Source organism: Vibrio sp. 1180_3 (assembly GCF_029478545.1).
Lineage (GTDB): Bacteria > Pseudomonadota > Gammaproteobacteria > Enterobacterales > Vibrionaceae > Vibrio > Vibrio aestuarianus.
Genome location: NZ_SJFM01000006.1, coordinates 57,672 through 115,342 on the forward strand (window position 1 = coordinate 57,672; position 57,671 = coordinate 115,342).

Sequence of the window (57,671 nt, forward strand, 5' to 3'; positions counted from 1 at the left end):
GCAAATCACGCCGCAACCATATTAGTTTCATGCTACATCCTTGAACTTTTACGTAAGAGAAGTGTGTAAACGACAGATCACTTCAGACAGAGATAGCTTATTAGCTAACTGCTGCTGTAATTTTTCTAACGCGTTGATTTGGTGATCAGGCAAAGAGCGATTTGCAAAAACTGCAATGTGTTGGTAAGAGGATAAAGCCTCATGACCAACCAGAGCGGTGATGTCTTCAACACCGTCTAACACCGTCACGTTATAGCCCGCTTCAGACTTACTCACAAACCACAACCACGCCAAAATACTGGACATAGGATCAAGACTGACACACAAGCACTTACCCTTAGTCGCTGCTTTATTTTCTGACTCAATAATTGAACTTAATTTGCTGATCATTAGTGATTGAAACAACCCTTTATGTAAGGTGCGTAATGGGCCTTTTACTCGTTCAAGCGCATCGATCATTGGGAATACAAACTGCTGCTCAACAATATCCAGCGGGTACTCTTTTAATACCGTCGCAATAGTCGATTCGGCTTTACCTTTATTGAGTTCTACTAATGCCTGCAGAAGGGTTTCTTGCTCTTGTAGCTCAACTTGTTCACTCGGCAGATCTTGGTGAAGATTTTCACTTCCTTCAAGCAGTGCACTGACTTTGCCAATAGAAACGCCTTTCGCAAGCCAACCTTGAATAACTCGGATAGTCGCGATGTTCTCCTCAGAATAAAGACGATGCCCTTTTTCGGTTCGTTTCGGCTGAATGAGGTGATAGCGCCGCTGCCACGCTCGTAACGTAACGGGCTTAACCCCTGTAATATCGGCAACTTCTCTAATTGCGTAAAGTTTTGCTGTCATCGTTTACAGTCCATAACGTAGTCTTAATTGTTGCGGATAAGGTTCAAAGTAATGCTGCTGCTCTAGATATCCATCTGGGTACATTTTCAGGTAATGCTTGAGTAAAGTCAGTGGCGCTAACAACGGCAACAGACCCGTGCGGTAATCATCAATTACTTGTGCCAATTCCGCCTTTTGTTCTTTAGTTAAAGAACGTTTGAAATAACCTTGAAGGTGCATAAGAACATTGGTGTTATTTTTGCGGCTGGCTCTGTTTTTGAGCGCTTCCATCAAACCCAAGCGGTATTCATTAATAAAGTCTTGAGGTTGGTACTGTTTAATATTGGCCACTAAACGACCTAACTCTTTGTATGACTCAGGGTGATGCGCCATTAAAGTGAGCTTGTAGCGAGAATGAAATGCGACAACCTTGCCGGGTGTAGCCTGTTCACCCATCGATTGATAAAAGTCATGCAAACAATAAACACGAGTGATGAAATTCTCTCTCAACACGGGGTCATGTAAGCGTCCATCTTCTTCAACGGGTAACCACGGCATCTTGCGCATTAAAGTCTCGGTATATAGCCCAACCCCTTCTTTGTCAGCCCGTTGATGTTTGTACACTTTTACTCGTTCCATACCGCAAGTCGGCGATTTTGCACAGACGATATAACCACATAAATTCATCGGTTCAAGCTCATCAACTTTTCGCTCTGAAAATTCATACATACTTTGGGTATAGTCTTTGCTCGCGTCTTTGGTTTCAACCAGGGCAACCCGTTCTTCATTAGAGACAAGACGAATCGTTGGTCGCGGGACACTCAAGCCAATCCCCACTTCTGGACATACTGGTACAAAAGAGAAATAACTCGACAGCTCTTGCGTGACAAATACGCTTGCTTTGTGACCGGAATCAAAACGTACATTCTCGCCAAGTACACAAGCACTGATACCGATACGAATTTCTGAATTACTCATAGCCACCCTCATAGATAATAGGTATACAAAAACATTTCTTGTATAACTTATAGCACAATAAAATTAAACTATACAAAAAAAAATATTGTACAAATAAAGAAAACGTTTACTCAAATCGATTGCCTTAGCACTTTCAACATTTTTGGTTATCAATGGGATTGAATAAGATGATAAGAACCCATTTTGTGACCAAGTTCTCAAGGAGCCTTATTTTGTAAGGCTAGTATTGCCTCAACGAAAAATGACAAATTCAACAGAATTGGTAATATCATTGATTACCACTGATGAGCACTAACTCAGAAACCTTGGAGTAATAACTATGGCAACCCCACACATTAATGCACAAGCTGGTGATTTCGCTGAAACAGTCCTAATGCCGGGCGATCCACTACGTGCAAAATACATCGCTGAAACATTTCTAGATGACGCTAAACAAGTCTGTGATGTACGTAATATGTTTGGTTACACAGGAACTTATAAAGGTAAAAAAGTATCAGTAATGGGCCATGGTATGGGTATTCCATCATGCTCTATTTACGTTCATGAGCTTATCTCTGAATATGGTGTAAAAAACATTATTCGTGTTGGTAGCTGTGGCGCGGTTCGTGATGACGTCAACCTAATGGACATCGTGATTGGCATGGGTGCTTCTACCGATTCAAAAGTAAACCGTATCCGTTTCAATAACCACGATTTTGCAGCGATTGCTGACTATGGCCTTCTTGAAGCAGCAGTAAACCAAGCACGTGAGCAAAAGGTTCCAGTCAAAGTTGGCAACGTATTCTCTGCTGATTTGTTCTACACACCTGAAGGTGATTTGTTCGAGAAAATGAACAAACTTGGCATTTTGGGCGTTGATATGGAAGCAGCTGGTATCTATGGCGTAGCCGCTGATCTTGGTGCAAAGGCACTGACCATTCTAACGGTTTCTGACCACATCATTCGTGGTGAAAAATTAAGCTCAGAAGATCGTCAAACTTCATTCAACGATATGATGAAAGTCGCTCTAGAGACCGCCATCAATATCTAATTTAATTTGCAGTATTGTGCTGCCAAGACAACTTGGCAGCCCTAAATTACCCCGAGGGGGCGATCGTGTCTAACGACCAACTACCCAAGGACGCAGATGGTTTACAACTCAACTTTTGTAAAACATTGGCGTGTGACAACTTTGGCTTGAGCGCAGCAGAACGGTATGTCCTGCAACACGTGAACCCGAAACGTCCAACGATGGTTTGTCGTGAATGTGGAGCTTTCCCCCCCTTACTTAACAATCGTGAAGTGTTAAATGAGTTACACCGTTTAAGACAACTTCATAGCGATGGTTTGCCTGCCTGCCGTAACCCTGACTGTGTCAATACAGGCCTATCAGTTCATACCCATAAACATCTCTACCATGCCTTTGGCTACAGTGGTGACCGCCAACGTTATCGTTGCAAAGAGTGTCATTCAACCTTCGTCGATAAATGGTCAGGAGCCAATAAAAAACTGGCTTTCCAAGAGACACTACTCGGTTTACTTTTCATGAGCTATTCGGTTCGTGAAATCTGCCGCAAGCTGGCTATTAACCCCAAAACCTTCTACGACCATGTTGATCACATTGCGAGCCGTTGTCGTCGAAAACTGGCGATGATCGATGCGCGCTGGGTTAACCATGCAACCCACTATGAGCTAGCATCTCACTACATCCCGTTGCAACCGAACAGCAATAATGGGGTGCTATGGTTTGCCACTGGCGAGGCAAACTCCGGTTATATCCTTTGCCAACATGTCAATTATTCAGCGAAAGAAGAGCCCAAGGGCTCGCTTGATCACAACCCTTATGAATACCCAGCTCGGTTTGTATCTCGAGAGCACTCATCTGAAGCTAACATACCGACGCCGCAACCTTCTCCACTATTGCGAGAACGTATTGATCAAAAATATCAAACTATTTTAGCGCGCGGCAATGTCGAAGACCCTATGGGAAACTTGACAGTGTTTAACTATCCATCCAAAGGAGCACTGATCCGCCCTCCCTACACTTCATATGCTCATTTTCTGCACATTTTAGACATGTGTGCCATAGATAAACGCGTATCTATTTATATGCCTCAAGATCCTGTGTTGCGATCTGCGGCATTGAGTGTTTGTCTGTCGAGAATAAAGCGTCAAAATGTTGACTTAATGTATGTTGAAGAAGATCACCAATGGCAGAATGGGATACCCTTTGGCAAAATCGATATTGTGCATATGGGGTGGTGGCGAGACCGCTGGGCAATAACCAATCAATCATCAGCCTCCAAAGGCGTCTGCTATTTGGCCGGAGACACCCCCGAGCCAGAAGCTTGGCTATCTAAGGCTTCCATTAAACAAACTGAATTTTATCAGCAACGATTCCAATTGCTGTTCGAAACCTTTATCAATGAGCCTAGGCGTAAACTTCGCCCGGGAGGCTTACAACCCATGCTGGATATATTCCGAGCTTGGCACAATCTGTGCTACCAAGATAAACATGGATTTACTGCCGCACAGAATCTGGGGCTGACTAAACATCCACTCACATTAAAAGAGCTGCTATCATAAATTTGTCCATCACAGACTGTGAAGTAGCACCAATTATTGCTGAGCCGGTAGCTAAAGTAACAGATTTGCGATAAGTAAATAGTGCGATTTGGTGACAGCTTCATATAATGAAACTGTGATTAAAGCTTTTTACTCTTAAGGATCAGCCAGTTTGGATAAGAGTCAGTATCTTCTCGAGATAGAATTAGAACAGCTTAAAGCCCGCATTGAAGCTGAGCCTGAGAAGGTATTGATTGTTGCGGAGCAATGTTTATTGCGTGCTCAACAGATCATTTTTCCCGAAGGCGTTATCCAATCTCTTATCGTGATGTCACGTTGCGCTTGGAATGCCATGGACTATCGCAATGGTTTAAAGTACATCAAAGAAGCGCTGGTTAGGCAGAATAGCCTTGATACTGATGACCACCTGCCTGAAATTCTTCACCTTCACGCCCTCAATTTATGGGGGCAAGCTAAGTACTACACCGCTCAACAATATTGGATTAACGCTCTAGAACAATCAGCGTTAGTGGATGAAATTGAGATCCAAATTGAGTGCTTGATTGGGCTGGGTAATGTCTGGCGCATCACCAATGAATATAAGCTTGCCTGTTCAACTCATGAATTAGCCGTAAAAGTGGCGAACAATGCGCGCATTGGCTGGCTTGAGGGTAAAGCGCGAATTTTATGGGCTTGGGATCTCTACTTACTCAACCAATATGTTGATATGTTAACGGTGCTTGATGGCGCCGAAGAAGTTCTAAAAGGGAATTCGAACAAAACATGGCAAGCAGAAGTCTGGGATTTTCGTGGACTAGCGATGCTTGGTCTTGAGCGAATTGAAGATGCTGAAAACGCCACCTACAAGGCGCACGAACTGGCCGTACAACATAATCTGGTGTGGATGAAAGCTCACTCGTTTATCAGCAGAGCACGCCTTGAACTGCTTAGGAAAAACCCCGAGCAAGCCACAGAACTTCTTATCCAAGCCGAAGTGTCAGCCTCTTCTTTTGATCACGGTGAATTGCTTTCACAAATATGCTACCAACAATCTTTAGTTGCAGAACAACGTGGTGATTTTAAAGCCTCACTGGCCGCGTTTAAAAAGTATCGCCACTTCTCTATTGACATGCTACGCGAGCAAACCTCACGGGTTGGTTTGGACAAAGCCAGAGCCTCCAAACGGCAACTCGAACAGCGAGCGCGCAAACTCATTAATCGTATTCGCGGTCAACATGAATACGACCCCGAAAAACACCTATCAAACGTAGTTTCAGAAACATATTGGTGGGAACAGTTGATGTTATTTAAAACTGAGCTGAAACATTCCAACCATTCCATTATCGTGATAGTGCATAATGACCCACTGTATCTTGATGTTTGTACTGAAATTGCTCATTCGCTGTGTAACAAGAAAGACTTGGTGTCACGCTTGAGCAGTGAACGGTTAGGTTTATTACTCGCTGACAAAGGCGACACAGCACTCAATGTTTTTCATGTACTTGCCAAAATGATAGAAATTTATCCTTGGATGAGAAAAGGATTAACCGGCCCACTGCCTAAAGTGATGTTCCAAGACATATTGAGTTTCCCATTCACACTAGAACAACTCGAAGAAAGCCAACCTCAGGAATGGTCACATGGAAGAACTACTCAATAAAATTCAAGATACTGGCTTAGATGCAACATCTGTATCCGGAGAAGAGGCCATTATTTTCTGGAATCATGTACGTCAACACGTTGCCACCACGCCAAAAGAAAAAGCCTTAAGCTATATTATCAGTGCCGACTATCGCGCCGAACTACACCAACCCATGGCAAGTATTGAAGAGCTAAAAAAAGCCCTTGAGTTACTTGAACTACCTAAAGATGCGCATATTATTTTATCGGTTAAAAACAGTTTAAGTGAACGTTTAGTCGACAGTGGTAACTATACCGCAGCTCTCACTGAGTATGTATCATCATCGAATATTGCTGTCGATAACGGTTACATCGATGAATATGTTATGGCAATACTTGGGATGGGCAACCTTTGTGATGCTTATGGTGAACATAGCCGCGCACTACGTTATTATCAAAAAGTCGACAGTATTGATCACGCCATTTCTAGCCGTTCCTTAAGGCTTCGCTATAAACTCTATATGTTGGCGTGTTACATCAACCTAAACCGGCTTTCAGCCGCTAACGATCTGATAAAAGAGTGTGAAGAGCTCAGCATTCTAGTCAGCGATAAGATTCTCACAGGTCAAATATTGTTGTACCAAGCGAAGTTGTATCTTCACCAAAATCAAGTCGATAAAGCCCTAATGACGCTGGCGAGTGTGCAATACAGCGCAGGCAACGTCAATTCAATTTGGTTGTCAAATATGATCCGAATTGAGACGGCAAATTGCTTGGCGAGAATTGGCAAATCTCACATTGCTAATATGCTATTAGCAAGCACTGACAAACGTTTACAACGTCATACTTCACCCGTGATAGCAAAACAGTTATACCAAGCATTTAGCGCCATTTGCGAACATCAAGGGCTTTATCAAGCCGCCCTTTCATACGAGAAAAAAAGCTTTCGCATCGAAACTGATCTTATGAAGAACATCCCCATAGGTGAGCTCGGAGCGAACCAGCTACGCCGTTTATCGCGCTTTGAACTTCAACTAAAACTGATTCTATCCGAAATCGAAAACCGAGAATTGAAGGAAACAACAGAAAGCCAAAAAAATACAGTGGCACAACTACAGCAAGATGTCTTTACTGATCCTCTCACTGGCTTGCACAACCGTCGCTGGTTAGACGTAAAATTGAAAGACCTGTTACTGCATGAAAAATCGTTCGCTTTTCTTGTGATTGATATTGACCACTTTAAATCAATCAATGATGAACTGAGTCACTTAGTGGGTGATAAAGCGATTGTCAGTGTGTCACATGAATTAAAAAGTTACTTCAAATTCAGAGGGTCATCCTGTGTACGTTTTGGTGGCGAGGAATTTCTTGTTATTTTAGAAGATACGTCGCTCGATCAAGCCGAAATGCACGCAGAAAATTACCGAGAGCGGATATATCAATTTGGTTGGCATGATATTTTGGGTGAACGGGGCTTAACGGTCAGTATTGGTATTACGTTACATCGTGAAGGGGAAAATACGCAGCGCACTTTCTACCGTGCAGACAAGGCCTTATACCGTGCCAAAGCAAATGGACGTAATCAAGTATGTACAGAATAGCTATCTGTATACAGGTTCAAATATTTGTTTATACTAAAGTAAATTTCATCTGACCATTCATGGAATGAACTTATTTAAATTCAAGGAAATCTTATGTTTTTAGACTATTTTGCCCTCGGCTTGCTCGTCTTTGTCGCCTTAGTGATTTTTTACGGAATTATAGTGATTCATGATATCCCCTATGAAATCGCTAAAGAACGCGACCATCCACATCAAGACGCTATCCATGTTTCAGGCTGGGTTAGTTTATTTACCTTACACACCATTTGGCCATTTCTTTGGATTTGGGCCACTTTATGGCGTAAGGACCGAGGTTGGGGGTTTGCTAAACTGCAAGAAGAGCAACACGACATACATCACCGTGTCGATGAATTAATAAACCAAATCAGCAAGTTAAATGAAGAAGTTAATACGCTAAAAGCACAGCAAAATCTAAACCAAACACAAGATCAGGAGACTAAATAATGGATTTACTTCTGATAATGACCTACGCCGCTTTATGTATCACCATTTTTAAAGTTTTCAAAATTCCATTGAATAAATGGACGGTACCGACAGCGGTTCTTGGCGGTGTTGTGCTGATTGGCACTCTTATTTTGCTCATGAACTACAACCATCCCTTCACACAAATGGGTAATCAAGTATTCTCGACTACGCCTGTCGTTTCAGGTGTGAGAGGCAAGGTGATTGAAGTTCCCGTTCAACCGAACACGCCCGTCTTAAAAGGGGATGTATTATTTAAAATTGATCCCATCCCTTTTGAAGCAGAAGTAGCAAAAGTTGAAGCTCAAATCAAAGAAGCGAGCCAAAGTGCACTCGGTTTAGAATCAGACGTTATCGAAGCAGAAGCGTCAAAAGCTCAAGCAATTGCTGATCGAGACAAAGCCAAGCGTGAATACTCGCGCTATCAACGAGGGTACGACAAAGGTGCTTTCACCGAACAAGATTTAGACACTCGTCGCCAAGCCTATAAAGCCGCTGAAGCCGCTGTCGATGTTGCTCAAGCCCGTGTGGAACAGGCTGCTATTGCCTTAGACTCTGAAATTGGTGGCGAGAATACAGCCGTAGCGCGCTTAATTGCTCAATTACGACAAGCACAATTCGACTTAGAACAAACCGTTGTACGTGCACCAACCAACGGCTACGTTACTCAATTAGCGCTTCGTCCCGGTGTAATGGCGACACCACTACCATTGGCACCGGTTATGACCTTTGTGCACAGCGAGGAAAAAATCTACACCGCCGCATTTAGACAAAATTCATTGCAACGCCTAAAATCAGGGTTTGAAGCCGAGTTTTTGTTCCGTGCACTCCCAGGAAAAGTATTCAAAGGCGAAGTAGTTGACGTACTCCCTGCGATTGGCGAAAGCCAAATTCAGGCGCGTGGCGCATTGCTAGGCACAGATGCTCTACGAACTAATGGACGTGTTCTCGTCACCCTAAAAATAAACGATGACCTAAGCGAATATAATCTACCGTTGGGTACTGCTTTCGAAGCTGCCGTATATTCAGACAGCTTCACCCACGTTTCCATTATGCGTAAGGTTTTGATTCGAATGAAGAGTTGGCAAAACTTTTTGTATCTGGATCACTAACCATCCTTGCAAACATCAAAAAGGGTCGATATCGACCCTTTTTATTGCCTTTTACTTTATTCTGTCTGCACTGTGGCTATCTATCACTCCAACGTAAAATCCGAACTTCATTGCCCTCTTCCGGCTTAATTGGGATATTGAGTGATAAAATCAGTGAAACTGCTGCCATAGCCGCACCAATATAAAAAACACTAGCAGGGGAAACGAGCCATATAAGGCCAAATGTTGCAGGAATAACGACGGCAGCAATATGGTTAATAGTAAACGAAACCCCTGCGGTGGATGCCATATCGGCAGGATCAGCAATTTTTTGGAAATAAGTTTTAATGGCGAGGGCTAAGGCAAAGAAAAGATGGTCAATCACGTACAGTGCCGCAGCCCAATGTGCATTTTGCACTAAACCATAACCAATAAAGACGCAGATTAAACCGCCATATTCGAACAGTAATGCTTTGCGTTCACCGACAACGCCAATAAATTTTCCAATTCGCTTTGCAAACAAAAAGTTAAACAAATAGTTAATCAAAAACAATAACGTAATATCGGCTGCTGAATAGCCAAACTTTTCAACCATTAAGAAACCCGCGAACACGGTGAAAATTTGTCGACGGGCACCGCTCATAAAGGTTAATGCGTAGTAGAGCCAATAGCGCTTACGCAGTACCAATTTTTTATTTTGCGGCACTTGCGCTTGAAACTCTGGGAAGGCAAACGCGATCAAGGCAACCAGACAAAAAGCAATACCTCCCGTAATGGTATATACCCATTTAAAATCAAGTGTGAAGATCTCTAGCATTACCCAGAGTGCACCATAAGTAATGAGTGAAGCCAAAGCTCCTACCGAAATCAACTTGCCAAGCATTTCAGGTGCTTCATCCTTATTCAACCATTGCAGCGACAATGATTGTTTAAGCGTTTCAAAGTAATGAAAACCTGTCGACATTAATAAGGTAGTCATCAACAAACCTATCAACGATGGAAAGAAACCAGTGATGGCCGTGCCTAAAGTTAGCATAGCCAATGACAGCAACATGAAACGTTGCTCTCGAATGAAGAGTAAAACAAACACCGCTGTGAAAGCTAAAAAACCGGGGATTTCTCGTACGCTTTGTAATAGGCCAATATCGGAACCATCAAAATTAGCTTTTTCCACCACAAAATTATTCAGCAATGCCATCCAGCTAGAGAAGGCTATTGGGACAATTATCGAGATGATCAATAAGAAGTTTTGTGGCGTACGCCACCCTTGAGAAGAACTAGAATTCATGATGGTTCCTTACATTTATGTAACAACATAATACGCATGCTGATTCGAGTTTGGCAATGACGGGATTAGCACTGCCCAAGGTTTACGTTTCGTTATAAACTGATGTTGAGCTGCAATATAAAGGATAGGTATGTCTACTAGCTTCGCTACTATTAATTTATTCAACTATTTGACGCCACCAAATGCTTTTTATCAGTTTGATAATATTTATACCCAAGCACAATGGCTAAAGAAAAAACGATGGTTTAGTGAAAAAATTCAACACATCAATGCCGATGTTATTGCGTTCCAAGAGGTTTTCAGCATCGAAGAGCTACGTAACCAAGTCAGCACCATTGGCTACCCTTATTTCGCCACTATCGACACACCGCACATTGTTGATGATTATATCTACACACACCCTGTGGTCGCCATCGCCTCAAAATACCCTTTGCTACAAGTCTGCTCTGTAGAAAGCAGATTACCCAACCAAACTGTGCCTTTCACATTTAATCGCATCCCACTGCACGCTACTATTGAACTTCCTGAACTCGGCGCTGTTGATGTCTATATCGTACACTTTAAGTCTCAGCGTCCAACTCAGTGGGAGGTTGAGTCACCAAGTATGATTAATAGATGGCAACAAGAGACATTAGGTCGGTGGTTATCCACGGTACAACGTGGTTACGAAGCAAATTTGCTGCATCAATATGTTGTAGAAACTAAGCGGCAGCACACTCGACCTTTTGTGATCATGGGAGATTTCAATAAACCGCTAACCAGCGAAGAATTTATCGGTCTACTATCAAATGCTCTATATCGTCAGCCTGATACGCAATCTGCGTTGGCTGCTTTCACAGTTCACGACAGTTGGAATCTCTACGCCCAGCACTCTGACTTACCCCGCAAGCCGACTCATTATGCAGGGGAGATGGGTTCGGTACTTGACTATATCCTGCTTTCAAGCGATTTTAATCCCTCGGTTCACAGTGCTAAAGCTTACGTCAGCCATTACGAAGTCATCGATCAACATTTAATTAACCCTAATTTTGAACAAGACCATTACAGCACCGATCACGCACTGGTTAGCGTGACATTAAAAACACATACCCAAACAAATTGAAGCCCCAATAAAGGGGCTTCAGATCTATTACACGTTGTTTATACCCAAACCACTTGAAGTTGCCAGTGAGTTCATCCCATGAGCATAGATAAACTGTGCGATTGGGATAAACGAATGTAGCCAACACCGCTGTACCTTCAAGTAGGAAGGGGTTAATGTACAGCTTAGAATTTCGCCTTAACTGTTATGGATTATTAACCGTTGATTGCTCATCGAGCTGTTTCAGTAAGGTTTCAACTGCAACTTTCAACTGCTTATCCTCGCCTTTAGTGACCGATTCAGGCTCTTTATAGACGAGAACATCAGGCACAACCTCTTGATTTTCTAACCAATGACCATCAACGTCTTTTAAACCTAATTGAGGAATGCCATACACCAAGTTAGGCTCTTGTTGCTGAGCCCAAAGTACAGCGGTTCCTGTTCCGGGAACTCTTTCCCCGACCAACAGGCCTATCCCTTCACTTTTATAAAAATGAGGCACAACAGATCCTTCCGAATAGCTGTTTGCATCCGCTAACATGATACTAGGCTTAGCCCAACGTCTAGTTGGGTAAGAAGCAACTTGGTATCCGTCACGAGTTTCCTCTACCGTATGGCGCTGACCAGACAAGATCATCATCATTTGATCGGCCAGAAATCCCCCCTGGTTAAAACGCACATCAACCACGAGTGCTTCTTTGTTATTATCAACACCAAACATATCGTTTTGCATTTTCTCAAAGCTTTGCGCATCCATCGCCGCCATATGTACGTAGCCTAAGCGGCCATTTGACAAACTTTCAACCATCTGACGACGTTGTTCAACCCAAAGTTCATACGCTAATCGACCTTCTTGCTGCAAACTGATTGGCACAATATTCATGCTTTTTGCGGTTTTTTCACCTGGAGATAAAACCGTTAGGCGTGTCAGCTTTCCTTGTTTGAAATTGAGTTGCGAATAAATGTCCTGCTCAGGCAAGATTTCTTTGCCATCAACCGCATAAATAATGGATCCAGATTTAAGCAAGGTTTGGTATGTATCAGCAGGACCACCTGGTAGCACCGCTTTCACACGAATCCCTTTACCACGGTAATGATCATCATAATACAAACCTAAAGAAGCAGGAATTTCCCAGCCAGATCGTTCAGCAAAGAAAAAGGCACCGGTATGTGACGCATTCAGCTCACCAACTAATTCACTCAGAAGTTCGGCGAAATCTTGGTAATTAGTGATGCCTACTAGTTGCTTCTTATATTCTTGAGCATACCGCTGCCAGTTAATACCATGCAAATCGGCATCATAAAATTTACTTTGTGTTAAACGAACAACATGATCAAACATATAGTTCATTTCAGCTCTAAAGTCGTAGTTAGCATCGGCATTGTAATCAAATACTTTGGTCTCGCTATTTACGACATTCAAACGCTCAATACCTTGAGAACCAATGATAAGGATATTTTCGCCATCTTTAGTCATATCAATGGCATTAACATCATCAGCACTACGAGTAAACAGTGACACCTCCTCACCCGTTTCAACATTGAATTCACTGAACTCAACACCTTCACCAGACCAGTGCGCAACAACCAAGTATTTATTATCTGGTGATAAATGAAAATAAAGTGGCGATAGCGAATAAGGTGTTATACGAAATTTGCGATGCTTTAAGCCGTTTATTTCAACGATAGTGGGATCAACAGGTGCATGCTGAACATCGCTTCCTAGAGTCGCCGCAACCTCTTCATCCATCCATTTTTGATCTTCATTCTTAAAAGCATTAAATTGAGATTTCTGATTTAAAAACAGGGCGTAAACATCATACTGTACGGGCATATTATCAATTTGGCGCAAGCTGTTGATATCGCTCAACCAATAGACAATTTGACCGTCCTCGCTAAATTTAGGTTGTATATCGGAAAAACCACTGTTGCTTAAATTAATCGGCTCTTCACTACCATCGACCTTAACTAATAGAACATCACTATTGGCGATAGTACGGTTGCGCGTGACAATATATTCACTATCTGGCGACCACGAATAACTGATGTCTCCATCGAAATAGGAATAAAACTGTTGGCTATCGAGCAATGTGTAAGTTTGATCTTGCTCGATATCATAGACTTTCAGGTTATTTCGCCCTTCACGGTACAGCATCCGCTTTTCATTCGGAGACAAAAGCGGTTGAAACTCATCCTCTTCCCCATCAAATAAGATCTCCTCTTGGATATCTAATGAGGTAGAGAAACTTTTGCCAGTGTCATTCACATAACTTTGGAAAATATCCCAATTGCCATTTCGTTCAGAGGAATAAATAATGCGATAGCCATCATCTGAAAACGAAATATTGCGCTCTGTGGCAGGCGTATCAGTAATCCGTTTGGTCGTTCCAGATAGTGCTGACACCACATAAATATCCCCACGTGCAACAATCGCCACTTCTGGTGATACTGGAGACACCGCTATTTCTGTCGCCTCTGAATTCAAATTCACAAAATGTCGCCCATCAGAAAAATCGGCTCGACGAATCGCAATGTCTATTTGATATGGTGCTGTTTCCTGTGCTGATTTCACCCAAACCTTACCATTAAAACCATAGGCTAAATCACCTTGTTTACTCACCGATAAAAACCGTGTTGGTAAATCTGTGTGATATGTTATTTGAACAGGCTCACCATCGAGTAGGTCCTTTTTCCAAACGTTAAAAGAACCAGATCGCTCAGATAGGTAGTACATCGACTGCGTATCAGCCCACACCGCATTTCGGTCCTCCCCTTCAAAGTGAGTTAATTGCGTATGCTTGCCGGTAGTAAGATCAAATTGCCAAATATCTCGCGCCGCATCAGACGTTGTACGCTTACGCCATTCTTGCTCATAAGAAGGCCAATCGGTATATAAAAACTGTTGGCCATCACCGCTGACTGAGAGTGAACTTACGGGAATAGGTAACACGAGCTTCTCTCGCCCACCTAGAGCCGATACCGCATAAAGCTGATCCGCTTGATTTCCTCCATATCCTGCCATCAGATTAGCTTGGCTATCTCCTAAGCGAGCTGAGCGAAAATACACTTGCTTACCATCGGCTGAAAAAGCATAAGGCACATCCAGACTAGCGTGGTAAGTTAAACGCAACGCTTTACCACCCACGCTAGGCACGATGAAGACGTCACCTTTGCCATAACGATCAGAAGTAAAAGCAATGGATTGACTATCTGGAGACCAAATTGGCGTCTGACTGTAGGTATCACCGTTGGTTAAAGCAAACGCATCACCGCCTTGCGACGATACTAACCAGATCTGTCCGGCGTAAGTAAAGGCAATTTTCTGTCCATCAGGTGATATCGCGACGTCTCTCATCCATGTGTGAGAAACGGGGATCACAGGAGAAGGAGCGGCCGATATTTCAGCCATAACCAAACTGGGTTGAGTAAACAGTAATGCAAAAGATAGCGAGCTTAATGAGTATTTTCGCAAGGGCATGATTCTTCCTTTATTATTATCATCTTTGAGCGATTCATTTATATAATCAAAAACTTATATAATAAAACACTATTCATTTAGGGAATTTATAGATAGATTCTAGGTGATGCAACTAGAGATGGAGAATAAATGAATGGAAATTATTGTCAGACCAACAGAAATACGAGACGCTCACGCTTTGTGTGATATTTACTCACAACCCAAAGCTCAACGAGAAACACTGCAATTACCAAAACCATCCGTCACTATGTGGCAAAAGCGCCTTGAAAATATGCCAATTGGTGTTTATAGCTTTGTCGCTGAGATTGATGGGCGTGTCGTTGGTAATATTGGTATGGAGCATTCTCAACGTCCTCGCACTGCGCATTGTGCAACTTTTGGCATTGGAGTTCATGATGATTTTCACAGCGTTGGTGTTGGCAGTAAATTGATTGAAACGGTCTTGGATCTGGCCGACAACTGGCTCAATGTTAAACGAGTCCAGATTGAGGTTAATGCTGACAATCAGCAGGCGATTAGCTGTTACAAAAAATTTGGTTTTGAAGTGGAAGGCGAAGCTAAATGTGCCTCTTTTCGCAATGGAAAATTTATTAATACTTTATATATGGCCCGCATCAAGTGCTAACGATACCATTTAGCTCACCTTATCGGTGAGCTATTTTTTAACCTTCGTCATGCAATAAATGCTGCCATTGTTCATGGCGATTTATGTAATGAACAACGTAACTACAAACAGGCTTCACTTTATAACCACTTGCCTCGATTTGTGGTAGCACACTTTCCATCATAATTTTGCCATACCCTTTACCTTGCAGCTCATCAGGTACTCGTGTTGAGGTAATAAACAGAACATCACCTTGCTGTTGGTATTTCACTATGGCAAAAAAATCACCTTCCAAATGCACTAAATACTGATGATTTGGAGTGTCATGTTGCACTTTATCAGACATACTTCGCTCCTATTTGATACTTAACTCAAATAAATTAATGATAGATAGAATTGAATCTTCTAACATCTAACTCTAAAATTTAACCTATTACAAAAAATATAATGGAAATGCAGCTACTGCACCATGGAGAGTAAAAAATGAATTCGCAGTCGGCAGTGCTAAAGGACGAACAGAGCCCAAATAGAACAACGGAACGCAATAAAACGTTGTCAACACTCAACAGCACTGATGCACTGTCAATGGTTGAGCACGGCAGTGAGTTAACCTTAAGCATAACAACACCAGTTGGCACCAAGTTCATCTGCAAAACCCCGTTTATTGGCACCCATTCAAACACTTACATTCTGATTGAAATACCTAAAATTTCCACCGACGATTTGGCTTTTTTCTTCCAAGAAGGTTTTTGGGTCAATGTACGTGCGATTTCCCCTCGAGGAGAAGGCGCAATGATCCACTTTCGTAGCCAATTAATGAATATATTGCAAGAGCCAGTTCCACTTGCGATGCTTTCGATCCCAAACACTATGCAAGTCACTCAGCTACGTAAAGAAGCCCGTTATGATGTGAATTTGGTTGGTAAAGCAATCGTCGGTACTCATAAATCAGATTGTGAAGTACGTGATCTCTCTAAGAGTGGCTGTCGTTTTGTTGCACCACCGCTTGGACGAACTTTCCAAGTCGGCGACAAAATTAGTATCGAGCTTTTTGCCGACTCCCGTGGCAGTAAAGTTTTCGCTCCCTTAGTTGGTAAAGTTTGTAACTTACAGCGCTCACTGCACTATGCTCGCTATGGGATTCAATTTGATGAAGAAGGCGTGAAAAATGCGAAGAACTTACTCGGCCAACTAAAATTTGATGGTACGAAACTCACCTTAAAATAGCGCCATGAATTATGTGATCAAAAAAAGCCCTAGCACATTGCTAGGGCTTTTTGTTTCTAGCCTACAAAGGAAATATAGCCTTGAATAATGATTAAATTAACAATATCAATAAAGAAAGCTCCCACGATAGGCACAACCATAAAAGCCTGCGGAGAAGGTCCGTAACGCGTAACAAGCGACCCCATATTCATCACTGCGGTCGGGGTGGCGCCTAAGCCAAAACCACAGTGCCCGCCAGCCATAACGGCGGCATCATAATTTGAGCCCATCACTTTAAACGTCACAAAGTAAGCAAAAATACCAAGCACTACCGACTGCACCGCTAAAATCACGAGAAATGGAATCGCTAAATCAAAGATATTCCACAATCTCAAGCTCATCAGCGCCATGGCTAAGAAGAGTGATAAAGAAACCGTACCTAAAATATCAACCGTTTCTGCATCGACTTTATGCAGCTTGGTAACTTCGAATATATTGGTAATAAATACACCAATGAATAGTGCGTAAACGAAATCTGGGATCATCAGCCATTTGACATCAAACGTGCTCACCCATTGTTCTAGATACTTAGCACCAGTGACACAAATCAACAAAATAAACAGCACTTCAATCACTTTCTTCGCTGTCACTTTATCTTCTTCGTATTCGTTGTAAGTAACGAGCTCAGGGAATTTATCGTGTGTTTTCGTGCCTCGGCCGTACTCTGACTCAAAGCCATTTTTATTGATCAATTTTTGCGCTACAGGACTACCGATAATGCCACCAATAATCAAACCAAACGTAGCTGAAGCCATCGCTATTTCTAAAATATTGGTCATTCCATAATTATCGGTAAAGGTTTGTGCCCACGCAGCACCAGTGCCATGCCCACCAGACAAGGTGATAGAACCAGCAATCAAACCCATCAACGGATCAAGACCTAATGCCGTTGCCAACGAAACACCCACACCATTTTGAATAATGATATAAAACGAAGCGACACCCAGAAAAAGAAACACCTTAGCGCCCCCTTTCATTAACTGAGTGTAGTTAGCTGCAAGGCCAACAGTACTAAAGAACATCAACATGAATGTGTTCTGCAACGGAAGAGAAAACTCTAAATCTAAACCATTAAAATGCAAAAAAGTGATAGCTATAGCCACAATCAAACCACCCACAATGGGTTCCGGAATATTGAATTTTTTCAGAATAGGCAGTTTTGTGTTAATGAAGTGGCCTAAAAAAAGCACGCTAATAGCGATTAGGAAAGACTCTAGTGGCCCAATGGAAATTAAATGATGCATATAACCTCTTACTATTGCTTCACTCATCTTCCTTAATGAGCGACGAATTCAGGACATTTGAACGTAACGAATTCGAAAAAAATACGACTGACCGATGCGGTTCATCCTCATAAATATGTTGAATAATCAACGATGTTACGGTGTTTAAATATGGGGTTGACGGACACGTAAGCTATAATGCTTAGGTCGACAGATGACTAAAACCCTAGTTGAAATTACCCAATAAAGGCAATCAGTGGGGAAGCCAGAGTTGTGTATCATACCTAATAGAAAAAAAAAGAGCCAACCGCAATAGTGCGATTGGCTTATATATAGTGTGAACAAACTCATTCACTAACAACGTCAGTTGGCTAGGTGACCCTCGGCTTTAAGAAGGGTCACCCACAACAATGCATGATGCATGCCAACTTTTAAACTGGTCTTTTTTGAGGTTAAATCACATAAAATCACCCTAAATCAGCACCATCCTTGCAAATTGCAAATTGCAAATTGCAAACAAGCCGCAAAACAATACTCATTTAGTTGCAATCAAACAATGAGAAGCTACCAAAATAATATCATCGATGATATTAGGTCAAATCCAGAATGGGGGAATGTATTGCGCAAGCATTTTGCCATTATTTCAGTATATACTTCGCACCACATTTTCCAGATTACGCAGACACAATGAATTATTTCAGTACATTTTTAAAAGGAATGGCGATGGGTGCCGCAGACGTTGTTCCTGGTGTTTCCGGTGGTACTATTGCCTTTATCACTGGTGTTTATGATACGCTTCTTGAAAGTATTCGCCGTATTAACCCGAGCGTGCTAGGCCTATGGAAACGAGAGGGGTTTGTTGCTGCTTTTAATCATATTAATGGCTTCTTCCTCATTGCATTATTTGGCGGTGTATTCACGAGCATTCTTTCGCTCGCAAAACTTATCTCGTGGCTACTCGCGACCCACCCCATTCCTATTTGGTCATTTTTCTTCGGTCTGATTATTGTTTCTGTTTTTCATATTTTAAAACAGATTGAACAGATCAAGTTTTCACGATTAGTTCTGTTTTTACTCGGTATCGCTTTCGCCTACAGCATAACAGTGCTCAACCCGATGCAACTCGAACCGACCGCGATTAACATTGTTATCGCTGGCTCTATCGCAATATGCGCAATGATCTTACCGGGCATTTCCGGCAGTTTCATTTTGCTTTTAATTGGTATGTACACACCAGTACTCGGCGCAGTCAAAGCAATGCAGATCGATATATTGGCCCTTTTTCTGATGGGGTGTGTACTCGGTTTACTCAGTTTCTCTCATATCTTGTCTTGGTTACTCAAACGCTTTAGAGACTTAACGTTGATTTTTCTAACCGGGCTAATGGTTGGCACATTGCCAAAAATTTGGCCCTGGAAAGAAACCATTACATGGCGTATCAATTCCCACGGAGAACAAGTGCCTTTAGTTGAGCATAATTTATCACCTTTTGAATTTGAGGCCATAACCTCGCAACCCTCGCAATGGCCACTCGCGATTGTGCTCATGCTATGCGCTGTTGCCTTAGTGCTTGGTTTAGAGAAATACGCAAAGCACCACAACGTATAAATCTCCATTGTTAATGATGAAAGTAAGGTGGGAAAATTCACCTTACTATTCTTGATTGAATCCACACTTTCCCTATTTGTAGCAACGACTTAGCTACGCCTGTGATAACATTTGCGCTTTACTACCGCCTGGAATCTCAACTCAATGCATAATGCAATAAAAATTTGTGCCCTTGCCCTTGCTTTATTCGCAGGCTATTTCAGTAGTGACATCCTACATTGGCTCTCTTCCTATTCAACACAACGAGATATCAGCCAATATTGCCAACTGTCTAGCAAACCATGCCAACAAGGTGAGGTATCGATGACATTAGCGCAGGACACCTCTCAACCACTTGTGGCCAATACTTTAACGGTCGATTGGCCAAAGGCTCAAAGCGATAAGCTCGTTCTGTCGTTAAAGGGGTTAGAGATGGATATGGGCATCGCTAAGTATGTACTAACAAAAAATGAGAATGGGTTATATACCACCGAGGTGATACTTCCTGTATGCACCACTGAACAAATGACTTGGATTGGTGACTTATCTGATGGCTCAACTCAAGTTTTCCCTGCAATAAGGATGGAAAGATGAGTAAAAACTGGTCACTAATTTTGGTCGTTGCCTTTACCTGCGGCTTAGGTTTAAAAGCGTATTTTGATTCACAGCAACCATCAGACAGCATAGAAGCGAAAAACAATGCTGATGTGGTGTTATTTGGCAAAGACAACAAACCCGTCGCCATTTTTGACCCGCAAGACCCACGAATACGTATTGTTTATTTTGGCTTTACACGTTGTCCAGATGTTTGCCCAACATCACTTGCCATGTTGTCTGGAGCGCTGAACCAAATTGATGACGATACCAAGGCCAAACTGCGTCCGATGTTTATTTCCTTGGATCCTGAGCGTGATGGCGCTAATGATTCTCATCAATACGCGCAATATTTTCACCCGATGATTGAAGGGTTATCTGCTCCCTTGGAAATAACCACGCCATTGGCGCATCACTATGGTGTTATCTTCCGCAAGACCGAACTCAAAGGCTCAGAGCTCAAATACACCTTAGACCACAGCTCCTATTTCTACTTTCTACAACCCGATGGAACACTGATCACCAAAGTCCCTCATACGCTTTCACCAGAGCCTATTGTGGAAGCCATCAAAACAATAACGACTTCATCAGAAGGAAAATAACATGAAGCTCAATACACTATTGCTAGCAACCTTAGCCCTTAGTCCATTCGCTTACGCAAAATCGGATATCATGGCTCATCACCTTTACGCGCGAGCTACCGCACCAACAGCAACAACCAGTGCTGTTTTTGCTCAAATTATGAATAACGGCGACCAAGATCGCTTTATTGTATCCGCCGAAACTGATGTAGCTGGCAAAGTGGAATTACACGATGTTATTACCGAAGGCGATGTGATGAAAATGCGCCAAATTCCACAATTCAAAGTACCTGCACAGGGCAAACTTGAACTCAAACCAGGCAGCTTTCACATCATGCTACTTGACCTGAAAAAACCACTCGCCGAAGGTGAAGAAATTAATGTTGCACTCACTTTTGCAAACGGTGAACAACAAATGCTTACCGTACCAGTGAAAAAAGTTATGAACGGTATGGCACACCATTAATATGAAAAAGGGATGGGGAAACTCATCCCTTTTATTACTCACCACCTCACCAATAGATAACCGACATCCTTCATCTAGCTAACCTAGCAACTCGACCTCAACAATGACTGACACGCCCTAAGCCCTCTGCCTTGCAATTAATCGCTACATTTCATTTACATTTCATCCATTTTTGATTGCATTTAGGTATATTCGTTAATTATTTATGCTAATTATCAATTAATTCTAGACACATTATTTTGGGTGGCTAATATTGTTCCCTTCAGGGGAAACCACTGAAGTCACTATAACTCAATATATCAACGAACACTGAAGCTATAGAGTCATCTCATGGCCTTCAGGTAAACAGGAGATATACCCAAACAACTTGAAGTTGTAGGTAGGCGGCGAGTGAGTTCATCTCCATTAGGGATAAGTGAATGTAGCCAACACCGCTGCGGCTTCAAATGGGAATGGTATAACTCGATTTATTTCAGGGATAACTATGCAAAGCAACAATATCTTCGCCCGTTTTGCGCGTGGCAATTTGGTTCTGCAAATACTCACCGGTATCGTTCTCGGTGGACTATTAGCAACCATTTCACCAGACTACGCCCAAAGTGCGGGCTTACTTGGTAACCTTTTTGTTGGTGCACTAAAAGCGGTTGCACCAATCCTCGTTTTTATTTTAGTTGCGGCGTCAATCGCGAACCAAAAGAAAAACCAACACACTTATATGCGTCCAATCGTAGTGCTCTACCTTGTTGGCACCTTTACCGCTGCGCTAACCGCTGTCGTACTGAGCTTTATGTTTCCAACGACATTAACGCTTGTTGCTGGCGCAGAAGGCACAACACCCCCTCAAGGTATTGCAGAAGTATTAAATACACTGCTATTCAAACTAGTTGATAACCCAGTGAATGCGCTGATGAGTGCTAACTATATTGGCATTCTAGCTTGGGCTGTTGGTCTTGGTTTAGCGCTTCACCATGCATCAGCGACAACCAAAGCGGTATTTGAAGACTTAAGTCATGGCGTTTCGCAAATTGTGCGTTTCATCATTCGCCTTGCGCCGTTTGGTATTTTTGGTTTAGTGGCATCAACATTTGCAACAACTGGTTTTGAAGCACTTGCTGGTTACGCTAACCTTCTTTTCGTATTGCTTAGCGCGATGTTAGTCATCGCTTTGGTAGTCAACCCAATCATTGTCTATGTGAAAACTCGCCAGAACCCATACCCGTTGGTTTTCCAATGCCTACGTGAAAGTGGCGTTACCGCGTTTTTCACTCGTTCAAGTGCGGCAAACATCCCCGTCAATATGGCGTTATGTGAAAAGCTAAAATTGGATGAAGATACTTACTCTGTATCTATTCCTCTAGGTGCAACCATTAATATGGCAGGCGCAGCCATCACCATCACGGTATTAACATTAGCGGCAGTAAATACGGTTGGTATTGAAGTTGATCTTATGACCGCGCTATTGCTGAGTGTAGTCGCAGCCGTTTCAGCTTGTGGCGCATCAGGCGTAGCAGGTGGTTCATTATTGTTGATCCCACTGGCGTGTGGCTTGTTTGGAATATCCAATGATGTCGCAATGCAAGTAGTAGCCGTTGGCTTCATTATTGGTGTAATTCAAGACTCTGCCGAAACCGCACTGAACAGCTCAACAGACGTAGTATTTACTGCTGCGGTTTGCCAAGCCGAACACAATAAAGGCGCTTAAATCGCCCATAAAAAATCCCCAGCAACTTGTCTGGGGATTTTTATTTTACACTCTCTATCGATCGATAGAAGTACTGGAAAAGTCCAATGGAAAAGGAACATCCTTCTGTGGACTCGCATTTTCCGGAGAAGATGGATTGTCATCCAACAAACTTTCTCCTGAGTGACTGAATAGATTGTCATCCTCAGCCAGTTCCCCTTTCTGTGGAATATGAATACCACGCTTATAAAGCTTGTTCAGTGCTTTGATAATGGAATGCTTGCTGACCGTCCCTGCGCCGATTTTCTTCATTAAAGGTTTCGCCAGAGATTGCAGCCCTACCACTGAATCCACACCAATACGTGAGCCAATTTGATCTCGAAGCACCTTGGCTGGCTCATAACTAAAATGTGCCGATAAGAAAAGCCAAATGTACGCAATCGCGTTACCATTAGGTCCTTTGTCTATCCATGCTTCCCCTGCATGGTACATGGCTTCAGCATTGCCCTTCTCTGAAGCGCGCTCTAACCAATAGCACGCTTTGTTGTGATCCATTACTACCCCAACCCCTTTCAGGTAGTTAAGCCCTAGCTTCATCTGCCCTAGTGGGCTATTTAACTTTGCTGCTTTTGAAAACCAAAACGTAGAGTCCGAAGGAGCGGGGGCAATGTTATCGTGAGAGACACACCAATCCCCCATAAAGATGATCGCTTCAATTAAGTCATCTTCTGCCGCTTCTTCAATCAAACTGACGCCTTTGGTGACATTGGCTTCAACGCCTCGACCATTAACCAAAGCGATACCCGTTTCATATTTGGCAGTGCTATTTCCTTCGAGCCCTGCAATATAGGTTTGCCAAAATTTCGCTTTTTGTCTGAGGATCAGATCATCACGAAACTTTTGACAAATGCGCACAACCCCATACATGCCGGTAATGTTGTCGTAATTTGCTGCTTTGTCATACCAATACATAGCTTCTTTTATATTGGTACGCTCCGCCTCTTTGGCTAAATATAAAATGGTCGGAACGTGGCCCGTTTCTGCTTTAAATAAACGATCTTGTCTATCTTGCTCGCGTGACTTTTCAATCGCTTTACGATAGGCGATCTCTCTTGCTTTTCGCTCTTCTTCTAGCCGCTTTTTGCGCAGCGATAGAGACAGCATCCATACAAAAATAAGGATGAGTGATAGTCCGGTTGCGCCAATGGCAATCCCAATAGTGCTCATTTAATTCAAATCTTATTTAATTGATTAATGTCATTATCGACCATTTTCCTCAATATTTGAGAAAAACTGACGGTTATCGATGCTTTTTACGCAAATAGTGTGGCGATAATCAGCCACACCATCAAAATGTTAGAAACGTACGGAACGATAGTACCGCACTCTTTTGCAGAGTGTTATGCGCAATTGCGCTAATTGCGCCATAGTTTGTAGTTTGGGGGAATAGAAGAGTGTCGAGACAGGAAAAACGCAACATTCGGGGTTCATCACCACACTGAGGTTTGGGCTCAGTGTGGTTCACCATAGAGAAATGGCTTATAATTTAACAGCAAATGATTGATAAGGCTTAAGTACTATTTCCTTATCTAACCGGTCGATCATTTGATAGTTTGTAATCAAGCATTCAACAGTACGAGCCCAATATTGCTCTGGTAGCGCTAAACTTAATTCTGTAGCAGAAAAGTTATTTACCACCAAAATTCTCTCACCTTGATGTTCACGCTCATAGGCAAAAACCTGCCCGTGGTCAGCACAAATTGGGGTAAAACCGCCATACACAATCACAGGTAGATTTTTCCTCAACTCAATCAATTTTTTATAGTGGTAATAAATCGACTGTTTATCTGCCAGTGCTTGATCAACGTTGATTTGTGGATAGTTTGGATTAACTTCAATCCATGGCTTGCCTTGTGTAAAACCACTATGTTCAGAAGCATTCCATTGCATCGGCGTACGGGCATTATCTCGGCTGTTTTCATGAATAGCATCAAGCATATGTTGGTGTGAAACACCGGATTCGGTTTTTACTCGGTAAAAATTCAACGTTTCAATATCTTTATATTGCTCGAGTGAATCAAACGCGACATTCGTCATTCCGATTTCTTCACCTTGGTAGATATAAGGCGTACCTTTTAGAAAATGTAATGTTGTCGCTAACATTTTTGCAGATTCAACTCGGTATTGTTTATCATCACCGTACTTCGACACAGCACGAGGAAGATCATGATTATTCCAAAATAGTGAATTCCAACCTTGATCAGCCAGCTCAACCTGCCACTTCGTTAACACCTGCTTAAACTGTTTGAGATCCAACGGGATTGGATTCCATTTGTCACCGTTTTCCCACGTTAAAGTGATGTGCTCAAATTGAAAAACCATAGATAACTCACGACGACTGGGCGCACTGTATAGCTTAGCTATCTCGGGTGTAGCCCCCCATGTTTCACCAACGGTCAGCAAATCTTTATCACCAAATGTGGAAGCATTCATTTGCTGTAGCAGCGGATGCAAACGCGGACCATTCCCAGTAATGCCTTTATCAATTTCTTTACCAATTAAATCGATGACATCTAATCGAAATCCACCAATACCTTGATCAATCCACCAGTTCATCATGTTGTGCACTTCTTGCTGAACCTTGGGATTTTCCCAATTTAGATCAGGTTGGCGCTTTGAAAATAAATGGAAATAGTATTGCTGTGTTTCTTCATCCCACTGCCAAGCACTGCCACCAAAAATCGAGCCAGTATCATCCGGTACACCTCCATCGGGTTTTGCATCACGCCAAATGTAGTAATCTCGGTACGGGTTATCTTTTGATTTTTTAGCTTCGACAAACCAATAGTGCTCATCAGAAGTATGATTAACCACCAAATCCATCACCACTTTGATCTTGCGCTTATTGGCTTCAGTCATTAGGCGTTGCATATCCTCCATCGCCCCAAATTCTTTGGCAATCGCCTGATAATCTGAAATATCATAACCATTATCATCCATGGGCGATTGATACACAGGAGACAACCAAATGACATTGACACCTAAGTCCGCAATGTAATCGAGCTTGCTAATAATGCCATTTAAATCACCGATACCATCATTATTCGAATCACAAAAACTACGCGGATAAATTTGATACACCACCGCGCTATGCCACCATTGTTGTTCCATGATATTTATCTCTATATTAAATGCTCTACTAAACATCATAGTGAGATCTAACGCAAAGATAAAATAGAACACCCCGCTTATGATATAGTAATTTTCTATATCATAATCATAATCAAAATCACTGCATAGAATTAATCTTCAGTCAGACTAAAAAGTAATCGCTTAAAATGTGACTAAAGTCTAATGTGATAGAGTTAATGCAGTCGAGAGTCATATTCAATGGATAAAATACATCGATATTTTCTTATGGTTGCATTGGAAAGTAATATCAAACAAGCCGCTGAAAAACTGCATATTAGCCAACCATCATTAACTACAGCGATCAAAAAACTGGAAAATGAAATGGGGGTTGCGCTTTTTGTTAGACGCTCAAAGGGGGTTGAGCTCACTGCTTATGGACAGATATTTAAAGAATATGTCCAAGATCAACAGGAGAAACACCAATACCTTTTGCACCAGTTCAACGATATGCAGCAACGACACCAAGGAAAATTAAAACTAGGAACTGGAGAGGCCTGGTGGGAATTGTTTGTAAAAAATACCGTCGAACAATACCAAAAGCAGACTCCTCATAGTTCAATACACTTGGAGTTTGGTAATAACCTATCGCTTATTCACCATTTAGTGCAAGGCGACATCGATCTATTTATTGGGCATGAAGTTCATGGCCTGCATGAGCGATGCAAAGTCAATTTCCACCCACTCCTACAAGACCAAGAAGCTATATTCGTTCGCCCACAACACCCTCTATTACAAAAGAAAAAGTGCAGTGAGGATCAGTTGTTGCTCAAGCAATCTCAATATCCAATAATACGAGTCACACCCGACCATGCACGTCACCGCTCGGTGCTAGCAGAACATGCATCACTTGCTCAGCAATATAGTGAACAGAGAGAAAACAAAAGAACGATTTATGATATTGACTCGTTATTTGCTAGTTTAGATATATTAGAAAAAATCGATGCCGTAATGCCCTATAGTGACAGAATGTGCAACTGGATGGCATCCAAACATATGGAGACGTTGGTGATCAATACCCAAAAAAAAGGCAATGTTGGTATTTACACTAAACAAGGCATTTGTGATGAAAAAATAACGACATTCATTGATATTTTAACCACTCATGTTTAGGCATTAAAAATCGCTGCAATATCTTCACTTATAGTACCATTATGATCATATTTTTCATAATTCATTGCCTCCATGCTTAAGTGGAGGCATATCGTGAACACCATAAAAAACAACAAAGAAAAAGTTTTTTGGACTCGTTCACATTTTTAATACAGAGGCTTCAAACTAGAATACTCCACTTGATTGACCTCTATCAATCTAAACAACATGGTATTGATTTTAACTATAACAAATCCATATTTGTCTATTTCTTGTTGCTATAAAAAGCCGTTATATTGAATCCAGAACATAAACAACTCAAGGATTCGAGAACCTATTCTTGATTCGAACCTCTGGTATCAACGGGAAAATAATGATGAAAAAAACAATAAAGAACCTGTCCATTTGTACACTCGTCACATTAATGGCAGCGCCAGCCATAGCGATGCAAGAGGGTGAGATAACGATTTGGATCAACGGCGATAAAAGTTATGAAGGTTTATCGCAAATAGGTAAACAGTTTGAACAAGATACGGGGATAAAAATCATTGTTCAGCACCCAGAATCATTAGAGGCCAAATTCCAGCAACATGCCGCTACGGGTGGTGGCCCCGATATTATTTTTTGGGCTCACGACAGATTTGGGGGATACGCAGAGTCTGGCTTGCTCTATGAAATAAAACCAAGCAAAGAGTTCAAAAACAAATTAGTGGATTTTAGTTGGGATGCGGTGACTGTTGATGGAAAATTAGTCGGCTACCCTTTAGCAATTGAAGCACCATCATTAATTTACAACAAAGATCTTTTACCAACACCACCGAAAACATGGGAGGAACTCCCTAGCATCGAAGAAGAGCTGCAAAAACAAGGTAAAAAAGCCATTATGTGGGATGTGAAAAATGCATATTTCACGTGGCCAATCATTTCATCTGGAGGTGCTTATGCCTTCGAAAAAATTGAAGGTGGATATAATGCAAAGAGCACTGGCGTGAATAATGAAGCAGGTATCAAAGGTCTTCAATTTTTAGTTGATATGGTGCAGCAGGGAATTGTTAACCCTAATATGGACTATGCAGTGTCAGAGGCGGCATTTAGTAAAGGAGACGTCGCAATGACAATCAATGGCCCTTGGTCGTGGAGCAACTTAGATAAAATGGACATAAATTACGGCGTTGCCGTATTGCCAACCCTACATAATGGTAAAGGCAACCCATTTGTCGGTATTTTAAGTGCCGGAATTAATGCTGCAAGCCCAAATACAGACTTAGCTGTTGAGTTCTTAGAAAACTACTTATTTTTAGATGAGTCATTAAAAATAATGAATGACGACAAACCACTGGGGGCTGTTACTCTTAAATCCTTCCAAAAACTACTCGAAAGTGATGAGCGAATTAAATCGACAATGATTAACGCTGAAAATGGTGAGATCATGCCAAACATTCCACAAATGACCGCCTATTGGTTTGCTGAAGGGGCTGCGATTGATAATGCTATGCAAGGAAAACAAGGGGTTAAAGAAGCATTAGATATGGCTGCAAAACAAATCACTAAATAATTCAATAACGATAAACACAATCTTCATGTTCATATTTTGGGTACAGTTTACTGTACCCCTTTTTGTAGGTTTCAGTAATGACTTCAACACTTAGACTCTCTAAAATTACCGAGATAAAACCGCCACGCGTTAGCAATCCCTCTTGAGCCGTTTGTTATTCAAATTCAATAAGATAAACCGACTTTAATCGACCAGAAACCACAATTGCAATGGTTGAGTGATTCAAGAATCAGCCCAAGTGAGAGCCGTGATGAATTAGCTGACGAAGCAAAGCCCACCTTTCAACAACAAACCAAGCTTTTGGAGCAGGTAAACTCAATCAGCAAGACTTTCAGTAAATACGAAATAATCGATTGACTTGCCCTTTCCATACTTTGCGCACGCTAGATTCACAACACGCCAAAAACTGATTGAGGGAAACAAAGAATCTTGCCTGTTTTACGGCTTGAGTTAACCACGAATCTGAGGGTGAAAATGCTCATTTTCCGACAACACAAAACGAATGGCTGGAGAAATCCAAAAAGATTGAGCCCCTAAATTTACCTGAGTTGCATAACATAAAGGGGGAAGATAATAGTCACCTTTTTATTGCAAGCACACCACTAAATCTCTTCTCCTTTGTCTCTTTTTTATCTCCTCCTACAGACTGTTATTGTCTTCACGTTTTTAACTTATCAAAGACCATGCATACCTTAGATATCGTTGCGTTAGATAACATTTATCTATGTGATATTGATTTTATCTATGGGCGCCAAACATAAATAGCATTTCACCGTATATCACCAAAGGCCTATGATCACCTCATGACGTTTGCCTTATCAACAGACAAAAATCTATCGTAGGAATATTTCGAGAGAGACCGCCCAATACCAGATATAACATATTGATATGGTTGAATTATATACCAGCGCGATTTTATCGATTTAAACCTCTACCCCTATTCAGGAACAATAAAATGATTAAGAAATTATCGCTTGCCGTTTCAACTGCCCTATTACTAAGTAACACTGCAATGGCTGCAGAAAACATCGTTATTGGTGTTGAAAAAAGCTATGTCCCTTACTTCACCGAACTTGCAGAGCAGTTCAATAAAGGAAAAGACTTTAAGGTTGAAGTAGCAGCAACAAGCATGTTTGATTTACTGGCAGCGCTACCAACTCAAAAAGGCAACATTGCTGATATTTTCATGATCCCAAATGACCGTATTGGTGAACTAGCGGATCAACATTTAATTGCTCCAACCAACTTTACCGTTAACGGCTACACAGATGCAGCGACCAACGCATCAACCTACAACGGCCAAACCTACATGCTTCCAATGTCTACAGATACGACTCTGTTTCTGTACAACAAAGACATGATAAAAGAAGCACCAAAAACACTGCAAGAAATTCCACCTTCAGAGTGGGCTGCAAAATTTACTGATTTCTACTTTACTGGCGGCCTATTTATGTCTAATGGCGGCTATATTTTCAAAGACAACAACCCACAAGATATTGGTTTAAATACACCAGATTCAATCAAAGCAGGTTTAGCGGCTCAAAGTTTATATAACAGTGGCGTAAGTCACTGGACATTGATGCAAGATGACACCGTTGCTTATGACATCATGATGAAATACTTCATGGAAGGAAAACTAAAAGCCATTATCAACGGTCCATGGGCAATTGCTGACATTGAAAAATCAGGCATTAATGTTGGTGCAGCACCTATCCCAAGCTGGGATGGCAGTCACCCATACAAAGCGCTAACTGGCACGAAAGGGATGACAATTAATGGTTACAGTGACAACCAAGAAGGCGCGCGTGCTTTCATCAAGTTTTTAGCAACACCTGAAAATGCAAACAAATGGTATTCAGAAACACGCGAAGTGTCACCTAACCTATCTGTCAATTATAAAGAAGGCTCTCTACACAAAGCCATCTTTGATGCGACAAATATCGGCCAACCTATGCCAAGCATCCCAGAGTTCATGAAAGTGTGGGGACCAATGAAAACAGGCCTTGCTCAAATCGCACAAGGTCAAGATGTCAAAGCCGTATTAGACGCCGCCGTTGATACGATCGAAATTGATATCGAAGACATGTAATCCGCTAGCTTAGTTTTCAAATCAACTACACGATGTCGAGTTCACTCGGCATCATGTAATACAAAGACATGACATATCTACACAACACTAATAAATAAGTAGGTTATTTACATGAGTCAACCGTTTGTATTCTGGCTCTCTATGCTGATTCCTGGCAGTGGGCATCTTGCACTACGTCGAATGCGAGAGGCTTTATTTGGGTTCTCTATATTGGCTTTAGAGATATTGGTTTTTATTCAATTTACCCTTCCTAATTTCCGTCTATTGGCTGTCGAACAACCGAATGGAAAAATCACTATTGGTGCAGAGCGCTTTGTAGATGATTCTTTTCTTATCATGGTGGGTTCAACCGTTGGCGCAATGATGATCTTGGTCTTTTTCGCATTGCACTACGCCTTTGCTCGCGATGCAAAAGACGTAAAACGACAAATAGATGAATCTGGTTTTGCGATTACGTTTACTGAAAAAGTACGCGGATTATCACACGAAATCGTACCTAATCTAATTACAGCACCTAAATTCATATTGCTGTTTGTTTTTGCTTTATTGCCAGCGATTGTTTCTATTGTCGTAGCCTTTACTAACTTCAAACGCCCTGTTTTACCGCCTGCATTTCTAATTGAATGGAAAGGCTTCACTAACTTTGAGCGTTTGTTCACGAACGAACGTACTGCTGCTGCATTCCAAGAAACCTTGTCATGGACACTAACCTGGACCTTCTGTGCTTCTGCCTTGACTATTGTTCTAGGTACACTCCTTGCCGTTGTAGCAAACAATAAACACATCAGAGGGAAGAAGTTCTTCCGTACTGTGTACATTTTACCTTGGGCAGTCCCTGCTTTTTTAACCATTCTTGTTTTCCAACTGTTCTTCTCAAAAGTTGGTGGCATGAACACTATGGTTATCCCGTTTTTCACCGGTAATGAATACGATGTAAGCACAGCAATTGGCTTCTTCTTAAACGCTGATTACGCCAAAATCACCATCATTTTAATCCAAGCATGGTTAGGCTTCCCTTACGTATTTATCTTGGTAACGGGGGTATTACAAACCATCCCTGATGATTTATATGAAGCAAGTGCAATTGATGGTGGTAACGCATGGACTAATTTCTTTGATATCACTCTACCCTTGATATTAATAAGTGTTGCCCCTGTATTTATTACCCAATTTACCTTCAACTTTAATAACGTCACCATCGTTTATATGTTGGGCGAAGCGACAGTTCAAACGGTAGGTTCAATTTACAAACCGCTAGATACCATTTCATCTCTGGGCTTCCGATTAATGATGGATGCGAAATACAACGAAGCGGCGGTGTATACCTTAATTACCAGTACTGTTGTCGGTGCCGTGGTCTTATATTCATGGCTAAAAGCAGGTGCCTTTAAAAATGAAGAGGTTATGTAATGGACAGAGCCATTCCTTTAGAATGCCAAATTAAAAAGAAGCGTTTAAACCGCCACGTCCTCACTAAAAACATGGGTGTTATCTTTAGTTACGCGTTTCTGATTTCAATGTCAGTGATCATTCTATACCCGATATTATTGACATTAATGAGTGCATTTAACGTCAGTAACTCACTGTACTCTACGTCGTTCTTGCCTGAAAATTTCAGTTTGACGGAAAATTTTGTTCAGCTTTTCAATGATACGCCTTATTTGAGTTGGTACCGAAATACCTTCTTAGTGTCGATAATTACAATGATCCTTTCTACGTTTATCGTGACAATTTCGGGGTTTGTTTATTCTCGTTATCGTTACCAATCACGTAAAAGTGCATTAATGTCATTACTGATTATTCAAATTATCCCATCAGGCAGTGGCTTAATTGCTCTGTATGCGATTGCGAACTCTATCGGTATTTACAGCTCTGCCAACGCCACACTTTATACGTATATCTTTATGATCCTCATCTACACCACAGGTGGCATCACAATGAATACAATTTTAATGAAAGGCTATTACGATTCGATTCCTCGTGCGTTAGATGAATCAGCAAAAATTGATGGTGCAACTCAAATGCAGATCTTCAAAGAGATACTGCTGCCATTAGTAAAACCAATGATCATGGTTATCGCTATCTTCTGTTTCTTGGGCCCAATTGGCGACATCATCATGCCTAAGTTCCTGATTGCAAGCATGGATTCAGAAGCAAAAACATTGGCTGTTGGCCTTATGGGCCTTATCAATAATATTAAAGAATCTAGCTATAACGTATTCGCGGCAGGCGCAGTCTTAGCAGCAATACCGCCTGTTATTGTTTTCTATAAATTTCAAGATTATATCGTGGGCGGCTTAACGTCTGGTGGAGTAAAAGGCTAATGAGCAAAATTTCATTAAGAAACATCAATAAAAAATACCCAAATTCAGATACGTGCTCGGTACGTGATTTCAATCTTGATATTGAAGAAGGGGAATTCATTGTTCTTGTTGGCCCATCTGGCTGTGGTAAATCCACCACCCTACGTATGATTGCAGGGCTCGAAGACATTACCGACGGCGAATTCATTATCGATGGCGAAGTTGTCAATGACGTAAGCTCGAAAGACCGTGATATCGCAATGGTATTCCAAAGCTATGCACTGTATCCACACATGTCAGTACGTGGCAACATTGGCTACGGCTTAAAGCTACGTAATTATCCAAGTAATGACATCAAAAACTCGGTTGATAGTATTTCTGACGATTTATTTTTAAAAGAATACCTTGAACGTAAACCTAAAGAATTGTCTGGCGGGCAACGTCAACGTGTGGCTTTAGGCCGTGCCATGGTTCGTACACCTAAATTGTACCTAATGGATGAACCATTAAGTAACTTGGATGCGAAATTACGTACCACAACCCGTACTGAAATTTCTCGCATGCACAGAGCTAAGGGCGCAATCACAATTTACGTAACCCATGACCAAGTTGAAGCGATGACCATGGCTGATCGCATCGTATTAATGTCGATGGGTGAAGTTCAGCAAATTGGTTCACCAAAAGAGCTATTTACCAACCCTAAAAACTGTTTTGTAGCGACTTTCATGGGCATGCCATCAATGAACCTTATTGAAGGAACCTACGAAGGCGGCCAGTTCATGTGTCACTCTTTCACGATTACCTTAAATGAAAGTGACCAACAGATCCTAAACGATGCAGGCTACAACGGAAAATCAGTTACGTTAGGCGCACGCTCTAGTGCCATTCGTTCTGGAAAAAAATACCGCGATGCATTCCCTGATTGTTGTTTTGAAGTCACCGCACTTAACAGCGAATACTTAGGTGATGCGATTAACGTGTTCTTTAATGCCGCACCAATGAACATGTTTGTAGGCACATTGGGCACCGGCGAACCAGACGTTGATATCGACGAGAAAATCACTTTAGTTATCGATAATACCAAGCTGCATTTCTTTGATACTGAGACGGAAGAGTCCATCAAGTACTCAATCAAATCAGCTGAATTTAAGAAATAGAACACAGCCACCTTTATTGCCCTCTCCTCATTGAGGGCAATAAACCATGCCTTATAGAGCATATTTACACCGTAGAGAAAGGAGTCACATTTTGAATTTTCGCGGCCAACTTCAACGCATTCATGACTATATGCTTCATATTGCTGTCGCTGTCGTTATTTTCATTACCGGCTTTATCATTGCTTACAGCAGCCTTCCTAAGCCATCTTTTGACTACTCAACCTTTACTGAGCAGCAGCAAAATTTTAAACAATGTGTGAATAATGATGAGCTATTTGCTTCTGCACAACAGTTTGAAAATAACTATTTAAGCCTGCCGCTAGAAACCATTAATACCCAATACAAAGCACTGCGTGATCAGATCCCAAGTGATTGTGGCTCGTTTCATGTAGAAAGCAGTTACGAACAACTGCAAGAAATGGCATTACCTGTATTAGCTGAAGCGCAGCGCTTTTATGGCACTCAAAACGTCAAAGCCGTGAATGCCGTATATACCACGCCTTCTCAATACAACGCGCTGCTTACACAACCTCAGCCTTATCTGTTTTTCATTTCTGATAATGAGCAAGAACGCATTGCGGCATTCAAAGTAACACCGACTAAAGATGACGTCCAAATTACGTCGCTGTGGGGATACGAAAAGAGCCAAGATCTCGCGTACACCCAAGGCGAAGTGCAAAAACTGTTACTCGTTTATAACGAAATTAAAAGCTAACTATAAACTCCCTCGTTAATTTAACACCTACAGCGTGAATAAAATAAACACGGGATAACATTTGATATTTAATTGTAAGGTTCACATGAAAATCTCTCTTTCTAAAGCAAATTTTCGCGATATGGATCGCCTTGAAGAATCGAACTACCTGCTAACGAATGGATTAGGTGGTTATTCTTCTCTTACCCTTGCAGGCTCTTGCAGTCGAAGTGATCATGCGTTGTTTATGGCAAGCCTTGTTGCACCAAACAATCGCTTTAATTTTGTTCGTCATTTGGATGACCGTATTACGTTAGCGAGTGGCGAACCTTACCCGCTCTCTTCACAAGCCAATGTAAATCCATATGACACAGTAGATTCAACCCTACTGTTTGATAATTTTACCCAAACTCATCTTCCAGAGTTTACGTATCGTATCCGTGGTATTGAAATCACCAAAACGATTGTGATGGCTCAAGGGGTAAACCGTCTTGCGGTTAACTATCAAATATTCAATCCATTGAAACAAGCATTTACATTGAATGTAACACCAAAATACCATTTCTGTGCAAAAGGACAGAACCTATCAAGACAACAAGAATTTACGCATCAAGAAGGCAAAATCACCAGTAACGGTCAAGCACTTATTTATCGTCACAATGGGGCAGATTCAGCATTGGATACCCCTCGTTATGAGTCAGGTCTGTACTTTTCTTATGATGCTCGCGATGGTCGTCCTGCAACAGATGCTCAAGTAGCGCTTCATACCATTGCCTTTGTTGGGACTGAAACGCACGAGCAGTTCTCGATAGTATTTGAAGCACAAGAAGATCGCGCAGTTTCTCTAGAAGCACAGACTGCCGATGAAATGATTAACGCAGAAATTAAGCGCCAACAAGAGTACATCAAGCACGCTAATCTAAAGAGCCGATTTGGAAAACAATTGGTTCGTGCCAGCGAACAGTTTGTGGTAAATCGTGACTCAACAGAATCCAAATCCATCATTGCGGGCTACCCATTCTTTGCCGATTGGGGCCGTGACACCATGATTGCATTATGGGGCTGTAATTTATCAACCAATCAATTTGAAGACGCAAGACAGATCTTCCGTACTTTTATCCGTTACGAACGCCGGGGTGTACTGCCGAATCTTTTCCCTGAAGCTGGGGTTGAGCCAATGTATAACACCATTGATGCATCGCTACTGTTCATTGTTAGCTTATATGAATACTACCAAGCGAGCGGCGATCTAGAGTTTATCCGTGATGAAGCATACGAGTGTATGACTAACATTTATCAGCATTATCGTAACGGTACTGACTTTGAGATTAAGATGCTTGATAACGGTTTGATCAGCGGCGGCAGCGGTTTTGATCAGCTGACTTGGATGGATATTCGTTACGGCGATATCGTACCAACACCAAGACACGGCTGTGCAGTAGAAATTAATGCCCTTTGGTTTAATGCGCTCTCTATTCTTGATTTCTTTAATCAAAAACTGAATAAACCGATGCCGGAATTACCAGCCCTTGTAGAACAAGTAAAAACCACCTTTAACGATGAGTTTTACAATGATGCAGGGTACTTAAATGATTGGATTAAAGAAGGGGAAGTAAACCAACAAATTCGCCCAAATCAAGCTTATGCCGTTGGCCTTCCCTTCCCAATATTAAGTCAAGAAAGAGCACGCTCTGTCATTCTTACCATTTATAAAGAGTTGTATTCACCGTTGGGTTTACGCTCGCTAGCAATGAGTGATCCTGAATTTAAAGCAATATGTACAGGTTCGCATTTTGACCGAGACATGGCCTATCACCAAGGCACAGTTTGGGGCTTTATGATTGGTCAATTCTTAATGGGGATCTTACGCCAATTCCCACAAGATAAAGACTTAGTTCGTATTGTTGAACAGTTTATTGAGCATAACCAAGATGGCCTATATGAAGGTTGTATTGGTCAATTGGCTGAAATCTATGATGGCTACGCACCAAATCAATCTCGTGGTTGTTTCGCCCAAGCATGGAGCGTCAGTGAAGTATTACGCGTCGTGAAATATTACGAACAAACGCACCAAAAATAGAATTCCATATCTAAATAATCATACCAACCTGAGTGGCTATTACGTCAGAAGTTATTCGGGTTGGTACTTTCATTAAGCGGTATTAATCATGATTACAAAAGCAGCGATCTATCATCGTTCTCACTCTAGTTATTCTTATACTTATGATAAGGAAACTCTTCATTTACGCATTCGCACAGCAAAAGGCGAAGTCGATAACGCCACATTACGAATTGGTGATCCATACGACTGGACATCAGGTGGCGGTGGCGGCAATCTAAATGCAGAAGATGCAATGGGTTGGAGTGGTGGCGAAAACTTTGCCATGAAAAAAGAGTGTGAAACAGAATTGTTTGATTACTGGTTCTGCGAAGCACAGCCCCGATTTTTCCGCGCTCGTTATGCTTTTATTCTTGAAGGCAAAGAAGACGAAACACTGCTCGTTACTGAAAAACAAATTTTCACCATTACAGATGATGCTGATCCCGTATTAAGCCAATTACTCAATTTTTACTGCTTCCCATACATGAACCCAATCGATGTATTTAGCCCACCACATTGGGTAAAAGAGACGGTTTGGTATCAAATATTTCCTGAGCGTTTTGCCAATGGTGATCCCTCAATCTCACCAAGCAATGCTCTTCCTTGGGGCTCTGAAGATCCAAAAACCAACAGTTTCTTTGGGGGTGATTTACAAGGCGTCATTGAGCACCTTGATTACTTGCAAGATCTCGGTATTACCGGCTTATATTTCACGCCGATTACTCAAGGTAAGACTAACCACAAATACGATACCGTTGATTATCTAAAAGTTGACCCTGCTTTTGGTGATGACGACACGGTAAGAACGCTAATTACAGAAGCCCACAAACGTGGCATGAAAGTCATGCTAGATGCCGTATTCAACCACATTGGTGCCGATTCTCTTCAATGGCAAGATGTAATCAAAAACGGCAAAGACTCAAAATACATTGATTGGTTCTATGTTGAACAATTCCCACTTATAGACGAGTCTAAAAAAGATCAGCACAGTAAAGAGTATCTCAACTATCGCACCTTTGCCTTTGCGCAGAACATGCCAAAGTTAAATACCGAAAACCCAGAAGTGATGGAATACTTACTTGCAGTTGGTCAGTACTGGGTGCGTAATTTCAACATCGATGCGTGGCGTTTAGATGTCGCAAACGAAGTTGATCAACGCTTTTGGCGACGCTTTCGTGATGAGTTAAAAGCGATTAAACCTGAGATCTATATTTTGGGTGAAGCATGGCATGACTCGATGAATTGGCTTGCTGGTGACCAATTTGATGCCGTAATGAATTACCCATTATCCGATGCCATGATAGGATTTTTTGCTCATGGAAACCTCAGTGCCAATCAGTTCAAATACGCAGTCAATGACGTGAATGCAAGCTACCCTATTACGGTTAATGAAGTGGCGTTTTCATTATTAGATAGCCATGATACGGCTCGTATTCTTCACCGTTGTGATGGCAATAAAGAGAAAGTGAAACTGGCCTATTTATTCCAATTTACCCACAGTGGTACACCGTGTATTTATTATGGTAGTGAAATTGGCTTAGATGGTGGAGCCGATCCATTAAATCGTAAATGCATGATTTGGGATGAGAGCAAGCATGATATGAGCATGAAGCAACATATCATGCAAATCATCAAATTACGCAAACAACACCCAGCTCTACGTACTCATAATATTAATTGGTTAATGAGTAATGATGAGCAGCAATGCCTTATCTACCAAAAAGTATTAAAAGACGAGTGTATTACTATTGTTATAAATAACAGTAATAACACAGCCGATATTACTCTTCCTGATGAACTATCGAATCGTAATGTCATTGATATTTATAACGAAAGCGATTGCAAATTAAAAGAGATGTTAACATTGGAACCCTTTAGCTTCGCCATGTATCAAAATAAAAATTAATTGCTAGATATCAAATAGTAAGCCACATAAAATAGCTCTTTCTTATTAAAATAAAGGGCTATTATGTTTAAATTAATGATTCAATTCATTCAAGTAGCTAAAACTCAAAACATCACCCAAGCCGCTAATAACCTCTGTTTAAGTCAACCGACATTAAGCCACAACATGCATAAATTAGAAGAGAAGCTAGGCAGCAAATTGTTTAATCGTAATTCAAAGGGGATAAATCTAACCTCCAGTGGTGAGTTACTTTACGAGCAAGCAAAAATAATGCAAAACCTCTATGAAAACACCCTCAATAAATTAGAGAAGAACAAACTCAGACATCAAACCGAACTCAAAATTGGTTGTGGTGACGCATGGTGGCACTTGTTTATTCGAGACTGCGTACAAAATTTTAGAGATACCTATCCCCACAGCAATATCTTGATTGATGTGGGGAATCATCTGCAATTAATGAATTTATTACTCAGTGATGAAATCAGCATTTTTGTCGGTCATGAAATACTCGGCCTAGCACAATATGAAGACATATTATTCCATCCTCTTTTCCAATGTAGTGAAGAAGTCTATGTAAGAAAAGGGCATCCTTTACTAGAAATCACCTGCAGCAATGAAGATATTGCTCGCTTTCCATCGGTTGATTTAGGGGCCGCAAAAAAACGATTTACGCATTTAGTTCAGCAGCAGAATGAAGAATTAACGACCTTTCAAAAACGTCACTATTTACAAGAGAAGGTTATCTACAATACTAACTCACTACTAACCGCGATTGATTTATTACAAAACAGTGATGCTATTTTGCCTTATCCAATGACGATGAGAGATTACTTTGGTGGTTTTGATATTGTACCTTTACAGATGAAGGAGTGTTTCAACAAAGCAACGATTGGGGCTTACTTACATAAAGACGGTCAACAAAATAAACAAAGCATTGAACTGTTAGAGCAATTCAAGGAGTTAATTAAAAACAATCCTCAAATCAAAGGCGAGTTTTAATTTTACTCTTCGTTCTAAAAAGGTGCGTATTTCAGGTCATGACGTCAACGTGGTGATCTTGAGTTATAGTGGCAGGCTCTCAACTCTAAATTAAAACTCATGACTACACCAAAAATAACATAATCAAAAGACAGATAGATACGAACCATCCGTTTTTATCAAGTTAATGCATATAAAAATCACGGAGAAGAATCAATCTTTTGGAATTAAAATGCATATTGCCCCCTAAAAAATAAAGGCGTTCTAATCGGAACGCCTCTGGTGAATTTTAAATTATTTTGCATTAACCGCTTTAATGAATGCTTGCTGCGCACCATCAACATTCAACATTTTCGCTTCGTCTAAGAGACTCAGAGCTTTCGCCACATCGCCTGCCTTGACTGCATTTTCGATGGCAGATATGTAATAATTTTTCGTTTCTGGCTGAGCAATCGTGGTCACTACAGTTTGCTCTGATACTACTTTAGGTGCTGGTTTTTCAACGGATTTATCTGCTTGATAAGACTGTAATGACAATGTCTTTAACTCTACCTTAAGCTTACCAAAGTGTTCCGAAACATAAGTAGGATCTGTAACCATCGGCATAGCTTCACCTAGCTCTTTTGCTCTAACTTTTGCTGGATGATCGACTTTTACTTTCTGACCTAAGTACTGCTCGGGCGTATAAATCACAAAATAAGGTGTCTTAGTTGCGTCAACTTTAAAATCTAAGCGATACTGATTTCTCGTAAAAGCGTCTGATGTTTCAACCTCAAATTGTGATAATTCAGTTTCTGACACAATATTAAAGGCTTTATCTAGCATTATTACTTTGGGTGAGAATACCGAATTATTCAGCATATAACTGCTCAATCGAATTTGCACTTTTGCTGAACGATGAGGAAGTTGAAAAGCATTAAAATAGCTATTCCCATCAGAAAAGTGGCCAATAGGTGCACTTTCATCGATATCAAACTCAATACTTTCATTGCTTTGTAGCTCAACCCAAGGAAACTCAGCATAGCGATTACAGCATACTTTTTCGTATGGGATAGGTTCAATAGATGCAATATTTGAGGTCGATGGGACCGAACCGCAGGCAGTCAAAGCAGTTCCGAGGATAAGGGTTATTAATGATTTTTTATTATTCATCGTTATTCTCTATCATTTACAAAGCAAAAAAGGCAGCCAACAGGCTGCCTTGAAGTTTACTTGATTTAGAACCAGATTTCAGTGTGAACACCGATAACTGTTTCGTTTTTGCCATCTTTGATGCCAATTTGTGATGCACTTGCTTCATCATCAGCAGAGATATAGCTGATGTATGGTTTGATTTGTGGACGACCGAAGTAATCAGCATTGACCGTAAATGCAGCGGCTAGTTCCACGTTGAAAATATCGCTTTCTACGTCATCACCAGTACGGCCCCAGTAACCTTCAGCACCTTCTTCATGAGCATATGAGCCCGTCATTTCGATACGTAAATTATCATTTACTTTATAAGATGGACGAACCGCAACGATAAAACGTTTCAAGTCATCAGCACCAAACAACTCATCCAACGCTGCAAAATAAGTTATTTCAGAACCCATTTGCCAGTTTTCAGAGATATTCAACACACCGTAAGAAGTCAAGAAGATAGACTCAGCATTGTCGTCACCGCCAGACCAACTACCAAAGTTAACACCGCGGTTTTGAGCTACGCCTTTACCGTAAGCAATCGCATTCTGCGTCCAACCGTCTAGGCCGTAGTAGCTAGTATTTAGCGTAATTGCAGCACCGAAGCCATCATCAGCGTTGCTGTCTTTGTTAGCTTGTTCCATGTATTTGAAATCAAAGTCTAAGCTACCAAAACCAACATCGACACCGTAGTAATATAAATCATATGATATCAACGTCTCACGGCCATCAGCACCTGGCCCATTATTAATATCACCATCAGTATCAGCAGTAACTACTGCAAAACCAGCAGTATTACCAGCAAGTTTAGTTTGAATACCTGCGCCAACACCTGAAGATTGTTTCCAGAATTCACCAGAAAGTAGACCTGCAGCACGGTTTAAGTAGCGTTGACCACCCCAAATAGAAGTATCTTCGCCTAAATATGACAAACCACCAATTTCAACAAAAGTCTCTTTTACTTCAAACTGGGCAGTGTCATTCGCCTTCTGGCTACCTGGCGAAGAGTATGCGTATGAGTTGCCATTACCATACTCAGTACGAACAACAAAGTCAGACCAAACACCGTTTGCATGCTCTGTATGCTTTTTGATTACAAATTCAACTTGGTTAGTGCTCTTACCGTGTGTCCCTGCTGTTTTGTAATCTGGCTTACCAAATTCAGTATCAACCGTTTCACCATCTACCATACGGAAGTTCATAGAAGCATAGCCGTGCACTTCCCAGCCATCTTTAAGTACATCAGTACCATTTACTTTTTCTACTTTTGGTGCAGCACTATCACCAGACACTGCATCTAGCGCTACTTCTGTTTCAGCGAATACGGAACCGGCAAACAATGCTGATGCCACTGCGGCAGCAATTACACTTACTTTTTTCATTCTTAACTCCATTAAGGACGATTTATATTTATTAGAAAATTTTAATTACGGACAATATTTAAAACTTTCTCTCTTCTCCTATTGGAACCTGCAAGGCAGTTGACAGATAGAACCCAAAAGAAGAGGTAAGACGGGACTAGGTCCCCAGTTGTTTCAACGATGAGAAGATTACTAAAGGCGTAAGGGGATGGCTTCCTCCACCCTAAAGTTATTTAAGGGGGAGGAGAAAGGAGGAGAAATTTTACAGTATGGTGTTTTTAAGGCATCGATCACGTATTTCAGGGGGAGGAGATCAATTACTTATGACAAAAGGGAATACAAAATGCATATCTGATCACTATTTCACTACAATTAGTCAATGAAAATGAAATAAAATTACATCGACATTTTATTCATTGGATACTTGACCTAGTCACAACAAAGCTTTTTACTTAAACCGACGACGATGTGAAGCGACATAACAATAAAGATAACCTTATGAAAAGTAATATTTCCAGCCCTCACCCATTAGGAGCAACCGTTGACGAAGCGGGTTGTAACTTTGCTATTTATGCTCCGGCTAACAAACAACTTTTACTCGCTCTCTTTGATGAAGAGGGTAATTACACAACACATGCATTAGACAATGAATATGCAGGTATCCAACACACCTATATACCAAACGTAAAAGCTGGTCAGAAATATGGGTATGTGATCTTAAATGAAGAAGAGCCGCACTATATTTCAGACCCCTACGCAAACGCGATAGACAAAAACTTAGACTACAAAACCCCTTTTAGTTCCAAAAAAAGTTTTCAGTTGCCAAAATGCATCGTGATTGATGATCACTTTGATTGGCAATCTAGCGTTAAACCTAATATTCCACGCGATGAAACGGTTTTGTTTGAAACACATGTCAAAGGGGTGACGCAGTGCAACCCTAATGTTGCTACAGCGCAACAAGGAACATATTTAGGTTTGGTTAGCGATGAAATGCTGCAATTTTATCGCCAGCAAAATATCACCACATTACAGCTTTTACCTGTTGCCGCATGCATGCATGAGCCTCATCTTTTAGACATGGGAAAAGTGAATTATTGGGGTTATAACCCCTACTTATTTATGGCTCCTGATCCACGCTATGCCCAAAATGATGCAGTCATTGAACTAAAAACGACCATACGAGAACTGCACAAACACGGTATTGAGGTGATATTGGACGTGGTATATAACCACACAGCCGAAGGTGGCGAAGATGGCCCTGTCTTTAATTTAAAAGCACTCGATCCTAAATACTACCTTAAGCATGGCCAGCATTACGCGAATTTTACTGGCTGTGGTAATACGGTTGATCTTTCTTATCAACCAGCGCTTAACCTTGTCATGGACACACTACGCTACTGGGTTAGCGAGTATAAAGTGGATGGTTTTCGCTTCGATCTCGCGGCAACACTTGGCCGTAATGGTGATAACTTCAGCCCAGACGCTGCTTTTTTCAAAGCTGTTGCTCAAGACCCTATTTTAAAACACATCAAACTTATCGCCGAACCATGGGATATTGGACCTAATGGATACCAAGTAGGTAATTTTCCGCTCGGCTGGAACGAATGTAATGACAAACTGCGCGATATTACAAGAAGCTTCTGGCGTGGTGACCAAGGTTACATGAAGGAATTTGCCACCCGTTTGATGGGCTCTCGCGACCTTTATAGCGCAGCAAATTGGCCATATAAACTAACCGTTAACTACATTACCTACCACGATGGCTTCACCATGCAGGACTTGGTTTCTTATAAACACAAGCATAATGAAGCGAACGGTGAACAAAACCGAGATGGTCACGGCGATAACCGTTCAGACAACTATGGCGTTGAAGGCGAAACCGAGAATATGGTGATCATCGCCACGCGTGAAAAGCAAAAACGTAATATGATGGCCAGCCTGCTTTTTGCATTTGGTATTCCACACATTCTGAGTGCTGATGTTCTTTCACACACCCAACAAGGCAATAACAATGCGTATTGCCAAGACAATGAGATCAGTTGGCTCAATTGGAGTATGACCGAGCGAAAAACCTATTTTAAAGACTGGTTAGCAGAGATGGTGGCAGCACGCCAAACCTACATGGTGCCCTTTATTCGCGCGTTTAGTGGCGAGGAACGAAATTGTAACCGCATTTTCTGGCGTCGTGTTGATGGCACCTTAATGGAGCATGATGATTGGAATCGATTAAGTTCGGTTGCTCTGCATATGGGTATTGGTACAGACGGAGCGGAAATGCTTTATCTCATTAACCAAACTAACGCACCGGCTCGCTTTACCCTTCCTAGTGATCGCGACCAAAATTGGCAAGTCATTTGTGACACCAATCTGCGCAATGTACAGCCCGGTCATGCTGAAAATGAATTATTGCAATCACCAACTTCAATGACCATTTTGCACTATCAACCACCAGCACAAATAGAGTAAGTAATCCTTTAAGTACAACGTATTACTGTTACCTACCATTCTCTACGTGATGACTTAGAAATGATAGCAACTTCTGAAATCAGTGGGTTAGAATTGGAAACGGAACCCCCAGTCTAGCTGGGGGTTTTCTCGATACAAAGAAAAGAGGCCGAATTCGGCCTCTTGTTGGTTACATTATAGAAACGCTTTATATGGCAATTCTGGCTCATCAACAAAGATATCGCGGAAGCCTCTAAAATGTTGGTAATGCATACGACCTTTATCTGTCGGGTAAGTATATTTACCGCCAACTTGCCAGAAGAACGGGGCAAAACCGTATTGCAGGCGATCTTTCTTCATTTGCCACAACACTTCAATTTCACGCGGGTCATTTTGGAAGTTCGCCCAAATATCATGATGGAATGGGATCACCACTTCACAATCTAATGATTCACCCGCACGTAAAATATCAGATGCGGTCATTTTATCGGTCACACCACGTGGATTTTCACCATAAGAAAGCAAAGCCACATCGATTTGATATTCATTACCGTGTTTAGCGTAATAGTTAGAGTAATGAGAATCACCAGAGTGATAAATTGAACCACCAGTGGTTTCGATTAAATAGTTGACGGCGCGGTCATTCATTCCATCTAAAATCGCTTTGTCGTAAGACGAAACCCCTTTAGGCAAAGTAACCAGAGCAGTTCGGTCAAACGAATCGAGCACTTTAATTTTCATATCGCCAATTTCAATACAATCACCGACTTTCGCAACAACGCAGCGCTCTTCTGGTACTCCCCAACCCAGCCATAAATTGACGCAAGCTTGCGGGCCAATAAATTTCACATGCTCACCACAGTTCTGCAATACCGCTGCCGCAACATTAATGTCAATGTGATCAGCATGGTCATGTGTTGCTAGCACCGCATCAATCTCTTTAATACCAAATGGGTCCATCACAAAAGGCGAAGTTCTGAGGTTAGGTTGCAGTTCTCGCACCCCGCCCATACGCATCATTTGGTGCTGAGGGTTCATCAATGCATTCTTTTGCGTTTTCTTACCGGTTCCGCACCAAAAATCGATAGAAATATTGGTGTTCCCTTCTGTTTTCAGCCATACACCAGTACAACCAAGCCACCACATCGAGAAAGTATTGGCTTCCACAACCGTATTTTGGATCTCTTCATTTAGCCATGTTCCCCACTCTGGGAATGTATTAAGAATCCATGACTCGCGGGTAATTTCATTCACATTACTCATAACAATACCTTTTATTTCACAATAAGTTAGACAATTTTTAGGATGTAGGGAGCTAAGCGTCTTAATCTGAAATTAAGACACTGAGCCAATGTTTTATTTATTAGAATGGGTTAGAGAATAAACACCATCTACACGAGCATGACCTCTATTCCTTGCTGTCGAAGTCCTTCAATGACATCGGGGTTGGCATCTTTACCCGTAATCACAATGTCAATTTTGTTCGCCGAGCAAAATAACATACCAGTTCGCTGCCCAATTTTTGAACTATCAACCACCACAACCAGCTTGCCAATCTGTTCAAGCATTTGTTGCTCTGCCACAGCAGTTAGCATGTCGGCTTTATACAAGCCATTTTCCGTTAAACCTTTGCCGCTGGTAAACATCCAATGGCCAGCATAACCACCTAACGCATCCGGTGCTGGGTTTAGGAAAATATTCTGAGCTTTGTTGTATTGACCTCCGATGATAATCACATCGTCATGATCTTCATTGATGAGATAGCTCGCGAGCGGGAAATAGTTAGTCACAATTTGTACATCTTGGCCGCATAGCTCTTGCCCAAGCAAGAAAGCGGTTGAGCCACAGTTGATCACCACACTATCGCCGGGTTTACACAACTTTGCCGCAGCCATCGCTACATTTGATTTCTCATGGAAATGATCCGTACTGTCAATATTGAGCGGAGTCCAAGCTCTTTTTTTAATCTCTAAACGCTCTGCGCCATTACGAACCTTTTTTAACTTACCTAGCTCATCGAGTTTCGAAATGTCACGCCTTGCCGTCGCAGGCGACACGTTAAATTTATCGATAATGTGCGCGACATTAATGGTCCGCATGTTATCCAGCAAAGACAGGATTTCATTATGTCTCTGTACTTCGTTCATGGTTATCACCTTATTTTTTCATCAAGTGATTACTTGGTGACTATTTATGATTTGTTTTGATTCTATTTCTCAGACCATATTATGTCAAACACTATGCAGATAAAATTTCCCTCCGGATCACAATAAATCATAAGCTATTGATTTAACTTTAAATAAATAATTTTTAGTGACCTGTGTATCAAATAATACTTTCGCTTAACGGCAAAATTGATAAAAATCAAAATAATCACAAATGAGCATTGAATGATTACTTTTGATTGGTAAAGTCTATTTCGTGAGCAAAAACTGAATAAGATCATAACAATCTGATTTATTCACTCGAACCTACACCCAGCTTCTAGTAAGACGGGAATAAACATAACTACAAATACATAATCAAGGGGTAAAGATATGGAGTTCTTGTACGATATCTTCTACATTTTTTATAGCCAAGTCATGACTAAAGCACCTTTGCTGCTGGGCTTAGTCACCTTAATTGGATACTGGTTATTAAGAAGAGACGCGACCACCATCATCAAAGGATCAATTAAAACCATCGTTGGTTTTATGTTGGTGCAAGTCGGTGCAGGCACATTGGTTGCAGGTTTTAAACCTGTGATTGCTAAGCTGTCCGAATATCACGGTTTGACCGGGTCAGTGATTGACCCCTATACATCAATGATGGCAACTATGGAGATCATGGGTGATAACTACTCTTGGGTAGGCTATACCGTTCTTCTTGCACTCGGCATCAACATTCTTCTGGTCCTATTTCGCCGATACACGGGCATTCGCACCATTATGCTTACCGGGCACATCATGTTCCAGCAAGCTGGGTTGATAGCAGTGTTCTACCTAGTGCTAGGCACAAGCATGTGGGAAACCATCATCTATTCCGCAGTACTGATGGCATTGTACTGGGGGATCTCTTCAAACATCATGTTCAAACCAACCGAAGCGGTTACGGGTGGCGCAGGCTTCTCGATTGGTCACCAACAACAAGTTGCCTCTTGGATCGCCACTAAAGTGGCACCGAAATTAGGTGATAAAAATGAAAGTGTTGATCACCTAGAATTGCCTAAATGGCTGCATATTTTCCATGACAGCATCGCAGCAACAGCCATCGTGATGACGGTATTTTTCGGCATTATCTTGCTCTCTTTTGGCTTGGATAACCTACAAGAAATGGCAGGTAAGACCCACTGGTCTATCTACATTCTTGAAACGGGCCTGAAATTTGCGGTAGCCATTCAAGTCATTGTCGCAGGCGTGCGCATGTTTGTGGCTGAACTTTCTGAAGCGTTCAAAGGCATTTCAGAACGCGTGATCCCTAATGCGGTACTAGCCATTGACTGTGCCGCTATCTATGCCTTTTCACCCAATGCGATGGTATTTGGTTTCATGTGGGGTGCTATCGGCCAATTTACCGCGGTTCTGGCGATGTTGGCATTTGATGCGCCAATCATGATCATTCCTGGCTTTATCCCGATGTTCTTCTCTAACGCAACGATTGGTGTGTTCGCCAACCACTTTGGCGGCTGGCGCGCAGTAATGAAGATCTGTTTTGTGATGGGTGTTATCGAAGTGGTTGGCTCTGCTTGGGCTATTCATATCTTCAACCAACACGGTACAGAGTTTAGTGGTTGGATGGGCATGGCTGACTGGGCATTAGTATTCCCTCCTATTATGCAAGGTTTATCCGCGTCTAACTTGTTCTTCTTTGTCCTTGTAGCGCTAGCTGGTGTGTACATGTTCTTTGCTTCGAAACAACTTCGTGCTGAAGAAGACGCACAAGGCATGGTGCAAGTATCCGAAGAGCCAGAAGTAATGGCGGCGGTAGAGCAAGCAATTAAAGCGAGTGATGGCGTTCGCCCTGTCAGCATCTTAGCGGTATGCGGTAACGGCCAAGGTTCTTCGATGATGATGAAAATGAAAATTGGCAAATACTTAGAGAAAAAAGGGATTCCACACGTCATGGATTCCTGTGCTGTGTCTGACTACAAGTCAAAACTGGCCTCAACCGACATCATTGTATCGTCAAAACATCTATCTGGAGAGATGGAACCCGGTGACGGCAAATTTGTACTCGGTGTACAAAACATGCTTAACCCGAACTCTTTCGGTGATGAACTGCTCGATATTATCGACAAAAACTTTGTGACACTGAAATAACCAACTCAATACAAAAACAATAGGTGCCAGCCCGACTGGCACCACCTCTGGAGATAGAATTATGGGACTCAAACAGTCATTAATCGATAACAACTCGGTTCAACTGCAAGCATCAGCTAGCAACTGGAAAGAAGCGATCAAAATCGGTACCGATATGCTCATCGCCTCCGGTGCGATAGACCCACGTTACCACGATGCCATCATCAGCAGTGTTGAAGAATTAGGCCCTTATATTGTTATTGCACCAAACCTTGCCCTGCCCCATGCACGCCCTGAAAATGGTGTCATTAGAACCGCATTTGCCTTAGTGACACTCGACTCACCGATTTATTTTGATGGTGAAGATGAACCTGTCGATGTGCTGATCACACTGGCGGGAAGCTCTTCTGATGAGCATATGGAAGGGTTGATGGAAGTAACACAAGTGCTTGACGATGAAGAAAGCGAAAGCGGTGTCGATCTCGACAAACTGCGCCGTTGCCGTAGCAAAGATGATGTTTATAAAGTGATTGATGAAGCTTTAGCAGCTCAAATGGCTTAGTGAGGATATTATGTACAATGCATTGAAACAGCGAGTACTCGACGCAAACCTCAAACTACCCAAATATGGTTTAGTGACCTTTACTTGGGGCAACGTCTCTGAGATTGATCGCCAACTTGGTGTCATCGCCATTAAACCTTCGGGTGTTGAATACGATGGCATGAAAGTGGACGATATCGTTGTCGTCGATCTCGATGGTCATATCATTGAAGGTCACCTCAACCCTTCCAGCGATACCGCCACCCATATCGAACTATATAAAGCATATCCAAGCATTGGTGGTGTGGTGCATACACACTCGCGCAGCGCCACTATTTGGGCTCAAGCCGGAATTGATATTCCAGCATTAGGTACCACGCACGCTGACTATTTTTACGGTGATATTCCTTGTACTCGCAAGCTTTCTTACGATGAAATCTCTGGTCCCTATGAGCAAAACACTGGGCTGGTGATCATTGAAGAATTCAAACATCGGAATATTGACCCAATGGCGGTGCCGAGTGTCATCGTGGCAGGACACGCCCCATTTTCATGGGGTAAAGATGCCAATGATGCAGTGCATAACGCGGTAGTACTGGAAGAGATCTCTGCGATGGCGTTAGCAACCCGTTCACTTAATAGCGGTATCAAGATTCAACCAGAGCTGTCTGATAAGCACTACCTGCGTAAACATGGCGACAACGCCTATTACGGGCAAAGGTAATCACTATGTATAAAGTCCTCGCATTGGATCTTGATGGCACCGTATTGACGGATGAACACACCATCCATCCCGAAGTCAAAATGGCCATTCAACAGGCGCAGCAGCATTGCCATGTAGTGATAGTTACCGGTCGCCATCATACAGCAGCGAAACCGTATTACTCAGAGCTTGGCTTAACCACACCTATTATCTGCTGTAATGGTACGTATATTTATGATTATCAAAAAGATCAAGTGCTCAGACACAACGCGATCGACAAACAAGATGCATTAACGTTTCTCTCACTGGCCAAAGAGTTTCAAATGAAACTGGTGATGTACGTAACCAATGCTATGACCTATTCCAGCCGTAACCCGATTGCGTACATGCAAGCACTGGAGAAATGGGCAAGCCAGTACCCTGCGGAACATCGACCAAAGATCGAAAAAATCGATTCATTCAGTACTCGAGCCCAACAAGAACCGTTCATCTGGAAATTTGTGGTTGAAGGGTTACCCAGTTCGATTGAACGACTGTCGCAACAAGCGTGGGTTCAAGAAAAATTCAACGGAGAACGTTCTTGGTCAAACCGAGTCGACTTTGCAGCAAAGGGCAATAATAAAGGGCTGCGTCTTGCGGAATATGTCGCCGACCTCGGCTATCACGCCAACCATGTTCTGGCGGTGGGTGACAACCATAACGACATTTCCATGCTTAAGTATGCGGGGCTGGGGGTGGCAATGCACAACTCCGATGACACGGTGAAATCACACGCCAAACTCATTTGCGCAACCAACAATAACCACGATGGGCTTGCCCGTCTGATACGTGACAAAATTCAAGGATAAATATCATGACCAAACCAATGATCCAAATCGCTTTAGACCAAACTGACCTTATCTCCGCTATTGAAGTAGCAAAGAACGTAGAAAGCTTTGTTGATGTTATTGAAGTAGGCACCATTCTCGCCTTTGCTGAAGGAATGAACGCTGTAAAAACACTACGCAATAACCACCCAGACCACATCTTAGTCTGTGATATGAAAACCACCGATGGCGGTGCTATTTTGGCTCGTATGGCATTTGAAGCCGGTGCCGATTGGATCACCGTATCAGCTGCAGCGCACATAGCGACCATTGGGGCGTGTAAAAATATTGCCGATGAACTGGGTAGAGAAATTCAAATTGAAATCTACGGCAACTGGACCTTTACTGATGCACAAGCGTGGGTTGATTTAGGCATCACACAAGCCATTTATCATCGTTCAAGAGATGCTGAATTGGCAGGGGTCAGTTGGACCAATGAAGATCTAGAAAAAATGCGTCGGTTGTCTGAGCTGGGTTTAGAGCTTTCCATCACTGGCGGCATTGTACCGGAAGATCTTTACTTATTCGAAGGCATCAAAGCCAAAACTTTCATTGCAGGACGCGCACTTGCGGGCGAAAAAGGAAGAGCAACAGCTGAAGCACTACGCGCTCAAATCGATCGTTTCTGGAACTAGGAGGCGTTATGTATCAACACATGCAACGTCATCGCGTTGGGCTGTATGAAAAAGCGTTGCCTAACGCCTTTAACTGGGAAGAAAAACTGTCAGCAACCAAAGAACTTGGCTTCGATTTTCTCGAAATATCGGTTGATGAATCTGATGAACGCCGCCGTCGCCTAGACTGGGATGACGGTACTATTTATATGCTACGCCGCTTATGTGAACAGTACCAAATACCATTGCAGTCGATGTGTTTAAGCGCACATCGCAAGTTTCCTTTTGGCTCAGCCGATCCAGCCATTCGTGAACAAGCAGTGCTGCACATGGAAAAAGCCATCACCTTAGCCTACAAATTGGGTATACGCACCATTCAATTGGCTGGTTATGACGTCTATTACGAACCAGCGAATAAAACAACACATCAACGTTTTATTGAAGGCATGCGTCATGCGGCGAAACTGGCGGAACGAGCTGGGGTGATGTTAGCTGTTGAGATTATGGATACAAACTACCTTAACTCACTCAGTAAATTTGAAATTCTCAACCGAGATATTCAGTCACCTTATTTTACGGCTTATCCTGACGTTGGAAATATTTCAGGTTGGAATTATGATGTGTGCACAGAACTAGCACTGAGTATGCCTCACATCACGCAAATCCACCTTAAAGATACCTATTGTGTCACGTCTGAGTTTCCCGGGCAGTTTCGAGATTTGGTCATTGGTGAGGGAGAGGTTCACTTCGATGCTATTTTCCATACCTTAAAAGCAACACAGTGTGTCGTACCATTAGTCATTGAAATGTGGGCACACGATGATCAATGGAAACACAATATTCGAGTTGCCCAAGCCAGGCTAAACCAAGCTTGCGACTTTGCTGACTTACCACGTTTGTTCAACCTGTAAATAACTTAACAAAAACATGCTCCGAGGTCCTTCACCGCAGGGCCTATTTTATCCCCACTAGGGATTGTACAGCGCTCCCTCCCCCGAGAGCGCTGTACGTTTTCCTTAAGACCATTGACATCACCAAGACAATCACGCAGAGTTGCCCCCTGCCTAACACCTTGATGCATAATGCTCGACTAAATAATGAAATTACTTCATCTACAACTATTCTGGTACGAAAAACATCACACTCTTTTAGAGATGGAAGATCTCCCAGTACTAATTCCAACACAAGAACAAGAACTAAAAGAGTGGGTAAAATGTCGTCGTAAAATCCTAAGTTACGAAGCGCACCAGCAACCTTGGGTCAAAGTAAACGTTGATGGTTTCTCTTCTACATTGCATCTCAAACCTAACGGCACGCTGGTTGAGCAAGATCTATTTAGTGAAAAAAAACTGCAAGGTTTATGGAAGGTCAACGATGGTTTCTTATTTATTAAAGTTATCAGCGGTGAGTTTATTGTTGAATACCAAATTGTTGGTAATACGCAACAAAATATCCATTGTGGTATTGAATATATCAATGGCCGATTAAGTACCTATAGCAAATTTATTCAAACCAAATAATAAATACCGCGGACAACAAACAAAGAATGAGCTGGGTCTATTGAGTTTCAACCGCAAGCTACCACTGGCTCTAATTCAGTCTGTACCAAGCCATGTTCCAATATGAACCAATACCTGGCTCATATTGATTAGAATGTTCATTCCACTGAACGCAATAACCAGAGTTTGGGTATGGTTGACATTGGTAAATGTTACCATCTCTTGCTAATACCCTTGTACCAGCAACATACTCTTCAAGATATTCCGGGAATATGTAATCGTATTCATCGACTGGCGGTGGTAGCGATCCTGTGAACTCCACTGGGGAAAAAACCTTTAAACGGAGATAATCACAATCACGATGTGGTGCCTCAAATACGTTACGAAGTCTATTGCCTATTTGACCTTCTGTAATAAAAACTCCCTCTTTAAATTTACACAAAACGTTATCACCATTCGGAGAATTTTTATAAAATAGGGTTCCACTCAGAGTAAAACTATTATTGGGAGAGATGTTAACCTCACTGAATACAGATTGAGAGTGAACCGCTAACTCAAAGGAACCTCGGTTATTTTGATCACTATCTACTGACCATATTTTTTGCATCGTCGGTTGGCCATTAATAGATGTTAAAAAAATATCCCCGTAAACTTCAACTCGAGATTTTAAATGTATCAAAAACTCCATTCTATATGGAATAATCGACTCCACTCCTTTCTTAGATGAATGAATAATGCTTTCTGAAAAAACACAAGATGAAAATAAAACACTAACCAACAAAAAAAATCTACTTAAACCCTTCACGTCATAACATCCTTAGTAACTTGTAAAAAATAATGAACAAATGTTAACTTTATGTGTAAAACATTACTAACAATACTATCAAAAAACAAATAATCCTGTCGCAAGTTAATATTCAACATCATTTTAAATCACTTAAAATCACTTAAAATCACATTATAAATTTTCGAAAATTAATGTCTTAACACTACTCTCTTAAAATGTAGCGTTTTATATAATCCAGGCTTTGGTAAGCTTTTATCTGGTTAAAGAATCCATTCCACATATAGATACAATCACCAACCAAACACAACAATATGCACCAGAGCGCCTACCATGTGCGACATTGAAGCGCTAAGAATGTCTTTGCAATGTACGGGTAATTCTTAACAGACAAGATATTTAATAAACGAAAAATAAGTAAGGGATAAGGTAAGTGATAGACTCCATCACTTACTATAAAAGGAGAAGAATTTAGTTCTTAACGCTGCAAGCGGTTCCCCCGCCCCAAAAAAGCATGGGTGATACCTGTGATGAAAATCGGTCTCTGCATTATTCATAAATTACATACCTACATTAAAATCAATAAAACAGTTATAAATTAAGCCAGGTAAACAAAACTTTTAAAAAATACATCACATCAGTGATACATATATGTTCACCTATATATTGGAATCAGTGATAATGGATAAAATATTTAATTTGTAGGGATTTTTAATGAGTAAACACATCCAATCCCCATTGTTAGCGTTAGTAATATCAATTCCATTTCATTCCTTCGCAAACGATAGCGAATTAGATTTATCAACAATGTACCAAGATAAATTCACCAAAGAGATATTTACTCAAGATGGCCGAGTTTTTAGGTCTGTCGGTAAATATCAAACTATAGATAAGCATGGCAACTATATCTATAAAGATTGTTCCGAAACGGATTTTTATGGTGACCCAAGTGTCACTCCTCCAGAAGATGCGATTTTACCAGGCCCCGAGTGTGAATTGATAGAAGTCATAATCTATTAGTCATGCTTATTGTTTCTAGATATTCCTTTACGCATGAGGCATATATAGCAAAAGCTAAGCTTCATTCTTTTGGTATCGATTGTCATTTAACTGATGAACACACCATAAATTCTCAGTGGCTCTACTCTGATGCAATAGGAGGCGTAAAGCTGTGGGTATTTGAACTGGATTTTGATAAAGCAAACACCATACTGGCACATGATTATTCAAATGACGTTGATGCTGTATTTTCAGACAACAGTGGGAATGACAACGCCAGCTGCGACGACTGTAATAGTGATGAAGTAGTAATATTCACAAAGGGTAAGTCTCTTGCTTTTGCTATTTTCATTCTTATTGGTTTTCCGTTATTTCCATTCAAACATGGTTATAAATGTAAAAATTGCAACAAGTTTTTCATCCACAGGTAATTTATTAGTAAATAAAAAGAATGAGTTATACCCAAACTACTTGGAGTTGCAGCTAGGCGGCAAGAATACCTCTCCGAGCATACATCTCACTGAACCACCACCGATATTTTCAATCGTTTTGACGTTAAAAGGCAACAATTTACCATGGCTCGCAAGCTGTGAGCGTTGCGCTGGAGAAAAAGCATCAAAGGCAGATTTCGACATCGCAATCACTTTATCACCATTAACAGTCTCTAATTGCAAAATATTGCCGCAGAAACGGTTCATCTGATCCAATGAAATAGAAATAACCTGCTTGTCTTTCGCCAGTGATTTCACAACAAATCGACGTTCAAATTCTGGAATCACTTCATCACAAATAACGCAGAAGTTTTCACCTACCGCCATCATCACGTTAGTGTGGTAAACCGGTTGCCCTGAAGGCAAAGCCGTTTGGAACGAAACAACCCGCGGATAACCGATTCGATTGGCATAATCTTCTAACACTTCACGGTCACAACGTTGCGACAAAGCAGCATAAATCGTCCTGTTACTATGATCCATCACCATCACACCGGTACTTTCGAGATACGCGTTGCTGTCTTGATAATCAAGTAACGAATCTTGTGCTGACACCACTCTTCCGGCATATTTTAACGCCTCAATAAGCGCTTTAGGCCTCACCTCATGCTGACGATTTTTACACGCCATTGGGAAAGAAAATAACTTGCCATCAGCAGTGGTACTGAACCAGTTATTAGGAAAAACCGCATCTGGAGTCTCCTGCTCGGAAAGTGGATAATCAAACTCGACCACCTGCACACCTTCGCTACGCAATGAATCAACCATCGTTCTAAATTCGGCCATTGCAAGCTCACGAACTTGCGCTGTTGTTAGCGATACTTGATGCTGAAACTCATTATCTTGCGCGGTTTGTGCATTAAACTTGAACTCTTTTGGTGGCACCATCACAACGCAATTAGCGTTTTGTACGTTTTTCAATTCTGGCTGTGAGAGCAATTGTCCTTGTAACATCATAGAACTTATCCTTTCCACTTACTGAACTTGAATTGTAAACATAATGTTAAGTAAAGATTTGCTGATTTTATGATTATTTCATCGGTTCAACTTCATTCTTTTTCTGTAAGTTATAATTTCGTCAGCAATAATTACTGCCAAAACAGGACACCACTCAAAAATATGCATGGAATATGCAAATAATATTCAGTACTCGGTGCTCATTAAGTTGTTTGGATATAAACGAGAGGGGTATCAAAACTAATCCGCCATTTATGTTGTGATTTCGTTATACTTCTGTTCGAATTATCTATCTCCTCCAGTTCACTGGAATTCAACGTCTGATCCTCGCATTTTAGGCTTTTGGTCTCACACATTTTAGCGAGAATTAGCATAAGGATTTTCGATGTATAAGAAATTTGAAAGCTTTACCCAAGCCTTCCCAAAAGAGGAACCACAGCAGCCGCCTGATACTCTGTGGGCATTTTGTCGCTATTACACACGTGGTTTTGAAAAACCATTGATTGTTATGACACTGCTAAGCACGATTATTGCTGTTGTTGAAGTGTCGCTGTTTGGCTTTATGGGCAAATTGGTTGATTGGCTCTCCACCAGCAACCCTGAAACCTTTTTAGCCGACAACAGCAGTACACTGATTGGCCTTTCAATATTGCTGTTGGTTATCATGCCGCTCTTGATTGGCCTATATTCGTTGCTTATTCACCAAACTATGCTGGGTAACTACCCAATGTCCATTCGATGGTTGGCGCACCGTTATTTGCTCAAGCAAAGTCTTTCGTTCTATCAAGATGATTTTGCCGGGCGAATCGCAACAAAGGTGATGCAAACGGCGTTATCGATTCGGGAAACGGTGATGAAAACACTTGATGTTTTTGTTTATGTTTCCGTCTATTT

49 protein-coding genes and 1 pseudogene (2 of these 50 cut by a window edge) are annotated in these 57,671 nt (G+C 41.6%); 35 read left to right on the plus strand and 15 right to left on the minus strand.

The window, feature by feature from the left end:
* The 3 genes in view from phrB to EYW48_RS05595 are tightly spaced (at most 17 nt apart) and all read right to left on the minus strand, a layout consistent with a single transcriptional unit that may run on beyond the window.
* Positions 1 to 31, minus strand: partial view of a deoxyribodipyrimidine photo-lyase gene (phrB, locus tag EYW48_RS05585; protein WP_172533299.1) — the beginning only. 1,382 nt of this gene lie to the left of the window's left edge; the window shows 31 of its 1,413 coding nt (coding positions 1-31); its start codon is at positions 29 to 31; its stop codon lies beyond the left edge, outside the window.
* A 17-nt stretch (positions 32 to 48) separates the two neighbouring features.
* Positions 49 to 849, minus strand: coding sequence for a MerR family transcriptional regulator (locus EYW48_RS05590; RefSeq protein ID WP_171980046.1), 801 nt, complete (start codon positions 847 to 849; stop codon positions 49 to 51).
* A 3-nt stretch (positions 850 to 852) separates the two neighbouring features.
* A complete protein-coding gene (locus EYW48_RS05595) occupies positions 853 to 1,806 on the minus strand; it encodes a DUF523 and DUF1722 domain-containing protein (protein WP_053311653.1) in 954 nt (317 codons plus the stop codon).
* Between the two features lie 319 nt (positions 1,807 to 2,125).
* On the opposite strand from EYW48_RS05595, the gene deoD reads away from it, so the two are divergent.
* The 6 genes from deoD to EYW48_RS05625 all read left to right on the plus strand — a co-directional run bounded on the left by deoD (position 2,126) and on the right by EYW48_RS05625 (position 9,166).
* Positions 2,126 to 2,836 carry a purine-nucleoside phosphorylase gene (gene deoD, locus EYW48_RS05600; RefSeq protein WP_053311652.1) on the plus strand — a complete coding sequence of 237 codons (711 nt, stop codon included), beginning with the start codon at positions 2,126 to 2,128 and terminating at the stop codon, positions 2,834 to 2,836.
* 65 nt (positions 2,837 to 2,901) lie between these two features.
* On the plus strand, positions 2,902 to 4,371 hold the full coding sequence (locus EYW48_RS05605; RefSeq protein WP_277431982.1) for a lactate dehydrogenase: 1,470 nt from the start codon (positions 2,902 to 2,904) through the stop codon (positions 4,369 to 4,371).
* 151 nt (positions 4,372 to 4,522) lie between these two features.
* Positions 4,523 to 6,010 (plus strand): hypothetical protein, encoded by a 1,488-nt coding sequence (locus EYW48_RS05610; RefSeq protein WP_053311650.1) that lies wholly within the window; start codon positions 4,523 to 4,525, stop codon positions 6,008 to 6,010.
* Positions 5,991 to 7,571: a diguanylate cyclase gene (locus EYW48_RS05615; RefSeq protein WP_277431983.1), complete on the plus strand. Its 1,581-nt coding sequence runs from the start codon at positions 5,991 to 5,993 to the stop codon at positions 7,569 to 7,571. The genes EYW48_RS05610 and EYW48_RS05615 overlap by 20 nt, the downstream gene beginning before the upstream one ends.
* Positions 7,572 to 7,664: 93 nt before the next feature.
* Complete coding sequence (locus tag EYW48_RS05620; protein WP_171980049.1) at positions 7,665 to 8,036, plus strand: DUF3302 domain-containing protein; 372 nt, start codon at positions 7,665 to 7,667, stop codon at positions 8,034 to 8,036.
* Positions 8,036 to 9,166: an HlyD family secretion protein gene (locus EYW48_RS05625; RefSeq protein WP_176312477.1), complete on the plus strand. Its 1,131-nt coding sequence runs from the start codon at positions 8,036 to 8,038 to the stop codon at positions 9,164 to 9,166. Before EYW48_RS05620 ends, EYW48_RS05625 begins: the two co-directional genes overlap by 1 nt.
* A gap of 76 nt (positions 9,167 to 9,242) precedes the next feature.
* On the opposite strand, the gene EYW48_RS05630 is transcribed toward EYW48_RS05625, so the two are convergent.
* Entirely contained in the window at positions 9,243 to 10,433 is a 1,191-nt protein-coding gene (locus tag EYW48_RS05630) for an MFS transporter (RefSeq protein ID WP_053311646.1), read from the minus strand.
* A gap of 130 nt (positions 10,434 to 10,563) precedes the next feature.
* Here EYW48_RS05630 and EYW48_RS05635 point away from each other — a divergent pair, with 130 nt between their 5' ends.
* The gene (locus tag EYW48_RS05635) at positions 10,564 to 11,535 is read left to right on the plus strand and encodes an endonuclease/exonuclease/phosphatase family protein (RefSeq protein ID WP_053311645.1); all 972 of its coding nucleotides are present in this window, start codon (positions 10,564 to 10,566) and stop codon (positions 11,533 to 11,535) included.
* A 184-nt stretch (positions 11,536 to 11,719) separates the two neighbouring features.
* On the opposite strand, the gene EYW48_RS05640 is transcribed toward EYW48_RS05635, so the two are convergent.
* Complete coding sequence (locus EYW48_RS05640) at positions 11,720 to 14,992, minus strand: S41 family peptidase (RefSeq protein ID WP_171980052.1); 3,273 nt, start codon at positions 14,990 to 14,992, stop codon at positions 11,720 to 11,722.
* Between the two features lie 133 nt (positions 14,993 to 15,125).
* Between EYW48_RS05640 and EYW48_RS05645 the strand changes: the two genes are divergently transcribed.
* Positions 15,126 to 15,617 (plus strand): GNAT family N-acetyltransferase, encoded by a 492-nt coding sequence (locus tag EYW48_RS05645; protein ID WP_171980053.1) that lies wholly within the window; start codon positions 15,126 to 15,128, stop codon positions 15,615 to 15,617.
* A gap of 37 nt (positions 15,618 to 15,654) precedes the next feature.
* Here the strand turns inward: EYW48_RS05645 and EYW48_RS05650 are convergent, their stop codons facing one another.
* Positions 15,655 to 15,942, minus strand: a complete 288-nt coding sequence (locus EYW48_RS05650; protein ID WP_176313725.1) for a GNAT family N-acetyltransferase — start codon at positions 15,940 to 15,942, stop codon at positions 15,655 to 15,657.
* Positions 15,943 to 16,079: 137 nt separating this feature from the next.
* Here EYW48_RS05650 and EYW48_RS05655 point away from each other — a divergent pair, with 137 nt between their 5' ends.
* Complete coding sequence (locus EYW48_RS05655; RefSeq protein ID WP_171980055.1) at positions 16,080 to 16,823, plus strand: flagellar brake protein; 744 nt, start codon at positions 16,080 to 16,082, stop codon at positions 16,821 to 16,823.
* Positions 16,824 to 16,879: 56 nt separating this feature from the next.
* Here EYW48_RS05655 and gltS read toward each other — a convergent pair whose 3' ends face one another.
* Complete coding sequence (gltS, locus tag EYW48_RS05660) at positions 16,880 to 18,106, minus strand: sodium/glutamate symporter (protein WP_171980056.1); 1,227 nt, start codon at positions 18,104 to 18,106, stop codon at positions 16,880 to 16,882.
* Positions 18,107 to 18,772: 666 nt separating this feature from the next.
* Here gltS and EYW48_RS05665 point away from each other — a divergent pair.
* The 5 genes from EYW48_RS05665 (at position 18,773) to sstT (ending at position 23,015) form a co-directional block, all read left to right on the plus strand.
* On the plus strand, positions 18,773 to 19,693 hold the full coding sequence (locus EYW48_RS05665; protein ID WP_277431984.1) for a DUF368 domain-containing protein: 921 nt from the start codon (positions 18,773 to 18,775) through the stop codon (positions 19,691 to 19,693).
* 144 nt (positions 19,694 to 19,837) lie between these two features.
* A complete protein-coding gene (locus tag EYW48_RS05670; protein ID WP_168524333.1) occupies positions 19,838 to 20,266 on the plus strand; it encodes a hypothetical protein in 429 nt (142 codons plus the stop codon).
* Positions 20,263 to 20,868, plus strand: coding sequence for an SCO family protein (locus EYW48_RS05675; protein ID WP_171980057.1), 606 nt, complete (start codon positions 20,263 to 20,265; stop codon positions 20,866 to 20,868). The genes EYW48_RS05670 and EYW48_RS05675 overlap by 4 nt, the downstream gene beginning before the upstream one ends.
* 1 nt (position 20,869) lies before the next feature.
* Positions 20,870 to 21,313 carry a copper chaperone PCu(A)C gene (locus EYW48_RS05680; RefSeq protein ID WP_171980058.1) on the plus strand — a complete coding sequence of 148 codons (444 nt, stop codon included), beginning with the start codon at positions 20,870 to 20,872 and terminating at the stop codon, positions 21,311 to 21,313.
* Positions 21,314 to 21,797: 484 nt separating this feature from the next.
* Complete coding sequence (gene sstT / locus EYW48_RS05685; RefSeq protein ID WP_168524336.1) at positions 21,798 to 23,015, plus strand: serine/threonine transporter SstT; 1,218 nt, start codon at positions 21,798 to 21,800, stop codon at positions 23,013 to 23,015.
* Positions 23,016 to 23,069: 54 nt separating this feature from the next.
* Here sstT and EYW48_RS05690 read toward each other — a convergent pair whose 3' ends face one another.
* Both EYW48_RS05690 and EYW48_RS05695 read right to left on the minus strand, forming a co-directional pair.
* Complete coding sequence (locus EYW48_RS05690; protein ID WP_277431985.1) at positions 23,070 to 24,221, minus strand: tetratricopeptide repeat protein; 1,152 nt, start codon at positions 24,219 to 24,221, stop codon at positions 23,070 to 23,072.
* Between the two features lie 312 nt (positions 24,222 to 24,533).
* On the minus strand, positions 24,534 to 26,165 hold the full coding sequence (locus tag EYW48_RS05695; protein ID WP_176245770.1) for an alpha-glucosidase: 1,632 nt from the start codon (positions 26,163 to 26,165) through the stop codon (positions 24,534 to 24,536).
* Between the two features lie 219 nt (positions 26,166 to 26,384).
* Here EYW48_RS05695 and EYW48_RS05700 point away from each other — a divergent pair, with 219 nt between their 5' ends.
* The 10 genes from EYW48_RS05700 (at position 26,385) to EYW48_RS05745 (ending at position 40,079) form a co-directional block, all read left to right on the plus strand.
* On the plus strand, positions 26,385 to 27,296 hold the full coding sequence (locus tag EYW48_RS05700) for a LysR family transcriptional regulator (RefSeq protein ID WP_176245771.1): 912 nt from the start codon (positions 26,385 to 26,387) through the stop codon (positions 27,294 to 27,296).
* A 355-nt stretch (positions 27,297 to 27,651) separates the two neighbouring features.
* A complete protein-coding gene (gene malE, locus EYW48_RS05705; RefSeq protein WP_274679070.1) occupies positions 27,652 to 28,830 on the plus strand; it encodes a maltose/maltodextrin ABC transporter substrate-binding protein MalE in 1,179 nt (392 codons plus the stop codon).
* 955 nt (positions 28,831 to 29,785) lie between these two features.
* Positions 29,786 to 30,919 (plus strand): extracellular solute-binding protein, encoded by a 1,134-nt coding sequence (locus tag EYW48_RS05710; RefSeq protein WP_176245772.1) that lies wholly within the window; start codon positions 29,786 to 29,788, stop codon positions 30,917 to 30,919.
* A gap of 111 nt (positions 30,920 to 31,030) precedes the next feature.
* Positions 31,031 to 32,329, plus strand: a complete 1,299-nt coding sequence (locus EYW48_RS05715) for a sugar ABC transporter permease (RefSeq protein ID WP_176245773.1) — start codon at positions 31,031 to 31,033, stop codon at positions 32,327 to 32,329.
* Positions 32,329 to 33,243: a sugar ABC transporter permease gene (locus EYW48_RS05720; protein WP_277431986.1), complete on the plus strand. Its 915-nt coding sequence runs from the start codon at positions 32,329 to 32,331 to the stop codon at positions 33,241 to 33,243. The genes EYW48_RS05715 and EYW48_RS05720 overlap by 1 nt, the downstream gene beginning before the upstream one ends.
* A complete protein-coding gene (locus EYW48_RS05725; RefSeq protein ID WP_176245775.1) occupies positions 33,243 to 34,379 on the plus strand; it encodes an ABC transporter ATP-binding protein in 1,137 nt (378 codons plus the stop codon). Before EYW48_RS05720 ends, EYW48_RS05725 begins: the two co-directional genes overlap by 1 nt.
* A 91-nt stretch (positions 34,380 to 34,470) precedes the next feature.
* Positions 34,471 to 35,094 carry a hypothetical protein gene (locus EYW48_RS05730; RefSeq protein ID WP_176245776.1) on the plus strand — a complete coding sequence of 208 codons (624 nt, stop codon included), beginning with the start codon at positions 34,471 to 34,473 and terminating at the stop codon, positions 35,092 to 35,094.
* Between the two features lie 85 nt (positions 35,095 to 35,179).
* A complete protein-coding gene (locus EYW48_RS05735) occupies positions 35,180 to 37,153 on the plus strand; it encodes an amylo-alpha-1,6-glucosidase (protein ID WP_277431987.1) in 1,974 nt (657 codons plus the stop codon).
* An 88-nt stretch (positions 37,154 to 37,241) separates the two neighbouring features.
* Entirely contained in the window at positions 37,242 to 39,080 is a 1,839-nt protein-coding gene (locus EYW48_RS05740; protein ID WP_274700562.1) for a glycoside hydrolase family 13 protein, read from the plus strand.
* Positions 39,081 to 39,143: 63 nt separating this feature from the next.
* Entirely contained in the window at positions 39,144 to 40,079 is a 936-nt protein-coding gene (locus EYW48_RS05745; protein ID WP_176312280.1) for a LysR family transcriptional regulator, read from the plus strand.
* A gap of 273 nt (positions 40,080 to 40,352) precedes the next feature.
* On the opposite strand, the gene EYW48_RS05750 is transcribed toward EYW48_RS05745, so the two are convergent.
* Entirely contained in the window at positions 40,353 to 41,210 is an 858-nt protein-coding gene (locus EYW48_RS05750) for a MalM family protein (protein ID WP_176312279.1), read from the minus strand.
* A gap of 65 nt (positions 41,211 to 41,275) precedes the next feature.
* Positions 41,276 to 42,619, minus strand: a complete 1,344-nt coding sequence (locus tag EYW48_RS05755) for a carbohydrate porin (protein ID WP_176312278.1) — start codon at positions 42,617 to 42,619, stop codon at positions 41,276 to 41,278.
* A 477-nt stretch (positions 42,620 to 43,096) separates the two neighbouring features.
* Between EYW48_RS05755 and glgX the strand changes: the two genes are divergently transcribed.
* Positions 43,097 to 45,067 (plus strand): glycogen debranching protein GlgX, encoded by a 1,971-nt coding sequence (gene glgX, locus EYW48_RS05760; protein ID WP_277431988.1) that lies wholly within the window; start codon positions 43,097 to 43,099, stop codon positions 45,065 to 45,067.
* A 174-nt stretch (positions 45,068 to 45,241) separates the two neighbouring features.
* Here the strand turns inward: glgX and ulaG are convergent, their stop codons facing one another.
* On the minus strand, positions 45,242 to 46,309 hold the full coding sequence (ulaG, locus tag EYW48_RS05765) for an L-ascorbate 6-phosphate lactonase (RefSeq protein ID WP_053311631.1): 1,068 nt from the start codon (positions 46,307 to 46,309) through the stop codon (positions 45,242 to 45,244).
* 128 nt (positions 46,310 to 46,437) lie between these two features.
* Positions 46,438 to 47,193 (minus strand): HTH-type transcriptional regulator UlaR, encoded by a 756-nt coding sequence (gene ulaR, locus EYW48_RS05770; RefSeq protein ID WP_053311630.1) that lies wholly within the window; start codon positions 47,191 to 47,193, stop codon positions 46,438 to 46,440.
* A gap of 390 nt (positions 47,194 to 47,583) precedes the next feature.
* Here ulaR and EYW48_RS05775 point away from each other — a divergent pair, with 390 nt between their 5' ends.
* The 7 genes from EYW48_RS05775 (at position 47,584) to EYW48_RS05805 (ending at position 53,567) form a co-directional block, all read left to right on the plus strand.
* The gene (locus tag EYW48_RS05775; RefSeq protein ID WP_168524341.1) at positions 47,584 to 49,344 is read left to right on the plus strand and encodes a PTS ascorbate-specific subunit IIBC; all 1,761 of its coding nucleotides are present in this window, start codon (positions 47,584 to 47,586) and stop codon (positions 49,342 to 49,344) included.
* Between the two features lie 61 nt (positions 49,345 to 49,405).
* Complete coding sequence (locus tag EYW48_RS05780; protein WP_053311628.1) at positions 49,406 to 49,885, plus strand: PTS sugar transporter subunit IIA; 480 nt, start codon at positions 49,406 to 49,408, stop codon at positions 49,883 to 49,885.
* 10 nt (positions 49,886 to 49,895) lie between these two features.
* Entirely contained in the window at positions 49,896 to 50,588 is a 693-nt protein-coding gene (locus tag EYW48_RS05785) for an L-ribulose-5-phosphate 4-epimerase (RefSeq protein ID WP_053311627.1), read from the plus strand.
* Between the two features lie 5 nt (positions 50,589 to 50,593).
* On the plus strand, positions 50,594 to 51,415 hold the full coding sequence (locus tag EYW48_RS05790; protein ID WP_277431989.1) for a Cof-type HAD-IIB family hydrolase: 822 nt from the start codon (positions 50,594 to 50,596) through the stop codon (positions 51,413 to 51,415).
* 5 nt (positions 51,416 to 51,420) lie between these two features.
* Complete coding sequence (locus EYW48_RS05795; RefSeq protein ID WP_277431990.1) at positions 51,421 to 52,068, plus strand: 3-keto-L-gulonate-6-phosphate decarboxylase UlaD; 648 nt, start codon at positions 51,421 to 51,423, stop codon at positions 52,066 to 52,068.
* A gap of 8 nt (positions 52,069 to 52,076) precedes the next feature.
* Positions 52,077 to 52,958 carry an L-ribulose-5-phosphate 3-epimerase gene (locus tag EYW48_RS05800; RefSeq protein WP_274681052.1) on the plus strand — a complete coding sequence of 294 codons (882 nt, stop codon included), beginning with the start codon at positions 52,077 to 52,079 and terminating at the stop codon, positions 52,956 to 52,958.
* A 186-nt stretch (positions 52,959 to 53,144) separates the two neighbouring features.
* Complete coding sequence (locus EYW48_RS05805) at positions 53,145 to 53,567, plus strand: hypothetical protein (protein WP_277431991.1); 423 nt, start codon at positions 53,145 to 53,147, stop codon at positions 53,565 to 53,567.
* Positions 53,568 to 53,637: 70 nt separating this feature from the next.
* Here EYW48_RS05805 and EYW48_RS05810 read toward each other — a convergent pair.
* A pseudogene (locus EYW48_RS05810) lies at positions 53,638 to 53,847 on the minus strand (N-acetylglucosamine-binding protein GbpA); the annotation flags it as partial.
* Between the two features lie 1,197 nt (positions 53,848 to 55,044).
* Here EYW48_RS05810 and EYW48_RS05815 point away from each other — a divergent pair.
* Positions 55,045 to 55,350 carry a hypothetical protein gene (locus tag EYW48_RS05815; protein WP_176313716.1) on the plus strand — a complete coding sequence of 102 codons (306 nt, stop codon included), beginning with the start codon at positions 55,045 to 55,047 and terminating at the stop codon, positions 55,348 to 55,350.
* 2 nt (positions 55,351 to 55,352) lie between these two features.
* Positions 55,353 to 55,760 carry a DUF2007 domain-containing protein gene (locus tag EYW48_RS05820; RefSeq protein WP_277431992.1) on the plus strand — a complete coding sequence of 136 codons (408 nt, stop codon included), beginning with the start codon at positions 55,353 to 55,355 and terminating at the stop codon, positions 55,758 to 55,760.
* Between the two features lie 36 nt (positions 55,761 to 55,796).
* Here the strand turns inward: EYW48_RS05820 and EYW48_RS05825 are convergent, their stop codons facing one another.
* Positions 55,797 to 56,777, minus strand: a complete 981-nt coding sequence (locus EYW48_RS05825; RefSeq protein ID WP_172533395.1) for an arginine deiminase-related protein — start codon at positions 56,775 to 56,777, stop codon at positions 55,797 to 55,799.
* 385 nt (positions 56,778 to 57,162) lie between these two features.
* Between EYW48_RS05825 and EYW48_RS05830 the strand changes: the two genes are divergently transcribed.
* Positions 57,163 to 57,671, plus strand: the beginning of a protein-coding gene (locus tag EYW48_RS05830; protein ID WP_277431993.1) for an ABC transporter ATP-binding protein. Its footprint extends 1,342 nt past the window's final position; only the first 509 of its 1,851 coding nucleotides appear in the window; its start codon is at positions 57,163 to 57,165; its stop codon lies beyond the right edge, outside the window.

What these genes read in the sequence shown, in the direction of transcription:
- EYW48_RS05590 (WP_171980046.1), bottom strand. Translation starts at nt 849, where the DNA reads ATGACAGCAAAACTTTACGCAATTAGAGAAGTTGCCGATATTACAGGG.
- EYW48_RS05595 (WP_053311653.1), bottom strand. Translation starts at nt 1,806, where the DNA reads ATGAGTAATTCAGAAATTCGTATCGGTATCAGTGCTTGTGTACTTGGC.
- deoD (WP_053311652.1), top strand. Translation starts at nt 2,126, where the DNA reads ATGGCAACCCCACACATTAATGCACAAGCTGGTGATTTCGCTGAAACA.
- EYW48_RS05615 (WP_277431983.1), top strand. Translation starts at nt 5,991, where the DNA reads ATGGAAGAACTACTCAATAAAATTCAAGATACTGGCTTAGATGCAACA.
- EYW48_RS05620 (WP_171980049.1), top strand. Translation starts at nt 7,665, where the DNA reads ATGTTTTTAGACTATTTTGCCCTCGGCTTGCTCGTCTTTGTCGCCTTA.
- EYW48_RS05625 (WP_176312477.1), top strand. Translation starts at nt 8,036, where the DNA reads ATGGATTTACTTCTGATAATGACCTACGCCGCTTTATGTATCACCATT.
- EYW48_RS05630 (WP_053311646.1), bottom strand. Translation starts at nt 10,433, where the DNA reads ATGAATTCTAGTTCTTCTCAAGGGTGGCGTACGCCACAAAACTTCTTA.
- EYW48_RS05635 (WP_053311645.1), top strand. Translation starts at nt 10,564, where the DNA reads ATGTCTACTAGCTTCGCTACTATTAATTTATTCAACTATTTGACGCCA.
- EYW48_RS05640 (WP_171980052.1), bottom strand. Translation starts at nt 14,992, where the DNA reads ATGCCCTTGCGAAAATACTCATTAAGCTCGCTATCTTTTGCATTACTG.
- EYW48_RS05645 (WP_171980053.1), top strand. Translation starts at nt 15,126, where the DNA reads ATGGAAATTATTGTCAGACCAACAGAAATACGAGACGCTCACGCTTTG.
- EYW48_RS05650 (WP_176313725.1), bottom strand. Translation starts at nt 15,942, where the DNA reads ATGTCTGATAAAGTGCAACATGACACTCCAAATCATCAGTATTTAGTG.
- EYW48_RS05655 (WP_171980055.1), top strand. Translation starts at nt 16,080, where the DNA reads ATGAATTCGCAGTCGGCAGTGCTAAAGGACGAACAGAGCCCAAATAGA.
- gltS (WP_171980056.1), bottom strand. Translation starts at nt 18,106, where the DNA reads ATGCATCATTTAATTTCCATTGGGCCACTAGAGTCTTTCCTAATCGCT.
- EYW48_RS05665 (WP_277431984.1), top strand. Translation starts at nt 18,773, where the DNA reads ATGAATTATTTCAGTACATTTTTAAAAGGAATGGCGATGGGTGCCGCA.
- EYW48_RS05670 (WP_168524333.1), top strand. Translation starts at nt 19,838, where the DNA reads ATGCATAATGCAATAAAAATTTGTGCCCTTGCCCTTGCTTTATTCGCA.
- EYW48_RS05675 (WP_171980057.1), top strand. Translation starts at nt 20,263, where the DNA reads ATGAGTAAAAACTGGTCACTAATTTTGGTCGTTGCCTTTACCTGCGGC.
- EYW48_RS05680 (WP_171980058.1), top strand. Translation starts at nt 20,870, where the DNA reads ATGAAGCTCAATACACTATTGCTAGCAACCTTAGCCCTTAGTCCATTC.
- sstT (WP_168524336.1), top strand. Translation starts at nt 21,798, where the DNA reads ATGCAAAGCAACAATATCTTCGCCCGTTTTGCGCGTGGCAATTTGGTT.
- EYW48_RS05690 (WP_277431985.1), bottom strand. Translation starts at nt 24,221, where the DNA reads ATGAGCACTATTGGGATTGCCATTGGCGCAACCGGACTATCACTCATC.
- EYW48_RS05695 (WP_176245770.1), bottom strand. Translation starts at nt 26,165, where the DNA reads ATGGAACAACAATGGTGGCATAGCGCGGTGGTGTATCAAATTTATCCG.
- EYW48_RS05700 (WP_176245771.1), top strand. Translation starts at nt 26,385, where the DNA reads ATGGATAAAATACATCGATATTTTCTTATGGTTGCATTGGAAAGTAAT.
- malE (WP_274679070.1), top strand. Translation starts at nt 27,652, where the DNA reads ATGAAAAAAACAATAAAGAACCTGTCCATTTGTACACTCGTCACATTA.
- EYW48_RS05710 (WP_176245772.1), top strand. Translation starts at nt 29,786, where the DNA reads ATGATTAAGAAATTATCGCTTGCCGTTTCAACTGCCCTATTACTAAGT.
- EYW48_RS05715 (WP_176245773.1), top strand. Translation starts at nt 31,031, where the DNA reads ATGAGTCAACCGTTTGTATTCTGGCTCTCTATGCTGATTCCTGGCAGT.
- EYW48_RS05720 (WP_277431986.1), top strand. Translation starts at nt 32,329, where the DNA reads ATGGACAGAGCCATTCCTTTAGAATGCCAAATTAAAAAGAAGCGTTTA.
- EYW48_RS05725 (WP_176245775.1), top strand. Translation starts at nt 33,243, where the DNA reads ATGAGCAAAATTTCATTAAGAAACATCAATAAAAAATACCCAAATTCA.
- EYW48_RS05735 (WP_277431987.1), top strand. Translation starts at nt 35,180, where the DNA reads ATGAAAATCTCTCTTTCTAAAGCAAATTTTCGCGATATGGATCGCCTT.
- EYW48_RS05740 (WP_274700562.1), top strand. Translation starts at nt 37,242, where the DNA reads ATGATTACAAAAGCAGCGATCTATCATCGTTCTCACTCTAGTTATTCT.
- EYW48_RS05745 (WP_176312280.1), top strand. Translation starts at nt 39,144, where the DNA reads ATGTTTAAATTAATGATTCAATTCATTCAAGTAGCTAAAACTCAAAAC.
- EYW48_RS05750 (WP_176312279.1), bottom strand. Translation starts at nt 41,210, where the DNA reads ATGAATAATAAAAAATCATTAATAACCCTTATCCTCGGAACTGCTTTG.
- EYW48_RS05755 (WP_176312278.1), bottom strand. Translation starts at nt 42,619, where the DNA reads ATGAAAAAAGTAAGTGTAATTGCTGCCGCAGTGGCATCAGCATTGTTT.
- glgX (WP_277431988.1), top strand. Translation starts at nt 43,097, where the DNA reads ATGAAAAGTAATATTTCCAGCCCTCACCCATTAGGAGCAACCGTTGAC.
- ulaG (WP_053311631.1), bottom strand. Translation starts at nt 46,309, where the DNA reads ATGAGTAATGTGAATGAAATTACCCGCGAGTCATGGATTCTTAATACA.
- ulaR (WP_053311630.1), bottom strand. Translation starts at nt 47,193, where the DNA reads ATGAACGAAGTACAGAGACATAATGAAATCCTGTCTTTGCTGGATAAC.
- EYW48_RS05775 (WP_168524341.1), top strand. Translation starts at nt 47,584, where the DNA reads ATGGAGTTCTTGTACGATATCTTCTACATTTTTTATAGCCAAGTCATG.
- EYW48_RS05780 (WP_053311628.1), top strand. Translation starts at nt 49,406, where the DNA reads ATGGGACTCAAACAGTCATTAATCGATAACAACTCGGTTCAACTGCAA.
- EYW48_RS05785 (WP_053311627.1), top strand. Translation starts at nt 49,896, where the DNA reads ATGTACAATGCATTGAAACAGCGAGTACTCGACGCAAACCTCAAACTA.
- EYW48_RS05790 (WP_277431989.1), top strand. Translation starts at nt 50,594, where the DNA reads ATGTATAAAGTCCTCGCATTGGATCTTGATGGCACCGTATTGACGGAT.
- EYW48_RS05795 (WP_277431990.1), top strand. Translation starts at nt 51,421, where the DNA reads ATGACCAAACCAATGATCCAAATCGCTTTAGACCAAACTGACCTTATC.
- EYW48_RS05800 (WP_274681052.1), top strand. Translation starts at nt 52,077, where the DNA reads ATGTATCAACACATGCAACGTCATCGCGTTGGGCTGTATGAAAAAGCG.
- EYW48_RS05805 (WP_277431991.1), top strand. Translation starts at nt 53,145, where the DNA reads ATGAAATTACTTCATCTACAACTATTCTGGTACGAAAAACATCACACT.
- EYW48_RS05815 (WP_176313716.1), top strand. Translation starts at nt 55,045, where the DNA reads ATGAGTAAACACATCCAATCCCCATTGTTAGCGTTAGTAATATCAATT.
- EYW48_RS05820 (WP_277431992.1), top strand. Translation starts at nt 55,353, where the DNA reads ATGCTTATTGTTTCTAGATATTCCTTTACGCATGAGGCATATATAGCA.
- EYW48_RS05825 (WP_172533395.1), bottom strand. Translation starts at nt 56,777, where the DNA reads ATGATGTTACAAGGACAATTGCTCTCACAGCCAGAATTGAAAAACGTA.